The organism is Erythrobacter sp. RANMB8 (assembly GCF_056848235.1).
Map to the genome: position 1 here is coordinate 1 of NZ_JBREHG010000006.1, position 57,671 is coordinate 57,671.

Annotated in this window: 39 protein-coding genes and 1 pseudogene (1 of these 40 running past the window's edge); 17 read left to right on the plus strand and 23 right to left on the minus strand. The window is 65.7% G+C overall.

The window, feature by feature from the left end:
* Positions 1-39 precede the first annotated feature (39 nt).
* Together trxB and ACU0AG_RS09590 are read right to left on the minus strand one after the other, a co-directional pair.
* Positions 40-1,011: a thioredoxin-disulfide reductase gene (gene trxB / locus ACU0AG_RS09585; RefSeq protein WP_482782055.1), complete on the minus strand. Its 972-nt coding sequence runs from the start codon at positions 1,009-1,011 to the stop codon at positions 40-42.
* A gap of 59 nt (positions 1,012-1,070) precedes the next feature.
* Positions 1,071-1,886: a tyrosine-protein phosphatase gene (locus ACU0AG_RS09590; RefSeq protein WP_482782056.1), complete on the minus strand. Its 816-nt coding sequence runs from the start codon at positions 1,884-1,886 to the stop codon at positions 1,071-1,073.
* A 189-nt stretch (positions 1,887-2,075) separates the two neighbouring features.
* Between ACU0AG_RS09590 and ACU0AG_RS09595 the strand changes: the two genes are divergently transcribed.
* Complete coding sequence (locus tag ACU0AG_RS09595) at positions 2,076-2,531, plus strand: response regulator (RefSeq protein ID WP_482782057.1); 456 nt, start codon at positions 2,076-2,078, stop codon at positions 2,529-2,531.
* Here the strand turns inward: ACU0AG_RS09595 and ACU0AG_RS09600 are convergent.
* Entirely contained in the window at positions 2,515-4,173 is a 1,659-nt protein-coding gene (locus tag ACU0AG_RS09600; protein ID WP_482782058.1) for an acyl-CoA dehydrogenase family protein, read from the minus strand. The genes ACU0AG_RS09595 and ACU0AG_RS09600 overlap by 17 nt on opposite strands.
* A 391-nt stretch (positions 4,174-4,564) precedes the next feature.
* Here ACU0AG_RS09600 and ACU0AG_RS09605 point away from each other — a divergent pair, with 391 nt between their 5' ends.
* Positions 4,565-7,897 carry a TonB-dependent receptor domain-containing protein gene (locus tag ACU0AG_RS09605; RefSeq protein ID WP_482782059.1) on the plus strand — a complete coding sequence of 1,111 codons (3,333 nt, stop codon included), beginning with the start codon at positions 4,565-4,567 and terminating at the stop codon, positions 7,895-7,897.
* Positions 7,898-7,975: 78 nt separating this feature from the next.
* Here ACU0AG_RS09605 and ACU0AG_RS09610 read toward each other — a convergent pair whose 3' ends face one another.
* From ACU0AG_RS09610 to ACU0AG_RS09640, 7 genes are all read right to left on the minus strand, one after another.
* Entirely contained in the window at positions 7,976-9,142 is a 1,167-nt protein-coding gene (locus ACU0AG_RS09610) for an acyl-CoA dehydrogenase family protein (RefSeq protein WP_482782060.1), read from the minus strand.
* A 117-nt stretch (positions 9,143-9,259) separates the two neighbouring features.
* Positions 9,260-10,996: a glycogen debranching protein GlgX gene (gene glgX, locus ACU0AG_RS09615; RefSeq protein WP_482782061.1), complete on the minus strand. Its 1,737-nt coding sequence runs from the start codon at positions 10,994-10,996 to the stop codon at positions 9,260-9,262.
* Positions 10,997-11,028: 32 nt separating this feature from the next.
* Positions 11,029-12,657, minus strand: a complete 1,629-nt coding sequence (locus ACU0AG_RS09620; protein ID WP_482782062.1) for an alpha-D-glucose phosphate-specific phosphoglucomutase — start codon at positions 12,655-12,657, stop codon at positions 11,029-11,031.
* On the minus strand, positions 12,654-14,111 hold the full coding sequence (glgA, locus tag ACU0AG_RS09625; protein ID WP_482782063.1) for a glycogen synthase GlgA: 1,458 nt from the start codon (positions 14,109-14,111) through the stop codon (positions 12,654-12,656). The genes ACU0AG_RS09620 and glgA overlap by 4 nt, the downstream gene beginning before the upstream one ends.
* Positions 14,108-15,373, minus strand: a complete 1,266-nt coding sequence (glgC, locus tag ACU0AG_RS09630) for a glucose-1-phosphate adenylyltransferase (protein WP_482782064.1) — start codon at positions 15,371-15,373, stop codon at positions 14,108-14,110. The genes glgA and glgC overlap by 4 nt, the downstream gene beginning before the upstream one ends.
* Positions 15,374-15,408: 35 nt before the next feature.
* Positions 15,409-17,571 (minus strand): 1,4-alpha-glucan branching protein GlgB, encoded by a 2,163-nt coding sequence (gene glgB / locus ACU0AG_RS09635; RefSeq protein WP_482782065.1) that lies wholly within the window; start codon positions 17,569-17,571, stop codon positions 15,409-15,411.
* Positions 17,568-19,994 carry a glycogen/starch/alpha-glucan phosphorylase gene (locus ACU0AG_RS09640; protein ID WP_482782066.1) on the minus strand — a complete coding sequence of 809 codons (2,427 nt, stop codon included), beginning with the start codon at positions 19,992-19,994 and terminating at the stop codon, positions 17,568-17,570. The genes glgB and ACU0AG_RS09640 overlap by 4 nt, the downstream gene beginning before the upstream one ends.
* 195 nt (positions 19,995-20,189) lie before the next feature.
* Between ACU0AG_RS09640 and malQ the strand changes: the two genes are divergently transcribed.
* From malQ to ACU0AG_RS09655, 3 genes are all read left to right on the plus strand, one after another.
* Positions 20,190-22,151 carry a 4-alpha-glucanotransferase gene (malQ, locus tag ACU0AG_RS09645; RefSeq protein ID WP_482782067.1) on the plus strand — a complete coding sequence of 654 codons (1,962 nt, stop codon included), beginning with the start codon at positions 20,190-20,192 and terminating at the stop codon, positions 22,149-22,151.
* A gap of 42 nt (positions 22,152-22,193) precedes the next feature.
* Positions 22,194-22,610: a DUF2946 family protein gene (locus ACU0AG_RS09650; RefSeq protein WP_482782068.1), complete on the plus strand. Its 417-nt coding sequence runs from the start codon at positions 22,194-22,196 to the stop codon at positions 22,608-22,610.
* 78 nt (positions 22,611-22,688) lie between these two features.
* Entirely contained in the window at positions 22,689-24,809 is a 2,121-nt protein-coding gene (locus ACU0AG_RS09655) for a TonB-dependent receptor domain-containing protein (RefSeq protein WP_482782069.1), read from the plus strand.
* Positions 24,810-24,860: 51 nt separating this feature from the next.
* Here ACU0AG_RS09655 and ACU0AG_RS09660 read toward each other — a convergent pair.
* Positions 24,861-26,273 (minus strand): annotated as a pseudogene (locus ACU0AG_RS09660) (helix-turn-helix domain-containing protein).
* Between the two features lie 117 nt (positions 26,274-26,390).
* On the opposite strand from ACU0AG_RS09660, the gene ACU0AG_RS09665 reads away from it, so the two are divergent.
* Complete coding sequence (locus ACU0AG_RS09665; RefSeq protein WP_482782070.1) at positions 26,391-27,236, plus strand: helix-turn-helix transcriptional regulator; 846 nt, start codon at positions 26,391-26,393, stop codon at positions 27,234-27,236.
* A gap of 3 nt (positions 27,237-27,239) precedes the next feature.
* On the opposite strand, the gene ACU0AG_RS09670 is transcribed toward ACU0AG_RS09665, so the two are convergent.
* From ACU0AG_RS09670 to ACU0AG_RS09680, 3 genes are read right to left on the minus strand one after another with little or no spacing between them, the layout of a single operon-like run.
* Complete coding sequence (locus tag ACU0AG_RS09670; RefSeq protein ID WP_482782071.1) at positions 27,240-28,787, minus strand: sulfatase family protein; 1,548 nt, start codon at positions 28,785-28,787, stop codon at positions 27,240-27,242.
* A 12-nt stretch (positions 28,788-28,799) separates the two neighbouring features.
* Positions 28,800-30,095 (minus strand): hypothetical protein, encoded by a 1,296-nt coding sequence (locus tag ACU0AG_RS09675; protein WP_482782072.1) that lies wholly within the window; start codon positions 30,093-30,095, stop codon positions 28,800-28,802.
* Complete coding sequence (locus tag ACU0AG_RS09680; protein WP_482782073.1) at positions 30,095-33,226, minus strand: TonB-dependent receptor; 3,132 nt, start codon at positions 33,224-33,226, stop codon at positions 30,095-30,097. Before ACU0AG_RS09680 ends, ACU0AG_RS09675 begins: the two co-directional genes overlap by 1 nt.
* Before the next feature lie 377 nt (positions 33,227-33,603).
* Between ACU0AG_RS09680 and ACU0AG_RS09685 the strand changes: the two genes are divergently transcribed.
* Positions 33,604-37,047 carry a glycosyl hydrolase 2 galactose-binding domain-containing protein gene (locus tag ACU0AG_RS09685; protein ID WP_482782074.1) on the plus strand — a complete coding sequence of 1,148 codons (3,444 nt, stop codon included), beginning with the start codon at positions 33,604-33,606 and terminating at the stop codon, positions 37,045-37,047.
* 24 nt (positions 37,048-37,071) lie between these two features.
* Entirely contained in the window at positions 37,072-38,001 is a 930-nt protein-coding gene (locus ACU0AG_RS09690; RefSeq protein ID WP_482782075.1) for an ROK family protein, read from the plus strand.
* A 180-nt stretch (positions 38,002-38,181) separates the two neighbouring features.
* On the opposite strand, the gene ACU0AG_RS09695 is transcribed toward ACU0AG_RS09690, so the two are convergent.
* From ACU0AG_RS09695 to ligK, 7 genes are all read right to left on the minus strand, one after another.
* On the minus strand, positions 38,182-39,414 hold the full coding sequence (locus ACU0AG_RS09695; RefSeq protein ID WP_482782076.1) for an ROK family transcriptional regulator: 1,233 nt from the start codon (positions 39,412-39,414) through the stop codon (positions 38,182-38,184).
* A gap of 101 nt (positions 39,415-39,515) precedes the next feature.
* Positions 39,516-41,141, minus strand: a complete 1,626-nt coding sequence (locus ACU0AG_RS09700; RefSeq protein ID WP_482782077.1) for a sulfatase family protein — start codon at positions 41,139-41,141, stop codon at positions 39,516-39,518.
* A gap of 7 nt (positions 41,142-41,148) precedes the next feature.
* Positions 41,149-41,973 carry a class I mannose-6-phosphate isomerase gene (locus ACU0AG_RS09705; RefSeq protein WP_482782078.1) on the minus strand — a complete coding sequence of 275 codons (825 nt, stop codon included), beginning with the start codon at positions 41,971-41,973 and terminating at the stop codon, positions 41,149-41,151.
* A gap of 12 nt (positions 41,974-41,985) precedes the next feature.
* The gene (locus tag ACU0AG_RS09710) at positions 41,986-43,317 is read right to left on the minus strand and encodes an MFS transporter (protein ID WP_482782079.1); all 1,332 of its coding nucleotides are present in this window, start codon (positions 43,315-43,317) and stop codon (positions 41,986-41,988) included.
* Positions 43,318-43,855: 538 nt separating this feature from the next.
* Positions 43,856-44,758: an amidohydrolase family protein gene (locus tag ACU0AG_RS09715; protein ID WP_482782080.1), complete on the minus strand. Its 903-nt coding sequence runs from the start codon at positions 44,756-44,758 to the stop codon at positions 43,856-43,858.
* Complete coding sequence (locus ACU0AG_RS09720) at positions 44,755-45,810, minus strand: 4-oxalomesaconate tautomerase (protein WP_482782081.1); 1,056 nt, start codon at positions 45,808-45,810, stop codon at positions 44,755-44,757. Before ACU0AG_RS09720 ends, ACU0AG_RS09715 begins: the two co-directional genes overlap by 4 nt.
* Positions 45,803-46,477 (minus strand): 4-carboxy-4-hydroxy-2-oxoadipate aldolase/oxaloacetate decarboxylase, encoded by a 675-nt coding sequence (gene ligK / locus ACU0AG_RS09725; RefSeq protein ID WP_482782082.1) that lies wholly within the window; start codon positions 46,475-46,477, stop codon positions 45,803-45,805. Before ligK ends, ACU0AG_RS09720 begins: the two co-directional genes overlap by 8 nt.
* A gap of 102 nt (positions 46,478-46,579) precedes the next feature.
* On the opposite strand from ligK, the gene ACU0AG_RS09730 reads away from it, so the two are divergent.
* The 9 genes from ACU0AG_RS09730 to pobA all read left to right on the plus strand — a co-directional run bounded on the left by ACU0AG_RS09730 (position 46,580) and on the right by pobA (position 54,979).
* On the plus strand, positions 46,580-47,725 hold the full coding sequence (locus tag ACU0AG_RS09730; protein ID WP_482782083.1) for a LysR family transcriptional regulator: 1,146 nt from the start codon (positions 46,580-46,582) through the stop codon (positions 47,723-47,725).
* 76 nt (positions 47,726-47,801) lie between these two features.
* Positions 47,802-48,599, plus strand: coding sequence for a DUF1932 domain-containing protein (locus ACU0AG_RS09735; RefSeq protein WP_482782084.1), 798 nt, complete (start codon positions 47,802-47,804; stop codon positions 48,597-48,599).
* Positions 48,596-49,621, plus strand: a complete 1,026-nt coding sequence (locus ACU0AG_RS09740; protein WP_482782085.1) for an amidohydrolase family protein — start codon at positions 48,596-48,598, stop codon at positions 49,619-49,621. The genes ACU0AG_RS09735 and ACU0AG_RS09740 overlap by 4 nt, the downstream gene beginning before the upstream one ends.
* Positions 49,618-50,646 carry an aromatic ring-hydroxylating dioxygenase subunit alpha gene (locus ACU0AG_RS09745; RefSeq protein WP_482782086.1) on the plus strand — a complete coding sequence of 343 codons (1,029 nt, stop codon included), beginning with the start codon at positions 49,618-49,620 and terminating at the stop codon, positions 50,644-50,646. The genes ACU0AG_RS09740 and ACU0AG_RS09745 overlap by 4 nt, the downstream gene beginning before the upstream one ends.
* Positions 50,643-51,047, plus strand: a complete 405-nt coding sequence (gene ligA / locus ACU0AG_RS09750) for a protocatechuate 4,5-dioxygenase subunit alpha (RefSeq protein ID WP_482782087.1) — start codon at positions 50,643-50,645, stop codon at positions 51,045-51,047. The genes ACU0AG_RS09745 and ligA overlap by 4 nt, the downstream gene beginning before the upstream one ends.
* A complete protein-coding gene (locus tag ACU0AG_RS09755; protein WP_482782088.1) occupies positions 51,047-51,889 on the plus strand; it encodes a class III extradiol dioxygenase subunit beta in 843 nt (280 codons plus the stop codon). The genes ligA and ACU0AG_RS09755 overlap by 1 nt, the downstream gene beginning before the upstream one ends.
* Positions 51,886-52,827: a Gfo/Idh/MocA family oxidoreductase gene (locus ACU0AG_RS09760; protein ID WP_482782089.1), complete on the plus strand. Its 942-nt coding sequence runs from the start codon at positions 51,886-51,888 to the stop codon at positions 52,825-52,827. Before ACU0AG_RS09755 ends, ACU0AG_RS09760 begins: the two co-directional genes overlap by 4 nt.
* On the plus strand, positions 52,824-53,813 hold the full coding sequence (locus ACU0AG_RS09765) for an aldo/keto reductase (RefSeq protein ID WP_482782090.1): 990 nt from the start codon (positions 52,824-52,826) through the stop codon (positions 53,811-53,813). Before ACU0AG_RS09760 ends, ACU0AG_RS09765 begins: the two co-directional genes overlap by 4 nt.
* The gene (pobA, locus tag ACU0AG_RS09770) at positions 53,810-54,979 is read left to right on the plus strand and encodes a 4-hydroxybenzoate 3-monooxygenase (protein WP_482782091.1); all 1,170 of its coding nucleotides are present in this window, start codon (positions 53,810-53,812) and stop codon (positions 54,977-54,979) included. The genes ACU0AG_RS09765 and pobA overlap by 4 nt, the downstream gene beginning before the upstream one ends.
* A gap of 341 nt (positions 54,980-55,320) precedes the next feature.
* Here the strand turns inward: pobA and bioB are convergent, their stop codons facing one another.
* Together bioB and ACU0AG_RS09780 are read right to left on the minus strand one after the other, a co-directional pair.
* Positions 55,321-56,337: a biotin synthase BioB gene (bioB, locus tag ACU0AG_RS09775; protein ID WP_482782092.1), complete on the minus strand. Its 1,017-nt coding sequence runs from the start codon at positions 56,335-56,337 to the stop codon at positions 55,321-55,323.
* Positions 56,334-57,671: the 3' portion of an acetyl/propionyl/methylcrotonyl-CoA carboxylase subunit alpha gene (locus tag ACU0AG_RS09780; RefSeq protein WP_482782093.1), read on the minus strand. The gene runs 552 nt beyond the window's last position; 1,338 of the gene's 1,890 nt are visible here — the last part of the coding sequence; its start codon lies beyond the right edge, outside the window; the stop codon is at positions 56,334-56,336. The genes bioB and ACU0AG_RS09780 overlap by 4 nt, the downstream gene beginning before the upstream one ends.

Genomic DNA, 57,671 nt, shown 5'->3' on the forward strand with positions numbered 1-57,671 from the left:
AGGCATCTGCGCCACCGAAGGTGGCCTAAGGACAAATCTTCACTCCGCCGCTTCGGTTTCCTTGGCGGCATGGGCGCGGGCGGCGAGGAACCGCTCGCCATCGAGCGCGGCCATGCAGCCCATGCCCGCCGCGGTCACCGCCTGACGATAGACGTGATCGGTGACATCGCCCGCTGCGAACACGCCGGGGATCACCGTTTTGGGCGTGCCGGGTTCGGTGAGGAGATAGCCGCTCTCGTCCATCGGCAGCTTGCCGGTGAACAGCGATGTCGCGGGCGCGTGACCGATGGCGACGAAGGCTCCGTCGACTTCGATGGTCGATGCCTCTCCGGTCGCCGTGTCCTTCAGCGCGAGGTGGTGGAGCATGCCGTTCTCCCCCGCCTCGAAGCTTTCGACCGCCTTGTTCCACAGGACAGTGATCTTCGGGTTGGCGAACAGCCGCTCCTGCAGGATCTTTTCCGCACGAAGGCTGTCGCGGCGGTGGATCAGGGTCACATCGTCGGAATGGTTGGTGAGGTAGAGCGCCTCTTCCACTGCGGTGTTCCCGCCGCCGATCACCGCCACCTTCTTGCCGCGATAGAAGAACCCGTCGCAGGTCGCACAGGCAGAAACGCCTTTTCCGCCAAGCTCTTGCTCGCCCGGAACGCCGAGCCATTTGGCCTGCGCACCGGTGGCGATCACCAGCGTTTCGCCGATATACTCATCGCCGCTGTCGCCGATGGCGCGGAACGGGGGGCCGTTTTCGAGATCGACCGAAACGATCGTGTCCCACATCATGCGCGTGCCGACATGTTCGGCCTGCGCCTTCATCTCCTCCATCAGCCAGGGGCCTTGCACCACGTCGCGAAAGCCCGGATAGTTTTCGACATCGGTGGTGATGGTCAGCTGGCCGCCGGGCTGAAGTCCTTGCACAACAATGGGTTGCAGCATCGCACGCGCCGCGTAGATCGCGGCGGAATAGCCGGCCGGGCCGGAGCCGATGATGAGCATCTTGGTGTGGTGGGTGGCCATGTCGGGGTGCCTTTGCGGAGAATCTCAGGGGCGCGATATGGAGTGCGATTGACCGATTGTCACGCCACCAGACGTTCGCGCAGGCGCGCTTTTTTCGCCTCGTCCACGCCCAGCCTGCCCGCCAGATAGGCATCGAGCGAGCCGTGATCGCGTGTCACCTCGGCGATGTAAGTGTCTATATATTCTGGTAAAACGCCCATCAGATTGTGCAGCGCCTCGGGCTCGATCTCGCCGTAGTGCGCCTGCATGCGGGGAAGCGACTGGCGTTCGAGGATGGCGCGGGTCGGCGCATCATTGGTGCGCAGGAATTCTTCAACAATATCATCGTGATGCACGCCCAGCACATGGAGCAGCAGGGCGACTGCGATGCCGGTGCGGTCTTTTCCGGCGAAGCAATGCACCAGCGAACCGCCATCATTGGCATCCAAGGCATTGAAATAGCGTGAGAACATGTCGATCATCGCAGGATTGACCGGCATCCGCGTATAGACCGCCAGCATCCTCTCGCGCGCCTTTTGCGGGGTCATCACGATCTTCCCTCCGCCCCCTTCGTGTGGCGGGGAATTGCTGGTTTCCCCTTCATAGGCAATCACTTGTGCAGCAAAGTTCGCATGACGCCTGCACGGAAAACCGGCCCTTTCGCTCTCCCCGCGCAGGTCGATCACGGTGCGGATGTCGAGCGCGTGGATCAGGTCGAGATCGCTGTCGGAGGCTTCCATGTGCTGGCCCGAGCGGAACAGCACCCCGCTGCGCACCCGCCCGCCACCCGGCACCGCATAGCCGCCATAATCCCTTAGGTTATGAATGCCTTGGGTCACATAGAACGGGCCGATGCGGTCGCTGTTGGACGCGATTGGGGAGGTTTCTCGAATCATCGCCGGGGACAGTGGCAGGGCCGCAAGGCAGGGGCAAGACGGGGCAGGAAGGGGTCTAAAGGGGGTCTGGAGGGGGTCTAGCGGCTTCTACGGAGGGTCAGGCCAAGCGGGCACACACCGCTGATGGTTAATACCGGGCAAATCCAACACGCACCTTCGCCCCATCCCTTCCCAACAAGGCCCGATCCCATGGCCCGAATCCTGATTGCCGATGATGACGAACTGATCGCCGAACTCGCCAGCGAGGTGCTGATCGATGCCGGCCATGCCAGCGGCTGGGTGACCAGCGCCGAGGCCGCGTGGGAATGTGCGCGGCGCAAGCGGCCCGATATCCTGCTGCTCGATCAGGATATGCCGGGGCAATCCGGCCTCACCCTGCTGCGCCGCCTGCGCGGCTCGCCGCTGCTTTACGATCTGCCGGTGATCATGTTTACCGGCATGAACGGGGCCGAGGACAAGGCGCAGGCGATCTATGCCGGGGCGCAGGATTTCATCTCCAAACCGTTCGACCCGGCCCTGCTGGTCACGCGGGTCAACCGCCTGCTCCAATTGCGCGGCGACCGTCCGCGCCACGTCGATCTGGCGAGCCGGATGCTGGCGCAACAGGGCGCGGCGATGCCCGCCCCGATCAGACGGGTGTGCTGACCCGCTGCCCCGCCAGCAGCCCGCGCCCGATCACCTGCGCCTGAATTTCCGCCGCGCCTTCGAAGATGTTGAGAATCCGCGCATCGCACAGCACCCGGCTGACCGGATATTCCAGCGCATAGCCATTGCCGCCGTGGATCTGCACCGCATTGTCCGCCGCGCTCCATGCGACGCGGGCAGCGAGCAGTTTCGCCATCCCCGCCTCGATATCGCAGCGCGCGGCGCGGTCCTTGGCGCGGGCGGCGAAGTAGGTGAGTTCGCGCGCCATCACGGTTTCCGCCACCATCAGCGCCAGCTTGTCCGCCACCCGCGGAAAACGCACCAGCGATTGCCCGAACTGTTGCCGCCCCAGCGCATAATCGAGCGCGAGGTCAAAGGCGTTCCATGCCACTCCGATCGCCCGTGCCGCGGTCTGGATCCGGGCGCCTTCGAAGGTGCGCATCAGCTGCTTGAAGCCCTGCCCTTCTTCCCCGCCGAGCAATCCGTCAGCCGCCACAGCAAAGCCATCGAACCCCAGCGCATATTCCTTCATCCCGCGATAGCCGAGCACGGCAATCTCGCTGCCGTCGATCCCGTCATCGGGGAACGGCGCGCTGTCTGTCCCCCGGGTCTTTTCCGCAAGCAGCATCGACAGCCCGGCATAGCCCGGCCGCGCCGGATCGGTGCGCACCAGCATCGTCATCAGATCGGCGCGGGCGGCGTGGGTGATCCAGGTCTTGGCGCCGGTCACCCGCCAGCTGCCGTCCGCCTGCCGCTCGGCCCGCGTGCGCACCGCAGCCAGATCGCTGCCGGTATCGGGTTCGGTGAAGACCGCCGTGGGCAGGCAAGACCCGTCGGCAATGCGCGGCAGGAAGCGCGCCTGCTGATCGGGGGTGCCGTTATGCGTGATCAGTTCGCCCGCGATTTCCGAGCGCGTGCCGAGCGAGCCTGCGCAAATCCACCCGCGTGACAATTCTTCCGAGACGACCGCCATGGCCAGCTTGCCCAGCCCCAGCCCGCCGAAGTTTTCGGGGATGCACACGCCGAACACGCCAAGCTGCGCCATTTCGGCAATCACGCCATCGGGGATCAGCGCGTCGGCCAGATGCCACTGATGGGCGAAGGGCGTGATCTTTTCGGCGGTGAAGGCGCGGAAGCTTTCGCGCACCAGATCAAGCGTTTCGTCCCCCAGCCCTTCGTAAGGCCGCACGCCCTGTTCCAGCAGCGCGGCGAGCGCGGCGCGGGTTTCAGGGGTGTTGCCTTCGGCCAGCAGGCGGGCGGTGGCGGGATCGGCGGCGAAGGCGATGGCCGCCTCGCCGGTGCCGAAGGCGGCAGGGCGCACGATTTCGCTCGCGCTCATCGGCAGGCCGTGGGCGATCTGGGCGAGATATTCGCCGAAGCCGACGCGCAGCACCAGTTCTTCCGCCGCACCGAAGGCGCCCGCTGCCTCGGCCCGCACCGCCCAGTCGAGCGTCGCTTCGAGCGCGGCGACCGTCGCCGCCACCCAGGCAAAGCCGTGCACCCGATGCTGGGCCTGTTCGATCAGCGCCGCCTGCGGCTCGCCATCAGGGGCGACCTGCCGGGCCACCGCCCCGCGCACGCTTTCCGCATAAGCCCGCGCCGCGCCAAGGCTGGCCCGCGCCGTTTCGATCCATTCGCTCATGCACCGGGCGTTAGCAGAGGCGCAGGCGTGGTGCGAAGTCGCAAAAGCGCAGCGCACCCGCGGGGTTGTTGCGCAGAGGTGACACCTTGTTGCCAAAACCGGTGTGCGGGGCGGATGCGGCCCGCAATGGCTTGTGCGCGAACGGCGGGGCGGGATATTGCGGATGGCAATTGCCGGCCCCGAGACTGGCATCGCATTGACCGTGGTTGCCCGTGGCAAGGAGCATACTCCGCCCGCGACCAGGCGCAGGAAGAACAGTTCGGGATCACGGTGTTGCGCGGGCCAAATCCCTGCAACAGCGCCGGTTCCACCACCCGTGGCACGGACTGCGCATCCCATGTGCAGCGCTCGTCCGCCTGTATGCTGTTACTTCGAGGTTGAGGCCAAACTTATGCGCAAGATCCCCAATAACCGCTGCTCCGCATCGCTCCCCGCACTTGCGGCTGCCCTGTTTGTCGCAGGCCTTGCCGCCGCGCCTGCCGCCGCGCAGGACAGTGTCGAGGACAGCGAGGCTGCCGCCGAAGACAGCGGCAAGCCGATCATCGTCACCGGTTCGCGCATTGCCCGCGATCCCAACGCGGTCGCGCCGCTGCCGATCAGCACGCTCGACGCGGGCGACTTCAGGAATTTCGGCGCGACCGACACCACCGCCGCGCTGCGCCAGATCCCGGCGCTGATTTCGTCGGGCACCGTGGCGGACTCGATCGAGCGCGGTGCGGGCGGCGTCGGTCAGGCGACGCTCAACCTGCGCCAGCTGGGTGCCAACCGCACGCTGGTGGTGATCGATGGCTGGCGGCACGTTTCGGGCGTGGCCGGATCGCAGACGGTTGACGTCTCGACCATTCCCAACGCGCTGATCGAGCGGGTCGAAGTGCTCACCGGCGGCGCATCGGCGATCTACGGCGCCGACGCGGTGACCGGCGTGGTCAACTATGTGCTCAAGCGCGATTTCGAAGGCGTCACGCTCGATGGCCAGATGGGCATTTCGTCCAAGGGCGACGGGCGTTCGGCGCGGATCGAGGGTGTCGTCGGCAAGAACTTTTCCGAAGGGCGCGGCAATGTGACGCTGGCGGCGGGTTACACCAAGGACAACGAGATCCTGTTCGGTGCGCGCGATTTCACCCGTGACAACGGGCGCGGCAACAACTCGACCACCTATGCCAACCCGCTGCGCCGGTTCCAGCGCGGTGACATCAACCCGGCGACCATGCCGAACTTCGCCAACCGCTTCCGGCTTGGTGGCCCCGGCCCCAATTCGACGCGGTTCCCCTATGGCCCGCTGATCCCGACCGCGGCGCAGATCGCCACGCTGTTCCCCGGCGGCATTACGCCTGCCGAACAGGCGCTGGTTGACCGGGCGGCCAACGCGCCGGCCTTCGCGATCGGCGCCGATCCGCGTTTCGCGATCTCGTCGGGCGCGGGCCTCGTGTTCCGCAACGACTTCGACTACTTCTCGGCCGACGTTAACAACAACGGCATTCCCGATTGTAACGAGAGCTTCATCGGCCGCACCGGCTTTGGTGGCGGCGGGTGCTATGTCACCACCCCCGGCGGCGGCGTGCGGGTGTTCCAGGACGGCATCATCTCGACCGCGTCGAACCAGTTCGGCGGCGATGGCGCGGTGGAACGCACCAACGAAACCTCGCTGATCCCGGGTTCGGAGCGCATCTACGCCAACCTGCGCACCAGCTACGAAGTCTCGAACGCGGCGCGGGTGTGGCTCGATGCCAAGTATGTCCGCAACGACGCGGTCAGCCGCAACAATTACAACACCTTCTATGACAGCCTGCTGATCTTCCCTGACAACCCCTTCATTCCCGACGTGCTGCAAGCCGACGCGGACGAGGCCGGCGGCCTGCGCATCAGCCGCGACTTCCTCGATCTGGGGCCGGGCATTTCCACCGCCAAGCGCGAAACCTATCGCATCGTCGGCGGGATCGAAGGCGAGATCACCCCGCACCTCAAGTATGAACTGGTCGGCAATTACGGCCGCACCGACAATGTCGTCACTGACAGCAACTCGGTGCGCTACGACCGCCTGTTTGCGGCGATCGACGTGGTGACCGATCCCAACACCGGCCGCCCGGTGTGCCGTTCGACGCTGAACCCCAACGCGGCCCCGCATCCGGGTTCGGAAATCTTCCCGGTGATCGCGCCCGGCTTCTTCACCTTCCGTCCGGGCGACGGGCAGTGCGTGCCGGTGAGCCTGTTCAACGGCGTCAATTCGGTCAGCCAGGCCGGTGTGGACTTCATCACCACCCCGACGACCGACCGGTTCCGGCTGGAGCAGACCGTGATCACCGGTATCCTGACCGGCGATACCGGCGGCTTCTTCGAACTGCCGGGCGGCGCGGTGAAATTCTCGGTAGGGGCCGAATACCGCAAGGAAAAGTCGGCCTCGCGCTTCAACGATCTGCTGCTCGGCCTGCTGCCGGAAGGCTCGCCTGCGGGTCCGGCGGGCACCTTCATCGGTGACATTTCGGACAACCAGTCGCTGCTGTTCGATGCGTCATCGCGCACGTTCAACGCCGGCGGTTCGTTCGATGTTGCCGAAGTCTTCGGCGAAGTGCTGATCCCGCTGCTGGCCGACACGCCGTTCTTCGAAGAGCTGAGCTTCGGCGCGGCGGGCCGCTATGCCGATTATTCGACGGTCGGCGGCGCCTTCACCTGGAACGTCAACGGCATCTGGGCCCCGGTCGAGGATATCCGCTTCCGCGGCACCTATGCCCGGGCGATCCGTGCGCCCAACATCGCCGAACTGTTCAGCCCGCAGCAGGGCACGACCTTCCGTCCGTCTGATCCGTGCGATGCCGGTCTGATCGATCTGGAACCCAACCGCCGCGCCAACTGCATCGCTGCAGCCACGGCGCTGGGCTTCGGCGCGAACTTCATCACCGGCAACCCCGGTGCCGGGATCGCACCCTATGAAGACCCGCTGACCGCGCGGTTCTCGGGCACCAGCGGGGGCAACCCCAACCTCAAGGAAGAAACCGCCACCACCTGGTCGGTCGGCACGGTGATCCAGCCGCGTTTCATCCCGGGGCTGTCGCTGTCGGCGGATTACTACTCGATCACGATCGATAACGCGATCCAGGCGGTGACCGCGCAGGACATCGTCAATTCCTGCTATGACCTGCCGACCTTCCCGAACGATTTCTGCAACCTGTTCCGGCGCAACGGACCGGGCAGCAGCACGCCGTTCGGGTTCAACTTCCTCCAGCAGACGCAGATCAACTTCGCCGCACTCGAAACCCGCGGGATCGATTTCCAGGCCAATTACGGCTTCGAGCTCGGGCAGAACATGTTCAACCTCAACGTCGGCGGCAACTGGACCGAGCGGCTCAACCGCTTCTTCGATCCGGTCGATCCGACCTTCGTGAACCCCGGCCTGCGCGAACTGGGTGCGCCCGAATGGGCGGGCTTCGGCTCGGTCACCTGGAAGCGCGGCGATTTCATGCTGAATTACGGGGTGCAGTACATCGATTCGACCGCAGCCGCCTCGGCCATCCAGATCGAGCGGATCGAGGAAGAATTCGGCCCGGCCGGCTTTGCGCCTGCCTACTGGCTGCACAATGTCGCCTTCAACCTCGATGCCACCGACCAGATCACCTTCTACGGCGGCATCAACAACCTGACCGACGAGGAGCCTTACCTGTCGAGCTCGGCCTATCCGGTTTCGGGCATCGGCCGCACGCTGTTCCTCGGAATCACGGCGCGGTTCTGATCAGGCGCGCATAACGCACAAAAAAGGGGCGGGATGGTTCAAGGCCATCCCGCCCTTTTTTGCTGCCCGGACCTGGCTTTACTCGTAGGTGCCGAGCAGATTGCGGGCGACCACCCAGTTGTGGATCTCGCTCGGCCCGTCATAGATGCGCATGGTGCGCAGCTTGTTGCTCATCAGGTAAAGCGGCAGTTCGCGGGTCATCCCCATGCCGCCGTAAAGCTGCATCGCGTGATCGACGATGGTGTAGGCTTCCTCGATGCAGAAGCTCTTGATCATCGAGATTTCGCTGCGGGTGTCGCGGCCCTGATCGATCTTCCAGGCGCAGTCATAAGTCATCAGCCGCATCGCGTGGATCTTGGTCGCGGCGTCGGAAATCCAGTTCTGCACCGTCTGGCGCGCCGACAGCGGCTTGCCGAAGGTGTTGCGCTGGGGCGCGTAATCGATCATCATTTCCATGGCGCGCTGGGCCATGCCGATCGCCCATGATGCCATTTCGATCCGCCGGGTGCCGAGCCGCACCTGCATCGGCGCAAAGCCCTGCCCCCGCTGGCCCAGCAGCTTCCACCCCGGCACGCGGCAATCGTCCAATGCGATTTCATAGGTCGCGGTGCCATCGATCATCGGGATCTTGCGCAGCACGTTGAAACCGGGCGTGTCGCGATCGACCAGAAACGCCGACATGCCGTTGCGGCCATTGGGGTTCTTGTCGGTCACCGCCATGAGGATGGTGAAATGCGCCTGATCGCCCTTGGTGATCCAGATCTTGCGGCCGTTGATGATCCAGTCATCGCCGTCCTGCACCGCGGTGGTCACCATGCGCTGCGGATCGGCGCCCGCGCCGGGTTCGGAGATGCCGATGGCGCTGATCGTCTCGCCGCGCACATAGGGTTCGAGATAGGCTTTACGCTGGCGTTCGTCGGCGGCGACCATCAGCATCCTGAGGTTCGGGGAATCGGGCGGCAGGAAATAGGGCACGATGGTCTTGCCCAGTTCCTCGCCCACGCCGACCATCGCCACCATCGGCAGGTTCATGCCGCCGACTTCCTCGGGCGCATCCAGCCCCCACAGGCCCAGTTCGCGGCTGACCGCATCGACCTCGGCGGTTTCCTCGGGCGTGAGGTAGGTGCCCTGCCCGATATTCTCGCGCGCGATCACGGCGGCCTCGCGCGGCAACAGCTGGTCACGGACGAAATTGGCGACCAGATCCTTGAGCATCACATGTTCGTGATCGAGCTCGAAATTCATTCCTGAGGTATCCCCGTTTGTGGTTGGGTGCATGTGTGTGCGCCCCTGACAACACAAGATACGGCCAATGTCACCCGCGCAGATTGATGGTGGGCGGGAATTTTTCGGCGCGCCGGCCTAACCCGCGGTGCGGGCGGAGCGGCTGATGGCGAAACCCGGCCGCTGCGATCCGGCGGGGGGATGCCAGCTGACCCCGTCGGTGGCAGGGTCCTGCCACTGGTGCGGGGCAAGCGGCGCGCCATCCGGTCCCAGCCATTGCCCGCCTTCGGGAAACTGCGCGAAAGCGGCGAGGTTGGCGGCGCGCGCAGCGGCAAGGCTGGCAGTAAAATCCTCCAGCGCCGCATCGCGCCCCGCCCAGTCCACCGGCATGGTCTGGCAATAGGCGTTGTTGTTGCCGTGCTGGCTGCGGCCGAATTCATCGCCTGCGGTGAGCATGATCGTGCCGGTCGAAGCGAACAAAGTGGCCAGCATGGCGCGGATATCGGCAGCCCGGCGGGCGCGGATGTCAGGGTCATCCGTTGCTCCCTCGGTGCCGCAGTTCCACGAATGGTTTGCGCCGTGCCCGTCGCGGTTATCCTCGCCATTGGCGTGATTGTGGCGGTGTTCGTAGCTGGCCGTGTCGGCGAGCGTGAAGCCGTCATGCGCGGCAAGGAAATTGACGCTGCGGCAGTCGCTCCCGAACAGATCGGATGATCCGGCGATGCGGGTGGCGAGATCGCCGATGGTGCCGGTGCCCTTCCAGAACCGGCGCACATCGTCGCGGAACCGGTCGTTCCATTCGAGCCAATGCGGCGGGAATTGCCCGAGCTGATAGCCGCCGGGGCCGATATCCCACGGCTCGGCAATCATGATGCGGTCAGACAGCAGCGGCTCGGCGGCGAGTTCGGCGAAGATCGGGGCTTCAGGGTCAAAGCCGGGGCCGCGCGCGATGACGGGGGCGAGGTCGAAGCGGAAGCCGTCGATCCCGCAATGCGTCACGAAATGGGTGAGCGTGTCGATCATCAGCCTGCGGACATGCGGATTGGCGAAATCGAGCGTGTTGCCGCAGCCGGTATCGTTGATCAGCGCGCCATCGGGGGCGCGGGCATAGGCGGCAGGGTCGATCCCGCGCAAGCTGAGCGTGCCGCCGTGCACATCGCTCTCGCCCGAATGGTTGAACACGAGGTCGAGGATCACGCCGATCCCCGCTTCGTGCAGCGCCGCCACCGCCCCGCGCAGTTCTGCAACGCCGCCCGGACACAGGCCGGGATCGAGCGCCATCATCGCCACGGGGTTGTAGCCCCAGTGGTTTGCGAGGCCGAGCGGCGGCAGGTGGCGTTCGTCGATCCATGCAACGACGGGCATCAGTTCCACCGCGCTGACATGGAGTTTTGTGAGGTGCGCGATCACGGCGGGGTGCGCGAGCGCGGCGATGGTTCCGCGCTGCTCTGCCGGAACATCGGGATGGAGCGCGGTGAGACCCGCCACATTGACCTCGTAGATCAGCCCTCCGCGCCGGAAACGCGGCGGCTGGTGCGGCACCTGCGGCAGCGGCGCCTGCACCACAGCGCGGGGGACAATGTCGGCGGTATCCTCGCCAAACACGGCCAGCCGCGGATGCTGGACGAAGCGGCGGTCGAGTTCGAGCGCATAGGGATCCACCAGCAGCTTGGCCGGATCGAACCACAGGTCCTGCTCCGGCGCATAGGGGCCGTGGGCGCGGTAGCCGTAGCGGGTGCCGGTGCGGTCCCCCGGCAGGTCGAGCGTCCACACCTCGCCATGGCGGGTCATGGCATGGCGGGTTTCCGCCCCGCCCGCGAACAGGCACAGGTCCAGCCCCTCGGCCAGCGGAGCGCGCACGGCGAAGCGGGTCACACCGTCCGCGACATGCGCACCAGGCCGCTGCGTCACGTCACCACATCGGGTGCAGTGCGGCCCGTGTGGGCGGCGATTCCGGCCATCGCCTCGGCCGCAGCAATCAGATCGGCGAGCATCGCGGGTGTCTCCTCCGCCAGAAGCCCTTCAGGGGCTTCGTAGCGTTCGAGATAGACCCGCAAGGTCGCGCCCTCGGTCCCCGTGCCCGACAGGCGGAACACGATCCGCGATCCGCAGGCGAACATCACCCGCACGCCCTGATTGCGGCTGACCGAGCCATCGACCGGATCGGTATAGGCAAACTGGTCGGCGGCGGAGACTGTCAGCGGGCCGAAAGCCTTGCCCGGCAGATGTTCAAGCGAAGCCTCCAGCGCCGCCATCAATGCGTTCGCCTTGTCGGTCGCTATCGCCTCGTAATCGTGGCGGGCGTAGTAGTTGCGCCCGAACCGCGCCCAGTGCTCCTGCGCCAGCTCGGCCACCGGCTTGCCTGTCACAGCGAGGATGTTGAGCCACAGCAGCACCGCCCACAGCCCGTCCTTCTCGCGCACGTGATCGCTGCCGGTGCCGGCGCTTTCCTCGCCGCAGATCGTGGCCTTTCCGGCATCGAGCAGCGTGCCGAAGAACTTCCACCCCGTCGGCGTTTCCCATGCCGGAATGCCCAGCGCTGCGGCCACCTTGTCCACTGCCGTGCTGGTCGGCATCGAGCGTGCGATGCCCTTCAGCCCTTGCGAGTAGGCAGGCGCGAGGTGCACGTTCGCCGCCAGCATCGCCAGCGAATCCGACGGGGTGATGAATACGCCGTTGCCGATGATGAGGTTGCGGTCCCCATCCCCGTCCGACGCCGCGCCGATGGCGGGCGCGTCTGCCGACATCATCAGTGCATGAAGCTCTGCCGCGTGGACGAGGTTGGGATCGGGGTGATGCCCGCCGAAGTCCTCCAGCGGCGTGCCATTGCGCACCGTGCCTGCCGGAAAGCCCAGGCGGCCTTCCAAAATCTCGGTCGCATAAGGCCCCGTCACCGCGTGCATCGCGTCGAACGCCATGGTCAGCGCGCCGCTTGCCGCCGCGCTGCGGATCGCGGGGAAATCGAACAGTTCCTCCATCAGATCGGCATAGTCGGCGACGGGATCGATCACCTCGACCACCATATCGCCCACCTTGCTCGTGCCGATCCGGTCGAGATCGACCGTGCCTTCGACCATCAGCCAGCGGTCGATGGTCTGCGTGCGGGCATAGATCGCCTCGGTCACGGCTTCGGGCGCAGGGCCGCCATTGGCGATGTTGTACTTGATGCCGAAATCCTCGTCCGGCCCGCCGGGATTGTGGCTGGCCGAGAGGATCAAACCGCCGCTTGCGCCATATTTGCGGATCACGTGGCTGGCGGCAGGCGTCGAGAGAATACCGCCCTGCCCCACCAGCACGCGCGCATAGCCGTTGGCCGCCGCCATCTCTATGGCGCGGGCGATCACCGTGCGGTTGTGGAACCGCCCGTCCCCGCCGATCACCAGCGTCGATCCCGCAGGCCGTTCGGCCACATCGAACACGCTCTGGATGAAATTCTCGGCATAATTGGGCTGCGCAAACACCCGCACCTTCTTGCGCAGGCCCGATGTGCCGGGCTTCTGCCCTTCGAAGGGCGTGGTGGCGACTGTCGTGATCATCCCTGTTCCCCGATCAACTGGCGGTAGAGCGCGGCATAGGCAGCGCCGCTGGCCCCCCACGAAAAATCTGCGGTCATCCCGTTCTTCTGCATCCGCTTCCATGCGGGCCCTTGCGCGAACAGCTCCACCGTGCGGCTCACCGCCATCGCCAGTGCATTGTGGCTGACAGCGTTCATCTGGATGCCGGTGGCCACCCCTGCGGAAAGAGCGGCGGGGTTGGCGTCGATCACCGTATCGGCGAGGCCTCCCGTGCGCGCCACCACCGGCACGCAGCCATAGGCGAGGCCGTAAAGCTGGGTCAGCCCGCAAGGCTCGAACCGGCTGGGGATCAGGATCGCATCGCCCCCGCCCTGCAAGCGGTGCGAGAGTGCCTCGTCATAGCCGATCCGCACGCCCACACGCCCCGGATGGCGGGCGGCGGCGGCGTGGAAGGCCTGCTCGATCTCGGCATCGCCCGATCCCAGCAGCGCGAGCCGCCCGCCGATGCCGACAAGGTGATCGAGAACGCCTGCGAGCACATCCATGCCCTTTTGCCAGGTCAACCGGCTGACCACGATGAACAGCGGACCGTCATCGCGGGTCAGAGCGAACTCCTTCTCGATCGCCCGCTTGTTCTTCGTCCGCCCGGCCAGCTTCGCGGCGCTGAAATTCGCCGCGAGGTGCGGGTCGGTGGCGGGGTTCCATTCGGCCGTGTCGATGCCGTTCAGGATGCCGTGCACGCAATTCGAGCGGGCGAGGATAAGCCCCTCCAGCCCCATCCCGAATTCGACGCTGCGGATCTCGCCCGCATAAGTCGGGCTGACAGTGGTGATCGCATCGGCCAGCTGCATCCCCGCCTTGAGGAAACCGACCCCGCCATAGCTTTCGACCGCATCGACATGCCAGGCTTCGGGCGGCAGGCCCAGGTGCGGGAAGATGTCGGCGGGGTAGTATCCCTGAAACGCCATATTGTGGATGGTGATGATGCTTGGCACCGCCTGCCCGCCGGGCAAAGGGGCGAGCTTCAGATAGGCAGGCACCAGCCCTGCCTGCCAGTCATGTGCGTGGACCAGATCGAAGGCGCGCCCCTTCACCGCCCCGCCGGCAATATCGGCAGCCGCGCGGGCGAAGGCGGCAAAGCGCCGCCAGTTATCGTCCCAGTCGCGCCCCGATGCATCGGCGTAAGGCCCGCCCTCGCGATTGAAGAGCGCTGGCGCATCGAGCACCAGCAGCGGCTGCGCGCCCAGCTTGCCCGCCAGCAAGCGCGCAGGCGTGCCGAGCAGCGCATCCCACTTGTGCACCGCCTTGGCCTTACCCAGCTTTGCCAGCACCGCCGGATAGCCGGGGACAAAGGTGGTCACCTCCACCCCCTGCGCCGCCAGCGCGGCGGGCAGCGCGCCTGCCACATCGGCGAGACCGCCGGTCTTGACCAGCCCCGCCGCCTCCGATGCAACCGACAGGACTTTCATGCTCATAGTTTCAGCTTCGCCATCATGTCGCGGGTGACCAGCACCACGCCCTTTTCCGACACGCGGAAGCGCTGTGCGTCCAGCACCGGGTCTTCGCCGATCACCATGCCTTCAGGGATACGGACCCCGGAATCGATGATCACCTTGCCCAGCCGCGCCCCGCGCCCGATATTGCAATAGGGCAGGATCACCGCCTCGTTGACGGTCGAATAGGAGCCGATCTTGACGCCCGTGAACAGCAGGCTGCGACGCACTTCCGAGCCGGAGATGATGCAGTCTCCGGACACCAGCGATGATACCGCAAACCCGCGCCGCCCGTCTTCATCGTGGACGAACTTGGCCGGCGCGGCGACCACGGCATCGGTCCAGATCGGCCAGTCCCGGTCATAGAGGTTGAGCTTGGGCACGGTGTCGGTGAGGTCGAGGTTCGCCTCGAAATAGGCGTCCAGCGTGCCGACATCGCGCCAATACTCCTCGATCTCCTCGGCAGCGCGGATGCAGGAATTGGTGAAGCGGTGCGCGACCGCTTTGCCGTGCTTGACGATGTAGGGGATGATATCGCCGCCGAAATCGCGCTTCGATTGCGGATCGTCGGCATCGCGGCGCAATTGTTCGAAGAGGAAATCCGTGTTGAAAACGTAGATCCCCATCGAGGCCAGCGCCATGCTTTCGTTGCCCGGAATGCCCGGCGGGTCTTTGGGCTTTTCGACGAAGGCGGTGATGGTATCGGCAGCGTCGACCTGCATCACCCCGAAGCCGGTTGCCTCCATGCGCGGCACCACCAGGCAGCCCACGGTCACATCCGCGCCCGAATTGACGTGCTGTTGCAGCATCAACTCGTAATCCATCTTGTAGATGTGGTCGCCCGCCAGGATCACCATGTATTTGGGCGCGAGGCTGGCGATGATGTCCATGTTCTGGAACACCGCGTCGGCTGTGCCTTCGTACCACTGGTTTTCCGACACGCGCTGGCTGGCGGGCAGGATGTCGAAGCTTTCGTTACGTTCCGGGCGCAGAAAGGTCCATGCGCGCTGCATGTGGCGGATCAGGCTGTGCGCCTTGTATTGCGTCGCCACCCCGATGCGGCGGATGCCGGAATTGATCGCGTTCGACAGCGCGAAGTCGATGATGCGGGACTTGCCGCCGAAATAGACCGCCGGTTTGGCGCGCCGGTCGGTCAGTTCCATCAAGCGGCTGCCGCGCCCGCCGGCCAGCACATAGGCCATGGCGTCACGCGCCAGCGGGCGTCCAGACGTTCTCTCAATCATCCCAACTTCTCCCCTTGGTGCTTTTGTTTTGTTTCTTATCCGGCAAATTGCAGCATTATCGTGGCAAGCGGTGGCAGCACGATGTGGGCTGCGCCGTCTGTCGCGGTGACGCTGCCCATGTTGCCCTTGCCGCTGCCGCCGTAGATTGCGGCGTCGGAATTGAGCACCTCGGCCCACACCCCGTCATGCGGCAGGGGCAGGCGGTAAGCATCGTGGAGCGCGGGCGTCATGTTGGAAATCACCGCCACCGGCGCCTCGCCCGGAGCCTTGCGCAGCCATGCGAATACGGAGTTGTCGGCATCGTCGGCGATCAGCCATTCGAACCCCTCGCCCTCGCAATCGCGGGCGTGGAGCGCGGGCGTGCCGCGATAGAGGCGATTGAGGTCACGGATCAGATCGGCGACGCCGCGGTGCGCGGGCGCATCCATCAGCTCCCAGTCAAGCGCCCGCTCCTCGCTCCATTCGCGGCGCTGGGCGAATTCCTGCCCCATGAACAGCAGCTTCTTGCCCGGATAGCCCCACATCATCGCGTAATAGGCGCGCAGGTTGGCGAATTGCTGCCAGTCATCCCCGCTCATCTTGCCGAGGATCGTGCCCTTGCCGTGCACCACCTCGTCATGGCTCAGCGGCAGGACGAAATTCTCCGAGAAGGCATAGACGAGGCCGAAGGTGATCTCGTTATGGTGGTATTTCCGGTGCACCGGATCACGCCCCATGTATTGCAGCGTGTCGTGCATGAAGCCCATGTTCCACTTGAACCCGAAGCCCAGCGCCGTGCGCGGGCTTTCGTCGAAAGCGGGATGGGAGACGCCGGGCCACGAGGTCGATTCCTCGGCAATCGTCATCACGCCATTATGGGTGCCATAGAGCGCCTTGTTGGTGGCGCGCATGAATTCCACCGCCTCCCAGTTTTCGCGCCCGCCTTCGGCATTGGGGATCCACTCGCCGTCCTTGCGCGAGTAGTCGCGGTAGAGCATCGAGGCGACCGCATCGACGCGCAGGCCATCGACATGGTACTGCTCGGCCCAGAACAGCGCGTTGTTGACGAGGAAGCTGCGCACTTCCTTGCGCCCGAAATTGTAGATCGCGGTGTTCCAGTCGGGGTGGAAACCGAGGCGCGGGTCTTCGTGTTCATACAGCGCCGTGCCGTCGAAGCGGGCAAGGCCATGCTCGTCCACCGGGAAGTGGGCTGGCACCCAGTCGATCAGCACGCCGATCCCGGCGCGGTGCGCCCCGTCGACGAAGCGGGCGAAGCCCTCCACGTCGCCGAACCGGGCGGACGGCGCATAGAGCCCGGTGGTCTGGTAGCCCCAGCTGGGATCATAGGGATGCTCCGAGACCGGCAGGAATTCGATATGGGTAAAGCCCATCTCGGCGGCATAGGGGATCAGGCGCGCGGCCATTTCGTCCCAGGTCAGGAACCAGCCATTGTCGTCCCGCTGCCACGATCCGGGGTGGACTTCGTAGATCGATATCGCCTCGCGCCGGGGATCGACGCTGGCCCAGTGCTGGCGGTGGGCATCATCGCCCCATTCGCGCTTGCCGGGGCGGGCGACGATGCTGGCGGTCTTGGGCCTGAGTTCGCTGGCGAAGGCGAAGGGATCGGCCTTCAGCGGCTGCACCGTGCCATCGGGGCCGGTGATGCGGTATTTGTAGGCCGCGCCTTCGCCGATGTCGGGGATGAAGATTTCCCACACGCCGATATCGACGCGGCGGCGCATCATGTGGGCGGACGCGTTCCAGCCGTTGAAATCGCCCACCAGCGTGACGCTGCGCGCATTGGGCGCCCACACCGCAAAGTGCACGCCCGAAGCACCCTCGTGATGGATCACATGCGCGCCGAGCTTGTCGAACAGGCGGAAATGGGTGCCTTCCGCGATCAGGAAATCGTCCATCGGCCCCAGCACCGGGCCGAAGCTGTAGGGATCGGTCACCCACCATTCGTGGCCGTTCCCGCGGCAGCGGTAGCGCACCGGCTTGGGCTTGCCTCTCAGCCTGCCTTCGAACAGCGGGCCATCGACCCGCGTCATTTTCCCGAGCCTGCCGCCCTTCAGCGAGAACGCCTCGGCCTCCTCGGCCCCGTGCAGGATGGCGCGGGCGAAGGTGCCTTCCGGCCCTGCGTGCGGCCCGAGCAGCGAGAACGGATCGGCGTGCGATCCATCGAGCAGTGCAGCGATGGCGCTCGCCGGGGGTTTCACATCACGCCCCAGATATCGCGGGCATATTCGGAAATCGTCCGGTCTGACGAGAACCAGCCGACGTTGGCGATATTCATGATCGCCGATTCCCGCCACTTGGGCCGGTCGCACCAGCGCCGGTCCACCTCGCGCTGGGCAGCGGCGTAACTGTCGAAATCGGCCGCGACCATGAACCAGTCGGAATGCATCAGCGCATCCATCAGCCCGGCATAACGCGCCGGATCATCGGGGCTGAAAACCCCGCTGGCGATGGAATGCACCGCCTGCGCCAGCTCGCGGCTGCCTTCGATCACTTCGCGCGGATTGTAGCCTCCGGCCCGCTTGGCCGCGACTTCCTCTGCCGTCAGCCCGAAGATCACGATGTGATCGCGCCCGACGTGCTCCATGATCTCGATATTGGCACCATCCAGCGTGCCGATGGTGAGCGCGCCGTTGAAGGCGAACTTCATGTTGCCGGTGCCCGATGCTTCCATCCCGGCCGTCGAAATCTGTTCCGAAAGGTCCGCCGCCGGAATGATCCGCTCGGCCAGACTGACGTTGTAATTGGGGACGAACAGCACCTTCAGCACCTCGCCCACGGATGGATCGGAATTGATCCGGCGGGCGATGTCGTTGGCGAGTTTGATGATCAGCTTGGCGTTGTGATAGGTCGGCGCCGCCTTTCCGCCGAAGATCTTCACCCGCGGCACCCAATCGCGTTCGGGATGGCTGCGGATCTGGTCATACAGCGCGACGGTCTCGATCAGATTGAGCAGCTGGCGCTTGTATTCGTGGATGCGCTTGATCTGCACATCGAACAGGGCATCGGGATCGAGCCGGATGCCGGTGAGTTCGCGCAGATGGTTCGACAGATCGACCTTGTTGGCGCGCTTCACCTCGTCCACCCGCTCGGCAAAGGCGGCGTCGGTGGCGAATTTGGCGAGGTCGGAGAGCTTCTCCGTCTCGGCCAGAAAGCCGTCGCCGATCGCCTCGCGCACCAGCCCTGTCAGGCGCGGGTTCGACTGGTGCAGCCAGCGTCGCGGGGTCACCCCGTTGGTCTTGTTGTTGATCCGCTCGGGATAGAGCCTGTGCAGATCGGCAAACACGGTCTGCTTCATCAGATCGGTGTGCAGCGCCGCCACGCCGTTGACCGAATGCGCGCCGACAAAGGCAAGGTTGGCCATCCGCACGCGGCGTTCGCCATGTTCGTCGATCAGCGAGATCGCCGCGATCGCCGCATCGTCCATCCCCGCCTTGCGCGCCTCGCGCAGCACCTTGGCGTTGATCGCGTAGATGATCTGCATGTGACGCGGCAGCATCCGTTCGAACAGCGGCAGCGGCCAGCTTTCCAGCGCTTCGGGCAGCAGGGTGTGGTTGGTGTAGGCGATGGTGCGGCGGGTGATGTCCCACGCCTCGTCAAAGGCGAGCCCGTGTTCGTCCTTCAGCAGCCGCATCAGCTCTGCCACCGCGACCGAGGGGTGGGTGTCATTGAGCTGGATCGCCGCCTTGTCGGGCAGCGTGCGCACGTCGCCGTGATACTGCACATGGCGGCGCACGATGTCCTGAATGCTGGCCGAGGAGAAGAAGAACTCCTGCCGCAGCCGCAATTCCTGCCCCGCGGGCGTGGAGTCCGCCGGATAGAGCACCCGCACAAGGCTGTCGGCGCGCACCTGCGCCGCCAGCGCCCCGGCGTGATCGCCGGCGTTGAAGGCTTCGAGCTGGATCGGGTCCATCGCGTTGGCCGTCCACAGCCGCAGCGTGTTGACGCGCTTGCCCTGCCAGCCGACCACGGGGGTATCGACCGCGGTCGCCTCGATCTTTTCCGCCGGGATCCAGCGCACGCTCGCCCCGTCGCTCACCACCTCGCCGCCGAAGCCGACGCAATAGGCGCTTTCGCGGCGTTCGAATTCCCACGGATTGCCATGCGCAAGCCAGGTTTCGGGCAATTCCACCTGCCAGCCTTCGTCGATGCGCTGGCGGAACATCCCGTTGATGTAGCGGATGCCGTAGCCGAAGGCCGGGATGTCGAGACTGGCGAGGCTTTCCATGAAGCACGCCGCCAGCCGCCCCAGCCCGCCATTGCCGAGCGCCGCGTCAGGCTCAAGCTCCTCCAGCCGCGCCAGATCGAGGCCGTGTTCGTGCAACGCCTGCTCCATCGCGCGCGTCATGCCCAGGTTCGACAAAGCATCGCGCAGCAGCCGCCCGATCAGGAATTCGAGGCTGAGATAATAGACCCGCTTGCCCGCCGCATCATGGGTGCGCGCGGTGGAGGCAAACCAGTTGTCGATAATGTCGTCGCGCAGCGCCAGCACCGCGGCATTGTACCAGTCGTGCGGTTTGGCGGCGCGTTCGTTCTTGCCGACGCGGTGGTGCAGGGCATCGAGAATGCGCGCATCGAGTTCGGCGGCCTTTGCGGTCTTGTTGCCATTGGCGCTGCTTGTCATGCGGCGTGCATTCCCCTGTTGAATGTGAGCGAGTGGAGGGCTCGCCCATGATGCCCCTTGCCCGCACACTAGCCACCTGCGGCGCAGTGCAGCAACGCCCGAATTGCCGTGACAGTCGTATTCATGGGGCAGAAGTGCCGCCGCTCGCTTGCCAGACGGCCTGCGCGGACCGATGCGGGGGCAAAGGAGGCCGCGATGGAGCATCTCACCGCATTGGCACAGGCCTGCGGGCTGGCGCGCGAATGGACCGATGTCGAAGGCCGCCGGCAGGTGGTGGGCGACGAGGCGCTGACCGCCGTGCTCTCGGCGCTGGGCCATGATGCGTCGAGCGAGCGCGGGATTGCCCGCAGTCTGGCGCTGGCAGAGGAACGCCGCAGCGCCCTGCCCGCGCTGCTGGTGGGCGATGAAGGCCGGGTCATCACCCTGCCCTTTGCCGCCAGCCGCGCCGAGATTACCGGAGAGGACGGCGTCACCCGCCCCTTGCCGGTGGAAGGCAAGCGGCTGACGGTTGCTGCCGCACCGGGCTATTACGACCTCGCGCTGGATGGTCACACCACGCGCCTTGCGGTTGCGCCGCCGCATTGCCCGCTGCCTGCGCAGACCCCGCGCCGTCCGTGGGGCGTATCGGTGCAGATTCCGGCGCTCAAGGGCGCCGCTCCCTCCCCCTTCGGCACCTTCGGGGAGCTGGCCGAAGCGGCACGGGCGTTCGGCGCGGCGGGGGCCGATGCGCTGGCGATCAATCCGGTGCACGCGCTGTTCCCTGGTCATGGCGAGGGGTACAGCCCCTATTCCCCCTCCAGCCGCCTGTTCCTGAACGGCGCGCTGGCCGATCCGGCGCTGGCGGGCCTGTCGCCGTTCGCGGCTGATGCAGGCACGCCGCTGATCGACTGGGCCAGCGCGATGCCGCAGCGGCTCGCACAGTTGCGCGGGGCCTTCGCGGCGCTCGATCCCGCCCGCCGCGCTGCGATTGCGGCAGAGAGCGATGCGATGCTCCGCCGCCATGCGCTGTTCGACGCGCTCGATTGCCATTTCCGCCCGCAAGGCGCGCATGGCTGGCAGGGCTGGCCTGCGGCGTTCCACGATCCGGCAGGCGCGGCGGCCCAAGGCTTTGCAGCGGAACACGCGGACGAGGTCGCTTTCCACCTGTTCGTGCAATGGCTCGCCCGGCAAGGGCTGGCGGCGGCGCAGGCGGCGGCGAAGGAGGCGGGCATGGCGATCGGGCTGATCGGCGATCTGGCCGTCGGGGTCGATCCTTCGGGCAGCGATGCGTGGAGCCTGCGCCATGCCATGCTGGACGGGCTGACCATCGGCGCGCCGCCCGATCCGCTCGGGCCGCTGGGGCAGAACTGGTCGATCACCGGCTTTTCTCCGGACGGCCTGCGCGAGACGGGATACGCGCCGTGGATCGCGATGATCCGCTCGGGATTGGCGGCAGGCGGGGGTCTCAGGATCGATCACGCCTTCGGCCTTGCCCGCCTGTGGGTGATCCCCGCCGGCGGCGCGACGCAGGACGGGGCTTACCTTGCCTACCCCTTCGACGATCTGGTGCGCCTCGCCACGCTGGAAGCGCACCGCGCCGATGCGCTGGTGATCGCCGAGGATTTGGGCACCGCCCCCCATGGCTTCACGCAGGCTGTAACAGAGCGGCGGATGCTGGGGATGCAGGTGCTGTGGTTCGAACGCGCCGCCGATCACGGCTTCATCGGCGCTGGCGATTACGAACCGCTCGCCGCAGCGATGACCGGCACCCACGATACCGTCACCGTGGCGGGATGGTGGCGCGGGCGCGATCTCGATTGGGCCGAGGCGCTGGGCCGCCTGCCCGAAGGCATGACCCGCGCCGAAGCCGGGGCGATCCGCGAATGGGATCGCGGGCTGTTGTGGTCAACGCTCGATCATGCCTCACCCCGCCCCGCGCCCGATGATCCCGCGCCGGTGGTCGATGCGGCGATCAGCCACATCGCCCGCACGCCATCGGCGCTCGCGCTCGTCGCGCTGGAGGATTTGCTGGGAGAGGCGGAACAGCCCAACCTGCCCGGCACCGTCAGCGAACATCCCAACTGGCGGCGGCGGATGGAGCTGCCGGTAGAAGCCGCCCTTGCCGATCCCGTCATTGCCCGCCGCTGCGAGCGGATTGCCGAAGCGCGCCGGGGGTAAGCTGGTGACAAGGCCGTGCCAGCGCTCTAAGGCGCGCGGCGGATGAAGCCCCCGCGTCGCCTTGCCCGTTTGCATTACCGTGCCCTGCTGGCCTTTGTGCTGGTGGTGCTGGGCGTGCAGGCGCTGGTGCCTGCGGGGTTCATGCTATCGTCTGGCGGCCAGCGTTTCCTGACGGTGACGATCTGCGCCGATGCCAGCGATACGCCGCGGCAGATGCGGATCGCCATCCCCAACACAGATGACACAGGCGGCCCATCCTCCAAGGCGGACGAAAAGCGCCAGCCTTGCGCCTTTTCGGGGCTTGGTCATGCCGCGCTAGGCGGGGCAGACCCGGTTCTGCTGGCGGCGGCGCTGGCCTTTATCCTGCTGGTCGCCTTTGCACCGCTCGATGCGCTCCCGCTGCGCGGAATAGCGTTTCTGCGCCCGCCACTGCGCGGGCCTCCCCTTCTCGCTGATTGATCGTCGCGGGCTTCGCGCTGCCGTCTGACGGCAGCCGGCTGCCGCTGCACATTTTCATCGAGACAGGATAGATTCACCATGACCATGCAATACGCACGCCGCGCAAGCCTGCTTGCCGGATGCACACTAGCGATTGCCAGCCCCGCGCTGGCCGAACACGCAACCACGCCGCAGAACCGCGAGGACGCGCTCACCGATACCATCATCGTCACCGCACGGCGCAGCGGCACGATCGCCAGCGATGCCGTCGCCGCGCCGCGCCAGATCGCGCTGCCTGCCGATGCCGCCGCAATCGCCGCCCGCGTCGCCGGAGCCGACCTTTTCGGCAATGGCGCGCTGTCGGGACAGCTTTCCTATCGCGGGCTTGCGGGCGAGCGGGTGCTGGGCCGGGTCAACGGCCAGCGCTTTGCAACCGGCGGCCCCAACGCGATGGACCCGCCGCTGCACTATGCGCCATCCATTCTCGTCGAGCGGATCGACGTTGCCCGCGGCGTCGCGCCGGTGGCCGAGGGGCCATCGCTGGGCGGCGCGATCAATGCCGAGCTGGTGCAGGCGCAGTTTTCGGGCAGCGAAAGCCTCGCTCCGCAGGCGCGCATGGCGGCACAATATCGCAGCGTGGACGACAGCTATGCCGCAGGCGGCCTTGCCGCACTGGCGAGCGAGCTGTGGCGCTTCGGCCTGATCGCCAGCCGCGAGCAGGGCAAGGACTACCGCTTCCCCGGCGGCACCGCTGTCGGCACGTCGTTCGAACGCAACCTCTACGGCGTCCATGCGGGCTTGCGCACCGGCGCGGGCGAGCTGTTTGTCGAATATCGCCGCAGCGAGACCGACCCTTCGGGCAACCCGCCCTTCGCGCTCGACATGGTCTATTTCGATACCGATTTCGTGCAGGGCGGCTTTCGCGGGCAGATTGCCGATGATGTCGGCCTGACGCTGAGGCTGGGCCATGTCGCGGTGCGGCACCTGATGGACAACCAGACTCTGCGCCAGCCGCGTGCCGTGCCGGCGCAGGCGCGGGCAAGCTTTGCCGATGCCGATACCATGACCGCAGAGGCAGCGCTGCGTTTCGGCGGTACGCGGGCCTATCTTGAGGCGGGCGCGGATGCCGAGATCACCGACCGCTTCGTCACCATCACCAACCCGACCAATCCCGCCTTCTTCATCGATTCCCAGCCCGATATCCGCGCCGAGCGGTTCGGGGCCTATCTCCAGTGGCGCGGGGGTGCGGGCGCGGTGCAGTTCGAGCTTGGCGGGCGGATCGACCGGACGCAGCAATCCGCGGGCGTTCCGCAACTGGGCAGCGCGGTGCCGATGGGGCCGCAGGGGCTGGCGGCGGCCTTCGCCGCTTCGGGCCGCAGCGCCGCAGACACCACCTTTGACGGTGTCGCCCGGCTGTGGATCGAGGGCGGCGCGCTCACCCCGCGCCTCACCCTCGCCCGCAAGACCCGCGTGCCGAGCGTGCTCGAACGCTTTGCCTGGCTCCCGACCGAGGCGAGTTTCGGCCTTGCCGACGGGAACATCTATGTCGGCAATCAGGCGCTGGAACCGGAAGTCGCATGGATTGCCGAGGCCGGGTTCGATTGGGATAATGACTGGCTGACGCTGCGCCCGACGCTGTTCTACCGCCGCGTCGATGGCTTCATCCAGGGCACGCCCTTCAATGCCACGCCGGGCGTGATCAATACCCCGGTCGAGACGGTCGCGAGCATGAGCGGCGATCCCACGCCCTTGCAGTTCCGCAACACCGATGCCGAGCTTTACGGAGCGGATCTGGACGTCGTGATGCGCCCGCTGGCGAACATCGAGGTGGCGGGGACGGCCAGCTTCGTGCGCGGGGCACGGCGCGACATAGCCGATGATCTCTACCGCATTCCGCCTGCGAACCTCAGGCTGTCGGCGACATGGTCGGACGAGCGGCTGGCGCTGGGGGCAGAAGTCTTCGCGGCCGCTGACCAGAACCGCGTCTCGCAGACCAATGGCGAGCTTGCCGGCGATGGCTATGCCACCATCGGCCTGTTCGCCCGCTATGCCCTGACAGGGGCGCTGGCGATCGAGGCGGGGGTAGAGAACCTGCTGGACGCGGCCTATGCCCCCCACCTTGCCGGGCGCAGCCGCGTGGGCGCTTCGGATGTGCCGGTGGGCGAACGCCTGCCGGGGCCGGGCCGCGGGGTCTGGGCGCGGGTGACTGCGCAATTCTGATAAGAAGGCACGGCGCGGCGGGGTGTGTCCGCCGCGCCGTTGCCTGCACAATCAGTCGATCAGGTGATAGGGCACGATCCGGCGGCGCAGCGGATCGACCGCGATCTTCTGGCCGCTGGGCGGATAGGCGCGCTGCTCGCAATCAGGACGCGGGCAGATGCGGCACGACACGCCGATGGGCGTGACCGCCCGCGCCGCGGCCAGATCAAGCCCGTCGGCATAGATGAAATCGCCCGCGTGCTGCACCTCGCACCCCAGCGCCACGGCATAGCGGCGCGGATTGCGGTCGAACCGGCCAGACGCCTTCACCAGCCCCTTGGCAATCGAGACATAGCGCAGCCCGTCAGGCGTTTCGGCCAGCTGGACAAGGATGCGGTCGGGGATCGCGGCGGCCTCGTGCACGATCCACAGCGGGCAGGCCCCGCCGAAACGGGCGAACTGGAAACGGGTGGCGCTGTGCCGCTTGGTGATGTTGCCGGCCATGTCCACGCGGCAGAAGAAGATCGGCAGGCCGCGCTCGCCCTCGCGCTGCATGGTGGACAGGCGGTGGCAGGTCTGTTCGAAACTGGTCTGGTAGAGCAGCGCCAGCCGGTCGACATCATGACGGAATTCCCGCGCTGCGCGGCGGAAATGGCCATAGGGCATCAGCACCGCGCCCGCGGCATAATTGCCCAGCCCCACCGTCAGCAATTCGCGCGCCACGGCACTGCGCAGCCGCGCCGAGGCGACGATATCGCGGATCACATCGCCCAGCGCGGTTGCGGCGAGATGATAGGCCAGCTGGAAGCGCACGCTCGCGGCAGGCTGGCCGGAATCGATCCGCAGCACCTGCCGGTCTTCGTCAAAGCTGCGCAGGCTGTCCGCCGGACGCAGATCGACCGCAATGCCGTGGGTCTGTGTAAGGTGCCGGTGCAGCGCATCAATGGTCGGCACCCCTTCTGCGCCCGATACCTCCGCCCCCAGCCGTTCGGCCGCGCGGTCGATCGGATCGACATAGTTGTTCGAAAGGTGGAACCAGTCGCGCACTTCCTCCCACGGCAGGCGCGAGCCTTCGTCGGTTTCGACCGAGATCGCCTCGTCCACCATCTCCAGTCGCTGGTTGGCGCGGCGGAAGGCTTCGTGCAGTTCGATGAAGCGGCGGGCGAAGGCGGGCTGTTGCTGCGCCAGCCGCGCCACCGCATCGGGCGGCAGCGGCGCATCGAACACCGGATCGGCCACCGCCTCGCGCAGCAGCAGCGAAAGCTGTTCGGCATCCTCGCCCGGGAAATCCTACCATTCGAGCGGGAACAGGCTGGCGACCCGTTCGATGAGGCGCGGGGTCAGCGGGCGATCATCATGTTCGATCTGGCTGAGATAGGACGGGCTGATGCCGAGTTGCTCCGCCAGTCCGGCCTGCATCAGCCCGCGCCTTTCGCGCAGCATTCGCAGCTGCGCACCTGCAAAGATTCTTGGCCGCGTTCCCATAGGGCATCGGTAGTTTGCAAAGCGGCACTTTGCAACTTTGCAAATTAACATTGGACGCGTGGGCCGAGTTGCGCAAGTCTCAGCCCCTCAGAGGACTTTCTTGCAGGGAGACTGCCAGTGGCCACCAATGTGCTGGAACTTCGCCGGTATGACCGCACCGGTCCTGCCCCGCAGGCCTACACCGATGCGATCATCCACACCCCGCACGATGTCCTGCCCGCCGCGCACCGGCTGGCGCGCAAGGTTGCGGGCCATGGTTTGCGGATCATGGTGTGGCACGATCTGGCGACACTGGCAGAGCCGGTCAGCATTGATGGCACCCCGCTCAATCTGGCCGCCTTCGGCTGGTCTCCGGACGAACTGGCCCCGTGGCACGATATCGACCGCGCCATGCGTTCGCCCCTGCTGCGCGCCGCACGGGTCGCGAGCGAGCCGCTGTGGATCGACCGCGCGGGCATCCACAGCCGCTCTGCCAACCGGCTGCTGGAGCAGATCGACCTTGCCGAATTCGATCACGCCCCCGCGCCTGCGGCGGGCATCGTCATTCCGATCCACATGCCGCTGGGGCAGGTGGGCGCGGCGATCCTGACCGCGGCTGAGGGCAACGACGATGATCTTGCCACCTGCTTTGCCGCCAGCGCCGCAGCGCTGGCACCGGCCATCTGGCAATTCATCACCGGCTACGCCAGCATCAGCCGCGATGAACGCTACCTGCCGACCGAAGGCCTGCTTTCCACCCGCGAGATCGAGTGCCTGAGCTGGGTCGCGCACGGCAAGACCGATTACGAGATCAGCATCATCCTCGGGTGCAGCCATGCCGGCGTGCGCTATCACGTGACCCGCGCCTGTGCGAAGCTGGGGGCGGTGAACCGCGCGCAATCGGTGTTCCGCGCCGCGCAGCTCGGTTATCTCGGCGTCCCGCTGGAACCGCGCAAATCCGCCACCGCCCGCGCCAGCGCCTAGCGCCTAGCGCGCCTTGCGAAACAGCTCGCGGTTGCCCCGTGTCGGCCCCGCGATGTTTTCGGGCCGTTTCCATTGCAGCCGCGCCGCACGGTCCTGCGCGGCGGCGCGCTGACGGCGCATGAAATCGCGCAAGGCGGCCCTGTCTGCGCGATTGTCGAAGGCTTCGAGCAGATAATCGCCGGTGCGCACCATCTGCGCCCGCGTCGCCGCACGCAGTTCCGCCAGCACTGCCGCATGGGCCGGATCGGCGGCCCGGTTGACAAGGCAATCGGGATCGACCGCGAGGTGGCACAATTCCTCCACCGGCGGGGCGAGATAGTAATCGAGCCGCGCTCTGATCGCAGGGTTCGCAGGCGCCTCGCGCACCATCGCCTTGAAGGCGGCATGGTTCATGTCGTCATTCTTCAGCGCATGCTCGCCGTCGGACCAGGCATTGAAGACATAGGCCCAGTCGCGGGAAACAGTGCCGCGCATCGGCACGGGATAACCGCGCGCGTTCTCGTCGAAACTGCCGAAGGCGTATCGCCGTTCGGGCGGGCGGCCTTGCAGCAACGAATGGCCGGTATAGTCCGGCCCTTCCGGCACAGGCACACCGGCCGCATCGAGGATGGTCGGCAGCAGATCGACGCTTGATACCAGACCGCTTTCGACAGTCCCCGGCGCGATCCGCCCCTGCCACCGCATCACCAGCGGGGTTCTGAGGCTGTTGTCGTAAACCGATGATTTGGCGAAAGGAAACGGCATGCCGTGATCGGACAGGAAGATCACCAGCGTATCGTCCTCAAGCCCGCTGGCGCGCAGGCGCGCCATGATCGCGCCGAAGGTATCATCGGCTCGCCGGACCGAGTTGTAGTAATTGCGCACATCGCGGCGGATCGCAGGGATATCGGGCAGAAAGGCGGGAACAGGAACCTCGCTTTCGGCAATGATCCGGCTGGGAGCAAAGGCATCCGCGCCAGACCGGGCCGCCTCGGCATCGTTGAAGTTCGGCTTGTGCGGATCGGCGATGTTGACCACCAGATAGAATGGTCGCGCCTCCGCCTTCGCCCGGGCGAACACGCTTGCACTGGCATCGGCGATCGCGGTGGCAGAGTATTTGCGCGCCGCACCGAAATTCGCCTGCATCTCCCAGTAACGCTTCGCCGCCGGTGCCGGATCGGTGTCCGCTGGCTTGTTGACCACGCCGGTGAGATAGCCGTTGCGGCGCAGCACATCGGCGAGCGGTGGCACCGCCGCATCGTCGATGTAGAAAAACCCGGTCGCCCCGGTCTGCTGCGGGTAGAGCCCGGTCTGGAGCGCCACCCGCGAGGGCGAGCAATTCGATGCGGCGACATAGGCGCGCTCGTATCGGCGGCCGGCCCTTGCCAGCGCGTCGATATGGGGGGTGATGTCGCGGACCGGCGCACCAAAGGCACCGACCGAATTCCAGCCCATGTCATCGACCGTGACCAGCAGGATATTGGCGCGGCGCGGGGCAGGTTCGTCGGCCCGCGCAAACCCGCTCACGGCAAAGACAGCGACAAGCGCGGCGAGGCAGGCGGGCCATTTCATCGCCGCCCCCGCCTATCCCGCTGTGGCTTTGGCAAGCGCATCCATCTTTTCGAAGCCTGAAGCCTTCAGCACCTCCAGCGCCTTTGCGCGAAACGCCTCCGGACGGGGCAGAGTGCCGGTGTCGCGGCAGGATTGCGTCACAAAGCCTTTCATCTGCTCCAGATAGGTCTGGTGCAGCGTGTAAAGCGCCCGCTTGCGCCCGGCCTCGTCGATCAGCGACATTTCCTTCGACGTGCCGTTTTCGGCGTATTCGTTGTTGTACATCTGCCAGATCAGCGCGAAGGGCAGATCGAGCGCGATCGCCGATTGCATCACGAAGCGGCTTTTCATGTATTGCTGCTTCACGGTCAGCGGCTTGTTCTTGTCGGCATGGTAACCGTATTCGCCGATGAACACGCGGCGTCTGAACGGCAGGCCTTCCTTCGGGCGCATCTGCCCTTCGAGATAGGCGAGCGTCTGTTCCAGCGGCTGGCGGATCGATGGCAGATCGGGCTGCGGCGATTGCTTGATCGCCTCGTAAGCCGAATAGGACACCAGATCGACATCGACTTCCGGCAGCACGCTGTGGGCGATGCTGGCGCGGCCCTGCATCGCCTTCTTGACGAGGTTGACCTCGATGTAGTGGTACACCGCAACATCCTTGTGCGGCACCGCTGCCTTCGCATTGTCGACCGCCAGCTGACGGATTTTCATCCACGCGATCATTCCGTCCACCGCGGTGGGCGACGGATCGAGTTCGCGGTTCTGGCGGCCCAGCAGCAGCCAGTCGCCTTCCCAGTTGCCGAGCATGAACACCTTGCCGGTGCCGGAATAGCGCTCCAGCAGCCAGGCGGTCAGGGCATACATCTCGTCATAATATTGCCGCGCCTCGGCCATGCTGACGCCGTCGCGCCATTTGGCATCGGTGAAGGAATGCACCCACGCCTGATAGACGGTGAAATCCATGTCCAGCGCCTGCTGCAATTCGGGCGAGGCTTGCAGGTATTCGAGCGTCGTCTTCGCGCTGCGCGCGGCCTTTTCGGTGCCGTAGTTCGGCGCCGCGCCCTGTGCGAAGGAGATCTTGAGCAGGTTGGAACCAAGGCCCCGCACCTGTCCGGCCTGTTCCAGCAACCCGTTGCCCTTGGTCAGCTGGTATTTCCCGCCGATGGCCTGCGTGCCGAGAACATAGTTGTAACTGCGCGCCGCCGCTTCGGGATCGGCGGCGCAGCTTGCCTCTGCCTGTGCAGCCGCAGGCGTGGACAGCGCCAACGCCGGGGCTGCCACCACTCCCCACAGCAGCGCAGCCCTGCGTTGACGCTGCCCCGCCATCAGAAGCTCACCTGAACGCCGAGGTTGAAGCGGCGTCCGGCCAGCGAGATGTAGTTCACCAGCTGTTCGTACTTCAGATAGCGGAAGGTGCCGGTGTTGGTGAGGTTCGTCGCATCGGCGGTGAAGCGGATGTTGCGGTTGAGATTGAACCGCGCGGCAAGGTCCAGCTGTCCGCGCGCCGCCTCGATTTCGGGCAGGGCTTCGGGCCGGGCAAAGCCAAGCTGCACGATCTCGCGCCGGGTAAAGGCCGATCGCCAGTTATAGGCAAGGCGCAGGTTGAACTTCTTGTCGTCGTAATAGGCCCCGGCGTTCCAGGTGTATTTCGACAGGCCCCGCCGTCCGATCGGATCGCCTTCCTGATCGCGCAGCTGGCTGTTCTCGTCGATATAGGTGAAGTTGCCTGTCACCCCCAGATGCCGCAGCAGGCCCGGCAGATAGTTGAAGGCATGGGCCGCGCCCGCTTCGATGCCCTTCAGCTTGGTGCCGCCGAAATTGCCGAAGGTCGTGACAGAGAACACCTCGCCGTTGATCTCGCGCTCGGTCGGCACGGGATCGCGGAAGATGGTGGTGTCGATGTTCTTCGCGAAAGCGGCGAGTGAAAGGTAGCTGCCCTTGTCGTAATACCATTCGACCGAAGCATCGAAATTGTCCGAATGCACCGGCTTCAGGAACGGATTGCCCGCCACACCGAAGCCCGCAAAATCGGGGTCAACGTCCGAACGGGTCAGTTCCAGCCCCGGCGAAATCTGCGTCAGTGCAGGCCGGCCCAGCGTGCGCGAATAGGCGAAACGGGCGACCAGCTGCTTCGACAGGCCGAAATTGAGGTTCGCGGTCGGCAGCCAGTCGTCATAGGTGTTGCGGAAGGTGACGATGCTGTAGCTGACCGGCGTGCCGGGATTGATCAGATACCCGGACGAGGTCGTCTTGGTCTCGACATAGCGCAGGCCCACATTGCCGAACACCGGCACCGAGCCAAGATCGGTGCTGAAGTTGGCCCGCAGATAGCCCGCGAGCGTTTCTTCGGTGACGCGGAAGCGTTCGTCCTCGATCTCGTAATAGCCCGATCCCGAAACCGGATCGATGGCGCGGATGTCGAACAGGTTGAAGTATTCCTGCACGCTGGCGATGTTGCAGCCTGCAGTCGATCCGAAGGTCATCGGCAGATTGCCGCCGAAGCGCCGCAGGATATCGGGGTTGCCCGCGGTGTTGAGGCAGGAACTCAGGAAGGTCGCGGTTGCCGCTGCGCCCGGATCGGTGGTGTTGGCAGGGTTGAGCGGCACCGCCCAGATATTGATCGACTGCACCGGATCGCGCACTTCCTGCCCGGCAATCGCCGCCACCCCGCCGCCTTCGTTGGGGTTTTCATAGCGTGCCCGCTCGAAGGTGCGCTCGGCCCAGCGCAGGCCCGCCTGGAACGACTGGAAGAAGCCGTTGCCCGGCTCCCACGTGGCGTCGAAACGCAGCGAATCGTCGGTGTTCTCGGTATCGGCAGCGTTGCGCTGGTACTGGCGGTAACGGTAGCGGTTGTAGCTGAGATCGCCGGGGTTGAGCACCACCAGCTGATCTTCCGGCACCACCGAGTTCACCCCGTAAAACGCCGAGGGGAACGGGTTTTCGTAGAAGGTGACGTTGGGGATCCGGTTATCGCCAAGGTCGAAATCGACGATGTTGTAGAAATCCTGGTTGTTGAACCGCGGGTTCGTGCCGCCCTGCTGTTCGATGCTGGCGCTAAGCTGCCCGAAATTGAGCGTGTTGGCGCGCCCGCGCGACGTTGTGCCCTTGGCATAAAGGGTCAGGTTGGGCGCCACATCCCAGGTCGCTTCGGCAGCGAATTGCTGGGATTCGCGCGAAACCTCGTTGATCGAAGGCGCCGCGCCGACGCGGGTGGTGAACGAGGCGAGCCGGCCCGAGGTGAGCACATAGACCGAGCCGAATTCCGGCGTCTGGCCCAGCTCTTCGAAGGTCGCGCCGGGGCCGCCGATCAGATAGCCCGAACGCGGGACGTTCGAGACAAGGTTCATGTTCGCCCCGGTCAGGGTTTCGTCAAGATCGGTCAGCACCGCATCGAGCCGGATGTCGAGGTTGGACGCAGGCTTCCATTGCAGGGTCCCGTTGAACGATTTGCGGGTATCGTCACGCACGCGCTCGGACACGCCGAAAGCGCCGGGGATGTAATAGACATCATCCGCATTGCTCAGCCCGTCGCCGTTGGGATCGTCAAAGGCATAGCGATAGGGGTTGGGCCGCGTGCCGCCGCCGGTGGCGTTGGGAATATTGGCGAGCTGGAAGAAGTTGTAGTTGAGCGCGGTCTGGTTCGCGCCGACGCTGGCGGGCGGATCGACATCGCCGGTCCTGCGGGTCCAGATGCCCGGTGCATCGATCACTTCATTGCCGCCATAGACATAGGCAATGCTGGCGATTTCCTTGTAGCCGACATTCATGATCAGCCCGAAATCGCCCAGCGGCGTATCGAGGAACTTCTTCTGGATGAACAGGTTGCCATCCTGCCGCTCAAGATCGCCGACCTCGGCATATTTGGCGGTGCCGGACAGGTTCACGATCAGATCGCGCTTGCCCTTGAGCGGGGCGCGGGTCTGAAGGTTGATCGTCCCGCCGAGCGAGCCTTCGATCTGGTCGGCGGTCAGCGCCTTGAGGATTTCGACACCGGCAAACAGTTCTGCCGGCAGGTCCTGGAAATTGACGCTACGGTCATTGCCCTGGCTGAGATCGACATCGCCCGTGCCCGAGGCAATCGCGCCGTTGATGGTGACATTGTTTTCGGAAAGGCCGCGCACCTGCACCTGCCGCCCCTCGCCATCATTGCCGCGGTTGACCTGCACGCCGGTGATCCGCTGGAGCGCTTCGGAGATGTTGTCATTGGCAAGCTGGCCGATGTCTTCGGCGTTGATCACGTCCTTGATCTCGGTCGCGTTGCGCTTGTCGTCGATCGCGCTCTCGATCGACTGGCGCACGCCGGCCACCACGATGACGTTTTCGGCGTCGTCCTGCGCGACCGATTCGGCCTGATCGGCGGGGGCGCTGTCCTGCGCCGTTGCGCCGGTGCAGGCGAGGCCCGCGACGCAGACAGCCAGGGCCAGTCTGGAGCCCGACGCGACGAGATGCTGCTTCATGTTTTCACTCCCCCGGCCTTTACGGCCTTATCGACAATCATTGTTTTATCGAAGGTTGCCCGACTGGCCGGCTGTTGCGTTTGCGCCGGATCGCCCGATCCTGCCCGCAGCACGCCGCCATCTCATCACCCCTCGTTTCTAAAGCTACACGCAGATATCGCCTTTAGTAAAGAAAATTGTTTCATTTAAGATCGAGGGCTTGGCGCTCCGCCCGACCCTTCGCCGCGCAGGACGGTCAGGCAAGGTGGCATGGAGACTATCGTTTGAGAGGGACTCGCCGCGCCTCGCCCCCGATTGGCGCTTGACCTGCGCGAATTCCTATTAATAAAATGGTTTTCGTAATTAGGGCGAGCCGACTCGCCGAGGGGAGGAAATCGATGGTCTCGCTGCGCAAGGTGCTCGCCTCGCTGATGATGATGCTTGCGCTCGCGCTGCCCACCGGTGCCGCGCTGGCCCAGACTCCTGCGCCGGCTGCCGAGCCCCCATTTCTTGCCGGCCCTGCCAGCGCCGTCTTCCCGCCCGCAGGAAACGCGATCCGCAAGGAACTGGCCGCACCGGTGGCGCCCGGCTCCGGCTGGACGATCAAGGGGTGGGTCCGGCTCGATGCGCCGTCCGACAAGCCCCGCACGATTGTGTCTCTGGTCGATGCCGGTGGCAGCAGCATTGCCCGCATCGGCGTGCTGGGCGGGCGGCTGTTCGCGGCTGCGGGAACCACGCGGGCCAGCTCCACCGTCAAGGGGCAGGCCGGAGAATGGCAGCTGGTCACGCTCGTCTCGGACGGCGCCAGCCTTGCCCTGCAGGTCGGGACCGAGCGGCCCGTCACCGCCACCACCGGCCTGTCGGCCGCGCCGGTCGCGCTGGTGATGGCGCCGCGCGGCGACGGGCAGGAGGCGTTTCGCGGTGCTGTCGTCAATCTCGCCATGTGGCAGACCGGTTCCGCCGCTGCCGCGCGGCTGGTCTGGACCAAGCCTGACGCGCGCCTGATCCCGTTCGAAAGCGGCAGCCCGCCGTGGCCCTTGCAGGTCAAGCAGACCATGGGGCTGACCGCACCGCAGGACCCTGCGACCCTGCCGGTCAGCCGGGCGCCCGCCGCGCCTGCGCCCGAACCCGTGCGCCCCACCCTCACACCGCCGCTTTCGCCCGCCGGCGACCATCGCTGGGTGATCGGCGGTTGGCGGCTTGCGGCTGCGCCCGATGTGACCGCGGCACCTTCCGCAATCGCGCAGCCCGGCTTTGACGCGGGCAGCTGGCTTCCTGCCACTGTGCCGGGAACGATCCTTGCGACCTATGTCGCCAACGGGGTCTATCCCGATCCGGCCTATGGCCTCAACAATCTGCTGATCCCCGACAGCCTCAGCCGTCAGGATTACTGGCTGCGCACCGAGTTCGCCCGCCCCGATGGCGGCCAGCGCCCGCTGCAGGCGATCGTGTTCCACGGCATCAATTATGCTGCCGAAATCTGGGTCAATGGCGAGCGGCTCGGCACCACCGAGGGCGCGTTTGCCCGTGGCCGCTTCGTGCTGCCAGAACGGTTCCGCTCGGCTGCGCGCATCGCGCTGGCCGTGCGCGTATCACCGCCGCCGCATCCCGGCATCGCGCACGAGGAATCGCTCACTGCCGGACCGGGGCTGAACGGCGGGGAAATGACCATCGACGGGCCGACCTTCGCCGCCAGCGAGGGCTGGGACTGGATCCCCACCGTGCGCGATCGCAACACCGGCGTGTGGCAGGATGTCGTGCTGCAAGCCACCGGCGATGTCCGCCTGGGTGACCCCCATGTCCGCACGGTCCTGCCCAACCCTGACAATTCGCTGGCCGAACTGACCTTCACGGTCCCCGTCATCAACGACAGCAGCGCCGAACGCATGGTCGAGATCGAGGCGCGCTTTGGCGAGGTTGCCTTGCGCCAGAGCGCCACGGTCGCACCCGGCACGACAGCCGATATCCGCTTTGCGCCCGACCGCTTCCCTGCCCTGCGCATCCGCAATCCCGAATTGTGGTGGCCCAATGGCTATGGCGCGCCCACGCTGCACGATCTGGCGCTGACGGCGCGGATCGATGGCGCGGTGAGCGATGCCCGCGCGATCCGCTTCGGCATCCGCGAGGTCAGCTATGATCTTTCGCTGGTCGACGCGGCGGAAGAACTGCAGCGGGTCGCGGTGTCGCCGGCACGCGGCAACGGCGAACAGCTGCTCGATGTGCGGCACAAGGGCATCCGCAAGGTGCCCGGCGGCTGGGCGGTCTCGCTTGCCCGCGAAGTCGCCGGATCGCCCGCCCTCGCCCCCGTCAGCGACGCCGCGCTTGCCCCGCATCTGCTGATCCGTGTCAACGGCGTGCCGATTGCCGTGCGCGGCGGCAACTGGGGCATGGATGACTGGATGAAGCGCGTCTCGCGTAACCGGATGGAGCCGTTCTTCCGCCTGCACCGCGATGCCAACGTCAACACCATCCGCAACTGGATGGGCCAGAGCACCGAAAGCGTGTTCTATGATCTGGCCGACGAATACGGGCTGCTGGTGCTCAATGATTTCTGGATTTCGACGCAGGATCACAATGGCGAGCCCGGCGACACCGCGCTGTTTCTGGCCAATGCCGCCGACACGGTCAGCCGGTTCCGGCATCACCCCTCGATTGCCCTCTGGATCGGGCGCAACGAAGGCGTGCCGCCGCCGGTGCTGAACGCCGGTCTTGAAAAGCTGGTGCGCGAAATCGACGGCACCCGCGCCTATCTGCCCAATTCGCGCGAGGTGAACATGGCGGGCAGCGGGCCGTGGAACTATCAGCCGCCCGAGGCCTATTTCACCCGCATCGGGCGCGGGTTTTCGACCGAGGTCGGCACCCCCTCCTTCCCGACGCTCGAAACCTTCAAGGCGATGATGCCGCCCGAAGACCAGTGGCCGGTCAGCGATACCTGGGCCTATCACGACTGGCATCAGGGCAAGGCGGGCGATGTCGCCAGCTTCATGCGGGCGATGCAGAACCGGCTTGGCGCACCGCGCGATCTGGAGGACTTCGAGAACAAGGCGCAGCTGCTCAATTACGAGGCCCACCGCGCCATCTTCGAAGGGATGAACGCCGGGCTGTTCACCCGCAATTCGGGCCGCCTGCTGTGGATGACCCATCCGGCATGGCCGAGCACCACCTGGCAGATCTACAGCTACGATTACGATACCCACGCCGCCTTCTTCGGGACGAAAAAGGGGTCAGAGCCGGTGCACGTGCAGATCAATCTGCCCGGCCGCACGCTCGCCGTGGTCAACAGCCTCGGCACGCCGGTTGCGGGCGGCAGGCTGCGGGTGCGCAACTTCGCGCTCGACGGGAGGTTGCTCGATGACCGGACGGTGGCAGTCGATGCCCCCGCCTATGGCGTGATCGAAGTGGGCGATGCCGTGCCCGACAGCGTGTTTGCCGCAGCACCGGTGGTGATCACGAAGTTGGAACTGCTCGACAGCAATGGCGCCGTGCTGAGCGACAACCTCTACTGGCTGGCCAAAGAGGCGGCGGACTATCGCGCCATGACGGCGATGGAGCAGGCACCCGTCAGCGTGTCTTCGCGGCGCATCGCCGACGCCGGCGAGCACGTGATCGAAGCGACGCTGACCAATGCCGGCAGCCAGCCTGCCCTGCTGGTCAAGCTGGGGCTGCGCGATGCGGCGGGCGCGCGCGTTCTGCCGGCCTATTTCAGCGACAATTACGTATCGCTGCTGCCCGGCGAGACGCGGGTTGTCACGATCCGCTCTCCGCTGTCCGCCCCGGCGCCTGCGGAAATCGGTGTGCGCGGCTGGAATGTGAAGCCGGATGTGTCGCGGGTGACGCCTTAGGGGCAAGCGAGTGGAGAACGGGTAATGGGGAATTCCTTGCTGGCGGGCGTTGAACTGGGGGGCACCAAATGCGTCTGCGTGCTGGCCTCGCAGACGGGCGAAATTCTGGCGCAGGAACGGGTCGATACCGCCGCGCCCGAAATCAGCCTGCCGCAGATCAAGGCGGTGCTGCGCCAGTGGTTCGACGGCAGCCGTGATATCGGCGCGCTGGGGATCGCGTCGTTCGGACCGGTCGATGTCGATACCGCCTCCCCGCAATGGGGCCATATCGGGCAGACCCCCAAACCCGGCTGGACCGGTGTCGGCATCGCGCAGGAACTGCGTGAGGGATTGGGCGATGTGCCGGTGGTGCTCGATACCGATGTCAACGGCGCGGCCATGGCCGAACTGCGCTGGGGCGCGGCGGCGGGTCTCGACGATTTTGCCTATGTCACCATCGGCACCGGCGTGGGCGTGGGGTTGATCGTCGGGGGCAAGCCGATCTGCGGCTTCGGTCATGCCGAACTTGGCCATATGCGCATTCCGCGGGTGGCAGGCGACATCTGGCCGGGCTCGTGCCCCTATCACGGCGATTGCGTGGAGGGCCTTGCCGCAGGGCCGGCGATCATCGCCCGCGCTGGCATGCGCCCCGGCCTGATCGCGGCGGACGATCCGATCTGGCAGCTTGTCGGCCATGCCATCGCGCAGATGCTGCACAATATCGTGCTGACTGCGACGCCGCGCCGGATCTTCCTTGGCGGAGGCGTGATCAGCGCGCAGCCGCAGCTGTTCCCGATCATCCGCCGCGAATTGCAGGCGAGCCTTGCGGGCTATGTCAGCTCGCCCGAGCTTGACCGGATCGACGAATATGTCGTGCCGCCCGGGCTCGGCACGCTGGCCGGGCCACTGGGGCCGATTGCGCTGGCTGCTACGGCAGATGTGCCGGTCGCAAGGCAGGTCGCCCCGGCGGCCTGAGGCCAGAGCAGTTTCCGGCCATTCTGACCCGCCCTGTCACGACCCCTGCGGGGCGGGCCGATTTTGGCCCAGCGCGGCGTCTCTCCTCGCTCACTATGCTTAGGCATGGCTCGCTCGTCGCTCCTGGCACTGAGCCAAAATCGGCTCCGTCAGGGCGGGTCAGAATGGCCGGAAACTGCTCTAGGCGTCGATCTTCATCAGCGCCGTGCGGTTGGGCAGGAAGCGGTTGGAAAAGGGCAGGATCGCGGTGCCGATAGCCGCAGCATCCTCGGCCAGTTCGGCGCGGCGGATCGGAGCGCGGGCAGGCAGGGATGCGCCGCGGTGGCGCACGTTCAGCGCAAGCCGGTCGCACAGCTGATCGACCAGCCCCGCCGGCAGACGCCCGCCGATGAAGATCGCATCGGGATCGATCACGGCATTGATCACCATCAGCGGATCGGTGAGCAGATCGGCAGCCTTTTCGACCCACTCGCCCGCTGCAAGCCCTGCCGCCTCGTCCAGCCGGTCAAGCGGGCCGGGATCGGGAAAACCGGCCTCTGCCAGATGGCTGTACAGGCCGGACAAGGAGGCAACATCCTGCAACACCACCGGATTGCGCCGCGCCCGGCCAATCGGCAGGAACCCGATTTCACCGCTGCGACCCGATGCGCCGGTGACCGAATGGCCATCGATCACCAGCCCGCCCCCCAGCCCGGCATTGACCAGCAGATAGAAGAACGTCTGCGCCACCCGACCATGGCCGAACTGCAATTCGCCGATCGCGGCGGCGGTCGCATCGTTTTCGATGATGACATCAAGCCCGTGGCTGCCGAGCAGGTGGCGCGGGTCGATCGTTTCCCAGACGCCGAACTCTGCCGGGCGGTTGGGCAGATCGACGCCGCCGAAATCATCGGGGATGGCAAGGCCGATCCCGGCGATCCGGTCCATGTCGATCTCGCCCGAGGCACGCATCGCCGCGAGATTGCGGCTCACGAAATCGCTCACCTGATCGGGCATCGGGAACTGGATGTTCTCGACAATCCGCAGTCTGAGATCGCCGAGGAAATCGAGCGCTACCAACGTCATGTGATCGCGATCGACATTCACCCCGATCGAAAATGCGCCATCGGGATTGATCGCCAGCTTCAGCGCCGGCTGCCCGCGCTCGCCGCGCCTGCGCCCGGCTTCGATGATCAGGCCATCGGCAAACAGCTTGCGGGTGATGTTGGTGATCGAAGGCGGGGTCAGCCCGGTAATCTCGGCCAGTTCGACCTTGGTCACCGGCGCGTTGAGCCGGATCGCCTGCAAGGTCACACGCAGATTGTGCGAGCTGCCGCGTTCGAGATTGGTGCCCGACAGCCCGTTGCTGAGCAGGTTCACCCGGTCGCGGGCGGAGATACCGACAGCTGACGGCTTGCGTTCAGTTGTCGCCATCTGGAATTCGTCTCCGCCTGGAAGGGTTGTGGGGCCGGATGCAGCTTAATCATCCGGGCCGCCGGTTGCAATTTTTCCGCGAAAGGCCCGCTGGTCCGGCCTCAGTGCGAGGGCGCTGCCCCGCCTTCGGCCTTCTGGCCATTGCCGAGGTCGCTTTCCGTCCCGTCGCGCAGCCAGCGCGCGGGGAAATCGCCCGGCCCTGCCCCCTTGCGGTTGCGGAACACCGAACCTTCATCCATCCGCTGGGTGAAGGTCACGCTCGACCGGCCCTGTTCGGGGCTGAGGCTTGCGAACAGATCGCCGCGCATCTTGCGCACCACGGGGCGCAGTTTGGGATCGCCGATCAGGTTCTTCATTTCCTTGGGATCGTTCTGGAGATCGTACAGCTCCTCGGTGTCCCACACGCCGTGATACTGGATGTATTTGTAGCGCTCGCCGCGCAAGGCGAAGGTCGTCGGGGTTTGGGGATAGTTGTATTCCCAATAGTATTCATAGCTCAGCGAGGTGCGCCAGGGGCCGTTGAACGGGCGGCCCATCAGCAGGTCGGCATAGCTCATCCCGTCGATTTTCACGCCCTCGGGGATTTTGGCGCCCGCCAGCGCGAGGAAGGTTGGCGCGATGTCGATATTGGCGACGATCTCGTCCTCCACCCGCCCGCCGGGCATCCCGCCGCCGAAGGCGATCAGCGGCACGCGCATCGATTCCTCGTAGGCGCTGCGCTTGTCGATCATGCCGTGTTCGCCGAACATGAAGCCGTTATCGCCCATCATCACCACGATGGTGTTCTTGAGCAGGCCCTTCTTCTGCAAGGTGGCGAGGATCTTGCCGATCCCCTCGTCCACCGAAGACAGCGTCTGGTTGTAGCGCAGCTTGAAATCGACCACGTCCATCGTCGAATGATAGGGGAATTCCACCCCGTGCCACGAATTGCGCTGGTCCTTGGTCCAGCGCGGCTTGCCTTCGTAATTCTCGGGCGTGTCGGCCATGCTGGCAGGCAGCTTGATCGCATCGCGGCTGAGGGTGTCCTTGTGCCGTTCGGCGGGGATGAAATCGGCGTGAACCGCCTTGTGGCTGAGATAGAGGAAGAACGGCTGCCGGCCGCTTTGCTGCTTCAGCCAGTCGAGCGCGAAATCGTTGAGTTCATCGGTGATGTAGCCTTTGCGCTCGACCCGCTGGCCATCGATGTTGAGCGTGTGGCGCACGCCCTTGCCGTCTTCGGGAAGATATTCGCCCTGCCCCTTGAAGCTGATCCAGCGATCGAAGCCGGGCTGCGGATCGTCGCTGTGGCCACCCATGTGCCACTTGCCGATGAAGGCGGTGCGGTATCCCGCCGCTTGCAGCGCCATCGGGAAGAAGAAGGTGCCGGGGCGGAACTTGATGTTGTTGTCGGCGATGCCGTGATTGTGCATGTATTGCCCGGTCAGGATCGAGGCGCGGCTGGGGCTGCACAGGGCGGTGGTGACAAAGGCGTTGGGGAAATACACGCCCTCGCGCGCGATCCGGTCCATGTTCGGGGTGTTGAGCGCCGGATCGAGGAAGCCCATCGCATCGTAACGCTGATCGTCATTGAGGATGAAGATGATATTGGGCTGCTGACCTGTCCGCACGGCTGCCGGTGCTTCGGCCTGTGCGGCGGCGGGCTGCGATGGCGCGCCGATCGTGACGCCCGCTGCCATTACCAGCGCGGCGGCGGCTGCAGGCCCGGCCCAGAAACGCAGATTGGTCATATCATCCTCACCTTTTCGTGTCCGCCGCCGCCCCGCAGGCGACCAGCATGATTGCATCCGGATCAAGCGTGACACAGGCGGCATCGTCCGCCAGCCAGACCGTGCCGGGCGGGAGCACCTGATCGCCCGCCATGCAGCCACCCGCAACCGGCATCAGCCAGGCAGGGGTTTGCGCGCTGGCGGCCACATCATGCTGTGCCCCGTGCGTCAGCCGCTCGATCGTGAACGTGTCGCTGGCCGCCAGCACATCACGCGCAGGGCCAGCCGCGCGGATCGCGGCAGGCACAAACGGCCCGGCCCGCGCGGCCGCGATGCTCTCGTCGAGCTGCAAGGGGCGCGGGCGGCCGTAATCATACAGCCGGTAGGTCAGATCGACATTCTGCTGGATTTCGACCAGCGACAGCCCTGCACCGATCGCGTGGACCGTGCCTGCCGGGACATGGAAGAAATCCCCCGCCTTGACCGGATGCCAGGTCATCAGCGCCTCGATACTGCCATCAAGCGCGGCGGTGCGCAGGTCATCGGGGCCGAGCGGCGCGGCAAAGCCTGCACCGATCACCGCACCCGGTTCAGCCGAAAGCACATACCACGCCTCTTCCTTGCCGCAGCGATGGCCACCGGCGCGGGCCAGCGTGTCATCGGGATGGACCTGGATCGAGAGCTTTTCCGACGTGAACAGATACTTCACCAGCAGATCGGGTGCGGCATCATCGGCGAACCAGATTTCGCCCACCGGCCCGGCGCGCTCGCCCGCATCGCCGAACATCGCGGGCACATCGCGCCGCCCCCAGACCTTTTCGACCGCGTGGCCTTCAAGTTGCCGGATTGCCATTGCTGCCCCCTCTCAGTGACCACCGGCAGGGGCAGCCGCGTCGCTGCGGATCACCGCAGCACGCCGCGCCGCCAGTCCGAAGCCCAGCAGCATGACATAACACGCCGCCGGAACAACGAAGGCCACCGCATAGCTCGTCGCGCCCGATACCAGCCCGACCAGCAAGGGCACAAATGCGCCGCCGACGATGGAAAAGCACAGGAAGCCCGACGTTGCCTCGCGGCTCGCGCTCGACCGTTCCAGCGTCAGGGTGAAGATCACCGGGAACATGATCGAATTGAACAGCCCGATGCCCAGCGCCGCATAGCCCGCCGCCGATCCGCCGACGGCTGCGATGAACAGGCAGATCGCCGCTGCCGCCCCTGCAAAAACCGCCAACAGAACCGTTGCCGGAATGCGGGTCAGCAGCGCCGACCCGACCAGCCGCCCGATCATCGCCCCGCCCCAGTAAAGGCTCACCATCTTGCCCGCCTGCTCAAGCGAAATGCCCAGCACGCCGTCATCATTGAGGAACAGCGCCATCTGTGTGCCGATGGCAACCTCGGCCCCGACATAGAGAAAGATCGCCGCCCCGCCGAGCATCGCCCAGCGCGAGGACGCCGCTTCGCCGAGCATCGCGACGATCGAGGCGGGCCGTGCGTCCTGCACACCCTGCTGCGCCGCCTTGCCGATCAAGCCGCGGGCGAACCAGATGAACAGCGCCAGCAGGCCGATCAGCACCGCGATCCACAGAAATGCAGCGTCGATCCCGATAAGCGCCGCAGCGCGCACCGCCGGATCAAGCGCCTCGCCCTCCTCGATCTCGACCCCCTTCAAAAACAGCAGCGCACCGATGTAGGGGCCGATGAAGGTGCCAAGGCTGTTGAAGGCCTGGCTGAGCGTGAGGCGGAAATGGCTCCGGTCGGGGCGCCCCAGCACCGCGGCCAGCGGATTGGCGGCAACCTGCAGGATGGTGATCCCGCTCGCCAGAATGAACAGGCCGAGCAGCACCAGCGCATAGATCGCGACATTGGCCGCCAGCAGCATCAGCATGCAGCCGGCGATCATCATCACCAGCGCGATCAGCACGGTGGCCACGGATTTGCGCCGCGCCAGCAAAGCGGCTGCGGGCAGGCTCATCACGCCATAGGCAATAAAAAAGGCCGAGGCGCTAAGCTGCGCCTCGAAGTCGGAGAGACTGAAAATCCCCTTCACTGCCGCCACCAGCGGATCGATCAGCGAGGTGATAAACCCCCAGGCGAAAAACAATGTGGTGACCGAAGCAAAAGCGAACTGCGTGTTCGCCGAAGCCGCATCGCCTGCCTCAAGCAGCGGCGAGGCACCCGATGGCATGCCCTTGTCCATTCATCCCCCTCGCTGGCCTTTGCTCCCGCCCACCCCCTCCCCTTGCCGCCGCGCATGGCGGCAAGGGGATAGCGGCTGGGCCGGGGTGACCCTGTCTGGTTCGGCGATGATAGCGCGCAGGGACATGGTGTAAAGAAATTTGTTTTAGGTATTTCGAGAGAGGTATCCGGTGGCAGCCCAAGATTCGAAACTTGCGGATTGACCGACTGATTCCTAAAATGATTTGTGAAAATCACGATGTTCCGGGATGCGGCTTGTGCAGACAACGGCACAGGCCGTGGCAGGATCGAAAAAGGCCAGTCCGCCAGAAAGCCAACACACATTCCCGAAGACTTGCCAGTAGCGGAGGAGGATCTCTAGGGACGGATTGGGTAATTGATTTGCAACGCCCCTTAATGTGCGGCGTTGATTAGACCCATCGCTTCGACAGCTACCAGCCCGGATGATGCGCGCTGCCCTAAGGCAAAAGGTATCCTCCGTCTCTTCTAGACAGGAGAAAAGGCAACAAGCTCAGCGTGAAAAGTCTTCCCTGTCCTGTTCATTGATCCGGCCAGTAGAGCTTCATCGGATTCGCGATCAAAAGCTTGTGCTGCAACTCGACTGTCCGCGCGATGCGCGGGATCATGTCAACCAAGTGGCCATCATCGGGGATCTCGCCCTCCATGTTGGGATGAGGCCAATCGGTGCCCCACAGGCAGCGGTCGGGATAGTCGGCGACCAGCGGAGCGACCGCATCGGCAAAAGCATGCCAGGGCGGCCCCGCCCCACCATCCTTGATTGCGTCCAGACGATCAGGGCAGGTGGCCTTGAACCAGATATCCTCCCGGCTATCGAGCAGGCGGCGAAAGGCACGCATGTCAGCTCCGTCAGGGCCTTGTCGGACGTCGGGCCGTCCCATGTGGTCGATCACCAGCGGCACGGGGATCGCATCCATGAAGGGGCGCAGTTCCTCGAGGATGTCGGCCTCGAAATAGATCACCACGTGCCAGCCGGCCGGAAGGCGGCGAGCGACTTCAAGGAACCGGTCCTTGGGCGCATCGTCGACCAGCCGCTTGAGGAAATTGAAGCGCACCCCCCGCATGCCTCCGGCGTGAAGCGCATCGAGCTCGGCATCGGTGATCGCCGGATCGACGACCGCAACGCCGCGCGCCATGCCGCCGGACCGGGCGATCGCATCCAGGGTGGCGCGGTTGTCGGTGCCATGGCAGCTCGCCTGAACGATCACGTTGCGGGTAAAGCCAAGCCGGTCGCGCAAGGCGAACAGATCCTCCGGCCCCGCGTCCTGAGGCAGATATTTGGCCTGAGGGCTGAACGGGAATTGCGCCATCGGGCCGAACACATGGCAATGCGCATCGACCGCGCCGGGCGGCGGAATGAACCGCGGCACCGATGGTGTGAGCGTCCAGCTGCGGACCCGGCCATCGGCATCAGTCGTGCTCATGCGAAAACAACTCCATCCATCAGCTTGCGCGCGGTGCGCAGCATACCGGCTTCGACAGGTTGGCCGGCCATATCGAGGGTCACCACGCACTCGGTCACACCGGTCGGGTGCTCGACCGCGAGCGTCTTGATCCGCCCATCCGGCACCACCGCGAGCCGCGCCGCCGGCGAACCTTCGAGCAGGCATGCGGTTGCCACGCTGACCGCGCCAAGCACGCCGATCGAGGCGTGGACCCGGTGCGGAATCAGCGAACGCACACAGATTGCGCCGCCAGCGCGCGGCGCTGCGACAAGCATCATCTTGGGCACGGATTTCTCGGACACATCGCCAAGGTTCATCAGCGGCCCGGCCTTCAGGCGGATCGCTTCGACCCGCGCCTTCATCGCTGCATCGGCATCCAGCGTTTCGCGGTCTTCATATCCGGTGATGCCCATATCCGCGGCGGCGATGACGACGCAGGGCATCCCGTTGTCGATCAACGTAACCTCCACCCCGTCGATCACATCGACGTTGCGCCCGGTCGGCAGCAAGGCACCGCAGGACGATCCCGCGGTATCACGAAAGGCCAGCGGGATCGCGGCGGCAGTGCCGGGCACACCGCTGATCGCCGTGTCTCCGCAATAGCGCACCTGCCCGCCCGGCGTCTCGACGCTGGCCACTGCCACCTGTCCGGTATTCTCCATGTGGACGGCCACACGGGTAATCCCGTCGACAGCCTCCACAAGCCCGCGCTCGATGGCGAAGGGCGCGACGGCGGCGAGTATGTTGCCGCAGTTCTGCGCGTCGGTGACGATGGCCTGATCGACGAACACCTGCAGGAACAGGTAATCGACATCGACACCGGGACGCGACGAGCGGCTGACCACGGCAACCTTGCTCGTAAGGGGATCGCCGCCGCCCATCCCGTCAATCTGGCGCGGGTCGGGCGAACCCATGATGCGCAACAGCACAGCATCGCGCTGCGCGGGATCCTCGGGAAGATCGCTCTTCAGGAAGAACCCGCCCTTGGACGTCCCCCCACGCATCCACATGCAGCGGATCGGGTCAGACATATCTGAGGCCCATCTCCGCAAGCCGCGGGCGCATGTTGTAGATATCAAGCCCGAGTTCGCCCGCTGCCAGCCGCTGGCGCTTGCCTTCTTCGGCAGCTTCCCGGGCCTGCGCCTTCTCCAGCACGAGCGCTGCATCGGCGCGCTTGACGATGCACACCCCGTCATCATCGGCCACGATCACATCGCCTGGTTCAAGAGCAGCCCCGGCACAGACGATCGGCACATTGACGCTGCCCAGGGTGTTCTTGACGGTTCCCTGCGCAAACACGGCCTTTGACCAGACGGGGAACCCCATCTGCGTCAGATCACGCACATCGCGCACGCCGGCATCGATGACCAGACCCCGGCAGCCGCGCACCATGGCGCTGGTCGCGAGCAGATCGCCGAAGTAGCCATCGACGCAGGGGCTTGTCGGTGCGAGCACGAGGATGTCGCCCGGCTGGAGCTGTTCGATCGCCACATGGATCATCCAGTTGTCGCCCGGCGGCGCGCTGATCGTCACCGCGCTGCCCGCGATCCGCGCGCCGGAATAGATCGGGCGCATGTAGCTGGCGAGCAGCCCGGTGCGTCCCTGCGCTTCGTGGACCGTGGCGACACCGCAGGCGGCAAGCCCGTCGATCACATCCTGGCTGGCGCGGTCGATATTCTGGACGACGATCCCGGTCATTGCACGCTCCCGACTGTTCCGGCGTCAACGCCATGCGCCGCTGCGCCCGGAATGCGTAATGCGAAGTTGGCGCGGGGTATAAATATTTGCTAATTATTCTCCATGATCGACCGCGCACCCAACATCCGCCATTTCGCCGCGCTGGCCGCAACGGTGCGGCACGGCAGCGTCAGCCGGGCGGCGCGGGCGATCAACCTGTCGCAGCCCGCGCTCACGCAGGCGATTGCCGGGCTGGAGTCGAGCCTTGGCGTCTCGCTGTTCGATCGCGGGGCATCGGGCATGACCCCGACCGAGCCTGCCCTGCTGCTCGCCCCCCGTGCCGAGGCGGCGATCGAACATATCGGCAGCCCGCGCGTGACAGGCACCCAGCTGCGCGCCTTCCTGGCGGTGGTGCGCGGGGGGACCTATGCCGCGGCCGCCGAGGCCACCGGACTTTCTCCAGCATCGCTCCACCGTGCTGTCGCCGATCTCTCGGTCGCGCTAGGCCAACGTCTGTTCGACCGGCGCGGGCGGAGCCTGATCCTCACCCCCGCCGGAGCGCGCCGTGCCCGCGCTTTCGGTTTGGCGATGGCGGAGTTGCGGGCGGGGCTGTCCGAAGTGGCGGCATGGCGCGGGCAGGCCGGGGGGCGGATCGTCGTCGGAGCCATGCCCCTGTCGCGCGCCCGCTGGCTGCCCGAGGCCATCGTGCGTTTCCGCATGGCGCAGCCGGATATCGACATCGCCGTGCTGGAAGGCAGCTATTCCGAACTCGCGGGTCCCTTGCGCGACGGGGAGATCGACGTTCTGCTGGGCGCCCTGCGCGAAGAGCTTCCGCCCGATCTTGCGCAGGAGACGGCGTTCGAGGATCGTCCGGCGCTCGTCATGCGGGCGGGGCATCCGATCCTTGCGCGGACCGATATCGCCCGCGCGATGCTTGACTATCCATGGCTTCTCCCCGACCGATCGACCCCGCTGAGACGCTATTGGGAGGCGATGCTGGCCGCGCTCGGCCTGCCGATCCCCCATGTCGCCATCGAGTGCGGTTCGGTGATGATGATCCGGCAATTGCTGATCGCGGGTGACGGGCTGACGCTGCTTTCACCCGATCAGGTTTCGGTCGAGCTCGATGCGGGGCTTCTCGCCGCGCTGCCCCCGCCTGCGCCCGTGCGCCGCACCATCGGGATCATCACCCGCACCGGTTGGCGGCCGACGCGCGCCGAGGCGACATTGCTCGAAAAGCTGCGCGAAGCGTGTCCCGGCCAATCATGACAATTCGCAGTTTCGAATAGCCCGGCACACCATTCGATTGGCGCCGCGCCGCTGGCCACGTGCATGACACGCGGCGATGACGCATGATCTTGCCCTGATCGGTTTCGGTGAAGCCGGCGCCACTTTCGCGGCCGCCGCGAATTGGGGACAGCGCGCCTGCGCGTGGGACATCGCGCCCGCCCGGCAGGAAGCGATGGAACGCTTCTGTGTCAGGCGCGCTTGCGATCCGCATGAGGCGCTGGCGGGCGCGGCGCTGGTGCTGTCGCTGGTCACGGCGGATCAGGCGCTGGCGGCGGCGAGATCCTATGCCCCGATGCTCGCCTCGCAGGCGATCTGGTGCGACATGAACTCGGTTGCACCCGAAACCAAACGCGCCGCCGCGATGATCGTGGAGAGCGCCGGTGCGCGCTATGTCGATGTCGCGGTGCTCGCCCCGGTAGAGCCTGCGCGCATGGCGGTGCCCCTGCTGCTCTCCGGTCCGGCGGCTGCGGCGGCGGCAGATGCGCTTGCGCAAGCGGGATTTACCGATGTGCGCGTGGTCGGCGATGAGGTCGGCCGGGCCAGCGCGATCAAGATGATCCGCTCGATCATGATCAAGGGGATCGAGGCGCTGACCGACGAGATGATGGCTGCTGCCGATGCGGCAGGGGTGACCGCGGAAGTGCTCGCCTCGCTCGATGCCAGCGAAAGGCCCCGCCCGTGGAGCGAACGCGCCGCCTACAACCTTGAACGCATGGCGACCCACGGCGCACGCCGGGCTGCCGAAATGGAGCAATCCGCGCTCACTTTGCTTGCGCTTGGCGTCGCCCCGATAATGACCGAGGGCACGATCCGCCGCCAGCGCAGCGCCGCCAGAGAAAAGCTGCACGCATGACCATGATCATCGATTGCCACGGCCACTACACCGTCCTGCCCAAGGCCCATGACGCATGGCGCGAGGCGCAGAAGGCGGCCTTCAAGGCGGGGACTGAGTGCCCGCCCTATCCCGACATTTCGGATGAGGAGATCCGCGAGACGATCGAGGCCAACCAGCTGCGCCTTTTGAAAGAGCGCGGCGCGGATATGACGATTTTCTCTCCCCGCGCCTCGGCGATGGCCCCTCATGTCGGTGACCAGAGCGTGGCGGTGCCCTGGGCGCGGGCTTGCAACGATCTGATTGCGCGGGTGGTGGGCCTCTATCCCGAAACTTTCGCAGGCGTGTGCATGCTGCCGCAATCGCCCGAGGCCGACATGACCAGCTCGATTGCCGAGTTGGAGCGCTGCGTCACCGGGCTCGGCTTCATCGGCTGCAACCTGAACCCCGATCCGGGCGGCGGGCATTTCAAGCATCCGCCGCTGACCGATCGCTTCTGGTATCCGTTCTACGAGAAGATGGTCGAACTCGACGTGCCGGCGATGATCCACGTTTCGGGCAGCTGCAATCCGGCGATGCACGCGACGGGCGGCTATTACATCGCGGCCGACACCATCGCCTTTATGCAGCTTCTCGAAGGCGACCTGTTTGCCGATTTTCCCACTCTGCGCTTCATCATCCCCCACGGCGGGGGCGCGGTGCCCTATCACTGGGGGCGCTATCGCGGGCTGGCCGACATGCTCAAGAAGCCCGATCTCGGCACGCATCTGATGAACAACATCTTCTTCGACACCTGCGTCTATCACCAGCCGGGGATCGACCTCCTGGCCGACGTGATCGACACCAAGAACATCCTGTTCGGCAGCGAGATGGTGGGCGCGGTGCGCGGGATCGATCCCACCACCGGGCACTATTTCGACGACACCAAGCGCTACATCGACGCGCTCGATATCTCCGAGGGAGACCGGCACATGATCTTCGAGGGCAACGCGAGGCGCGTGTTTCCGCGGCTCGATGCGATGCTGAAGGAGCGCGGGCTGTGACCACCTGGCCGCGCAATGCCTGGTATGCCGCCGCGTGGGATCACGAAGTCGGTGCCGGCCTTCTTGCGCGCACTCTGTGCGGAACGCCGGTGGTGCTCTACCGCACCTTGTCGGGCGAACCGGTGGCACTGCGCGATGCCTGTCCGCACCGGTTGCTGCCTTTGTCGATGGGTTTCCGCGAAGGCGATTCCGTGCGCTGCCGTTATCACGGTCTGAAGCTTGGCGCGGACGGGGTGGCGGAGGAGATGCCGCTCAAGAACGATCCGGTGAACCGCAAGATCTGCACCACGAGCTATCCGGTGGTCGACCGGCACCGGCTGGTGTGGATCTGGATGGGCGATGCGGAGGCTGCCGATCCGGCGCTGATCCCCGATCTGTGGCCTTGCAGCGAACCCGGTTGGGTTTTCGATGGAGGCCATTACCGCATCGCCTGCGATTATCGCCTGCTGATCGACAATCTGATGGACCTGACGCACGAAACCTATGTCCACCAGAGCTCGATCGGGCAGAAGGAGATCGTCGAGCACCCGCTGGAGACCGTCACCGACGGCGAGAGAGTGTTCGTCAAGCGGTGGATGCCCGATATCGACGCGCCGCCCTTCTGGCGTAGCGCGCTGGGCAAGCCGGGCAAGGTCGATCGCTGGCAGATCTGCGAATTCGTGGCACCATCGAACGTCATCATCGATGTCGGCGTGGCCCTCGTGGAAGACGGCGCGACGCTGGAGGCGCACGACACCGGCGCGCGCGCCTTCGTGATCGATTGCATGACCCCGGAGACCGGGACCACCTGCCATTACTTCTGGGGCATGAGCCGCCATTTCGGGCAGGACGACCGGGGCCTCACCGGCCGGCTGCAGGCCGGACAAGCAGGGGTGTTCCTCGAAGATGTCGAGGTGCTCGAGGCCCAGCAGCGCTCGATCGACGCCAACCCCGACTTGAAGATGACCGCCTACGAGATCGACAGCGGCGGAGTGAAGGCGCGGCTCGTCATCAAGCGCATGATCGCCAGGGAACAGCAGGCATGACGAGCGACATCCACGCCTACCTCGCCGAGTTCGAGGACATCCCCGGCACCCGGGTCTTCACCGCGGCGCGGGCGCGCAAGGGCTATCACCTCAACCAGTTCGCGATGAGCCTGATGAAGCCCGAAAACCGCGATCGCTGGCGCGCCGACGAAGCGGCCTATCTGGCCGACTGGCCGCTGACCGAGGAGCAGAGATCGGCTGTCCTCGCCCGCGACTACAACCGGCTGCTGGATCTGGGCGGCAATATCTATTTCCTCGCCAAGATCTTTTCGACCGACGGCCTCAGCTTCGTGCAGGCGGTCAGCACGATGACCGGCGCGAGCGTCGAGGAATATCAGGCGATGATGAATGCCGGCGGGCGTTCGCCCGAAGGCCTGCGTTCGATCAGGGAGCAGAACTGATGGCGAGATTGACCGCCGGTATCGCCAGCAGCCACGTGCCGCTGCTGGGCGTGGCGCATGACCAGAAAAAGGACCGCGACGCCTATTTCGCGCCGATCTTTGCCGGGTATGACTGGACCCGCGAGTGGCAAGTCGCGCAGAAGCCCGACGTCGTGATCCTGGTCTATAATGATCACGCCTCGGCCTTCGACATGAAGATCATCCCGACTTTCGCGATCGGCTGCGGCGAAATCTTTCGGCCCGCCGACGAAGGCTGGGGCCCGCGTGCGGTTCCCGACGTGATCGGCCATCCCGATCTCGCCTGGCACATCGCGCAGAGCCTGATCCTCGACGAATTCGACATGACGATCATCAACGAGATGGACGTCGATCACGGGCTGACGGTGCCGCTGTCGATGATGTTCGGCGAGGTCGCCGAGTGGCCCTGCAAGGTGATCCCGCTGGCGGTCAATGTCGTCACCTATCCGCCGCCCTCGGGCAATCGCTGCTGGGCGCTGGGCGAGGCGATTGCGCGGGCGGTGGAGAGCTTTCCCGAAGATCTCAATGTGCAGATCTGGGGCACCGGCGGGATGAGCCACCAGCTGCAGGGGCCGCGTGCCGGGCTGATCAATCAGGAGTGGGACAACATGTTCCTCGACGGCCTGATCGGCGACAGCGACCATCTGCGCCGCATCCCCCACATCGAATATCTGCGCGAGACGGGGTCGGAGGGCATCGAGATGGTGATGTGGCTCATCATGCGCGGCGCCCTGGGGCGCGCCACCCGCTGCCTGCACCGCCATTACCACGTCCCGTGCAGCAACACGGCCATCGGCCACATCGTATTGGAGCCTGTCACATGAGAATCGCCCTCGCCGGCGCCGGAGCGTTTGGGGAAAAGCACCTCGACGGTTTGAAGAATATCGAAGGGGTGGAGATCACCTCGATCATCAGCCGCACAGCCGAGCAGGCCGCCGCCGTGGCCGCCCGCTATGGCGCATCCCATTCGTCGACCGAACTGGAAGATGCCCTCGCCCGCGACGATGTCGATGCGGTGATCCTGTGCACCCCGACCCAGATGCATGCAGCACAGGCCATTGCCTGCATGAAGGCGGGCAAGCACGTGCAGGTGGAGATCCCGCTGGCCGACAGCTGGGCCGACAGCCAGGAGGTGCTGCGGGTGCAGCAGGAGACCGGCAAGGTCTGCATGGTCGGCCACACACGGCGCTTCAATCCGAGCCACCAATATGTCCATAACCGCATCGTTGCGGGCGAATTCAACGTCCAGCAGATGGACGTGCAGACCTATTTCTTCCGCCGCCGGAACATCAACGCGAAAGGCGAGCCGCGCAGCTGGACCGACCACCTGCTGTGGCACCACGCTGCACACACGGTTGATCTCTTCGCCTATCAGGCCGGACGCATCGTGGCGGCCAACGCCATGCAAGGGCCGCGGCATCCCGAACTCGGCATCGCGATGGACATGTCGATCCAGCTCAAGAGCGAGACGGGGGCGATCTGCACCCTGTCCTTGAGCTTCAACAACGATGGCCCGCTCGGCACCTTCTTCCGCTACATCGGCGACAGCGCGACCTACATCGCGCGCTATGACGACCTTGTGACCGGCAAGGAAGAGCCGATCGACGTCTCGGGCGTGGCGGTCTCGATGAACGGGATCGAATTGCAGGACCGCGAATTCATCGCCGCGATCCGTGAGGGGCGCGAGCCGAACAGCTCGGTCGCCAAGGTGCTAGATTGCTACCGCGTGCTGGGCGAGCTTGAACGGCAGCTTGAGGCATGATGCGCCGGATCGGCACCCGCAGCGTCAAGCCGGTCGGCCTCGGCTGCATGAGCCTGTCGTGGGGCTATGGCGCCATGCCGGAGGAAGCCGATGCGCTGGCGCTGCTCAACGCCGCGCTCGACCTCGGCTATGACCACCTCGACACCGCCAACATCTACGGCCTCGGCCATAACGAAACGCTTATCGGCAAGGCGCTGAAGCAGCGGCGCGGGGAGTATTTCCTCGCGACCAAGACCGGCATCGTGATCGAGGGCGCGAACCGCGGCATCGACTGCTCGCCGGATGCGATCCGCCGCAACATCGACGCATCGCTTGCACGGCTCCAGACCGATCACATCGATCTCTACTACATGCACCGCTTCGACCCCAAGGTGCCGGTTGCCGAGATGGCGGGCGCGATGGGCGAGTTGATCGCGGCCGGCAAGATCGCAGGCTATGGCGTGTCGGAATGGTCGGCCGCGCATATCCGCGAGGCCCATGCGGTCAGGCCGATGCTGGCGGTGCAGACCGAGTATTCGCTGTGGAGCCGCAACCCCGAAATCGCGGTGCTCGATACCTGCCGCGAACTCGGCATCACCTTCGTCGCCTTTTCTCCGGTCGCGCGCGGGGTGCTGGCGAACGGCGTGCGCGATCCCTCAACGTTCGACCAGCGCGACCTGCGGCGCACCATGCCGCGCTTCAATGACGAGAACTGGCCGACAAACCTTGCGCTGGCCGAGGCCTTCAACGCCATCGCCGCACGCGAAGGCGTCACCCCCGCCCAGCTCAGCCTCGGCTGGGTGCTGGCACAGGCAGAGCACATCGTCGCGATCCCCGGCACCGCCAATCCGGCGCATCTGGCCGAAAACATCGCCCGCGCCGACTGGGTGATGTCTCCCGCTCTGGCTGACGAACTCGACGCCCTGATCAACCGCCACACCGTCGCCGGGCCGCGTTACGGCACCACCATGCAGGCGACCATCGATACCGAGGAATTCGCCGCATGAAGACACAGGTCGCGATCATCGGGGGTGGCCCGGCAGGGTTGCTGCTCGGCCATCTGCTCAAGGCCGAGGGGATCGACTGCATCATCCTCGAACGGCAGACCCGCGAACACGTCGAAAGCCGCATCCGAGCGGGCGTGCTGGAGACGGTCACCACCGATCTGATGCGCCGCCTCGGCCTGGATGCCCGCATGAGCCGCGAAGCCATGGTGGAGGACGGCTTCAACCTCGCCGATGGCGACATGATGGTGCGGATCGACATCAAGGCGCTGACCGGCAAGACCGTGGTGGTCTACGGCCAGACCGAGATCACCCGCGACCTGATCGCCGCTGCACCCGACCGCGGGCTCGACATCGTGTTCGAGGCCGAAGACCTCGTGCTCCACGATGTCGACAGCGCGCAGCCCTTCGTTACCTACACGGCGGGCGGCAAGCCGGTGGTGCTGGAATGCGAGTTCATCGCCGGGTGCGACGGGTTCCACGGCCCATCGCGCCGCGCGATCCCGGCGCATCTCGCCAGCGAGTACATCCACGAATATCCCTTCGGCTGGCTCGGCATCCTTGCCGATGTGCCGCCCTGCCACGACGAGCTGATCTACGCCAACGGGCCGGACGGCTTCGCGCTCGCCTCGATGCGCTCGCCCACGCGCAGCCGCTATTACATCCAGGTGCCGATGAGCGAGCGGCTGGAGGACTGGCCCGAAGACCGCCTGTGGGACGAGCTGGAGGCGCGCTTCAACCCGATCTCGAAGCATGGCGTGACCCGCGGTCCGGCACTGGAAATGTCGATCGCGCCCTTGCGCTCCTACGTCTTCGAGACGATGCGCCACGGCCGCCTGTTCCTCGCAGGGGACGCCGCGCATATCGTCCCGCCGACGGGGGCCAAGGGGCTGAACCTCGCTGCGTCGGACGTCCACTATCTGTCCGATGCGATCATCGCCCATTATCGGCGCGGGGAGGAGGACGGCCTCATCGGCTACCGCGACAAGGCGCTCTCGCGCATCTGGAAGGCCGAACGGTTCAGCTGGTCGCTCACCAAACTGATGCACTCCTTCCCGCACCAGAACGCCTTCGAACGCCGGATGCAGACCGCCGAACTCGATTACCTCGCCCGCTCAACAGCGATGCAGACGGCCATCGCCGAAAACTACGTGGGGCTGCCGGTTTAGCGCTGGCTCCAAGCCAGTATACCGGCACGCGATCGTGCTATTGTCGCGGTGACGATGGTAGCGGAGGAGGGACTTTCTTCAGCCTCCAAGGTATTGATTTATTGAATATTTTATCGATTATCAGAAAATATACCCCCATTAGTACCCCCACGCTGGGACCTTTGCGGCAGGATGTGCCAGCGATGCGGCAGGCCATTTAGCGCTTTAGAATTCGGCGTTTTCGGCATAGTCCGCTATAGATCACACGGTCGGGCCATGCACCTGCGCTAACGCAGATCAGCTTCCTGCCACGCCGGTTAGTATGCATCACTTAGAATTAGAGCAATGCTGGCTTAAAGACGTCATACTAGTGCAGCTTTGTTTTGCCGGGCCGGTTCCTCACCCTTCAGCGCGGTCAGCCCCAGCTTGGCGAACAGTGCGCCGTCGCTGTCGTCGCCCGCATTGGGCGCGGTCAGCAGCTTGTCGCCGGTGAAGATCGAATTCGCGCCCGCGAGGAAGCACAAAGCCTGCGTCGCCTCGGACATCGACTCGCGCCCGGCCGAGAGCCGCACCATCGAGCGCGGCATGGTGATGCGCGCCACCGCGACGGTGCGGATGAATTCGATATCGTCAATCTTGGCGAGCGGCGTGTCGGCCAGCATGTTGCCCAGCACCGTGCCCTTCACCGGCACCAGCGCATTCACCGGCACGCTCTCCGGGTGCTGCGGCAGGGTGGCGAGCGTGTGGATGAAGCCCACCCGGTCCTCGCGCGTCTCGCCCATGCCGACGATCCCGCCAGAGCACACGTTGATCCCCGCCTTGCGGACGTGATCCAGCGTATCCAAGCGGCACTGGAAATCGCGGGTGGAGATGACGCGCTCGTAATACTCAGGGCTGCTGTCGATATTGTGGTTGTAGTAATCGAGCCCGGCTTCCGCGAGCATCTCGGCCTGGTGCGGTTCGAGCATCCCCAGCGTCATGCAGGTCTCGAGGCCCATGGCGCGCACGCCCTTCACGATCTCGACGATCGCGGGCATGTCGCGGTCCTTGGGATTGCGCCACGCCGCGCCCATGCAGAACCGCTGCGAGCCTGCGTCCTTGGCCTGCGCCGCGCGCTGGAGCACCGCCTGCACATCCATCAGCTTGGTGGCTTCCACGCCGCTGTCGGCCTTCACCGACTGCGAGCAATAGCCGCAATCCTCGGGGCACCCGCCGGTCTTGATGCTGAGGAGGGTGCACAGCTGCACCTGCGTGGGCGGGTGATATTCGCGGTGGACGCTGGCGGCCTGGAACAGCAGCTCGGTGAAGGGCAGATCAAAGAGGCCTGCGATTTCGGTGCGGGTCCAGTCGGTGCGGGGGTGGGTGATTTCTTGTCTCATTCTCCAGTCTCCTGGCGGTTTTCAGGTTGGAGGGCTACCGTGCACAACACCGCATCGACCTGCACCTGCGCGCCGGCGCTCACCGTAAGCCCCTCGATCACCCCGTCGAAGGGCGCGGTGAGGGCGTGTTCCATCTTCATCGCCTCCAGCACCATCAGCCGCTGCCCGGCGGTGACGGCCTGGCCTTCGACGACATCGACCGCGATGACCTTGCCCGGCATCGGCGCAATGATCGCACCATCGGCGGCGGAGGCGTGGCCGGTGCCGCGCGCGGCAAAGGGCCGCAGGGCGAAGGTCTCGCCCGCCTCGTTCAGCCACACTGTCTCGCCGTCGTCGAATTGCAGGATCCCGGCGGCAGGCTGCGCCGCGTCGCCGGTCACGACCACGCTGCCGAGCATCATCGCGACTTCGCTGCGTGCAGGGGCATTAAGGCGGAAGCCCGGCGTTCTCACCGCGACATCGCCAGTCTCGCGGTGCAGCATCGCGTGTGCCGCCTGATCGCGCGCGGCTTGCGACGGCGACACGGCATCGGCCCATTCCGGGTTGCGCCCGATGAGGCCGGTGTCGAGCCGGGCCAGCAAGAACTCTTCCGACAGCAGCGCGCGCAGGAGAAAGGGTGCGTTGGTCCTGACCGGGAAGACGAGCTGTTCGCTGAGACAATCTTCCATGCGCCAGATCGCCTGTTCGCGGGTCTCGGCGTGAGTGACGATCTTGGCGATCATCGGATCGTAGAAGGGCGAGATGGCATCGCCCTGGGCGACGCCGGTCTCGATGCGGGCGTAGCCGTCGTCGATGGCGAACATCTCGAGCGTGCCCGTGCTTGGCAAGAACCCCTTGGCCGGGTCTTCCGCATAGAGCCGCGCTTCGATCGCGTGGCCGTTGATCTTGAGGTCTTCTTGCCTGAGCGGGATCGGCTCGCCGCTTGCGACCCGCAATTGCCATTCGACCAGATCGACCCCCGTGATTTCTTCGGTCACGGGGTGTTCGACCTGAAGGCGGGTGTTCATCTCCATGAAGAAGATGCGATCCGCCCTCAGCCCTTCCGAAGCGTCGGCGATGAATTCGATGGTGCCCGCGCCCTCATAATCGACCGCCTTGGCGGCGCGCACGGCGGCGGCGCAGATGGCTTCGCGGGTGGCCGCGTCCATGCCGGGGGCGGGGGCTTCCTCGATCACCTTCTGGTGGCGGCGCTGCAACGAACAGTCGCGCTCGAACAGGTGGACGACGTTGCCGTGGCTGTCGCCGAACACCTGCACCTCGATGTGGCGGGGCGAGGTGATCCACTTCTCCAGCAGCACCTCGTCATTGCCGAAGCTGGCCTTGGCCTCGCGGCG

What these genes read in the sequence shown, in the direction of transcription:
- ACU0AG_RS09610 (WP_482782060.1), bottom strand. Translation starts at nt 9,142, where the DNA reads ATGAATTTCGAGCTCGATCACGAACATGTGATGCTCAAGGATCTGGTC.
- ACU0AG_RS09670 (WP_482782071.1), bottom strand. Translation starts at nt 28,787, where the DNA reads ATGAAATGGCCCGCCTGCCTCGCCGCGCTTGTCGCTGTCTTTGCCGTG.
- ACU0AG_RS09595 (WP_482782057.1), top strand. Translation starts at nt 2,076, where the DNA reads ATGGCCCGAATCCTGATTGCCGATGATGACGAACTGATCGCCGAACTC.
- ACU0AG_RS09730 (WP_482782083.1), top strand. Translation starts at nt 46,580, where the DNA reads ATGATCGACCGCGCACCCAACATCCGCCATTTCGCCGCGCTGGCCGCA.
- ligA (WP_482782087.1), top strand. Translation starts at nt 50,643, where the DNA reads ATGACGAGCGACATCCACGCCTACCTCGCCGAGTTCGAGGACATCCCC.
- ACU0AG_RS09600 (WP_482782058.1), bottom strand. Translation starts at nt 4,173, where the DNA reads ATGAGCGAATGGATCGAAACGGCGCGGGCCAGCCTTGGCGCGGCGCGG.
- ACU0AG_RS09765 (WP_482782090.1), top strand. Translation starts at nt 52,824, where the DNA reads ATGATGCGCCGGATCGGCACCCGCAGCGTCAAGCCGGTCGGCCTCGGC.
- ACU0AG_RS09690 (WP_482782075.1), top strand. Translation starts at nt 37,072, where the DNA reads ATGGGGAATTCCTTGCTGGCGGGCGTTGAACTGGGGGGCACCAAATGC.
- ACU0AG_RS09755 (WP_482782088.1), top strand. Translation starts at nt 51,047, where the DNA reads ATGGCGAGATTGACCGCCGGTATCGCCAGCAGCCACGTGCCGCTGCTG.
- ACU0AG_RS09620 (WP_482782062.1), bottom strand. Translation starts at nt 12,657, where the DNA reads ATGATCACGACAGTCGCCACCACGCCCTTCGAAGGGCAGAAGCCCGGC.
- ACU0AG_RS09700 (WP_482782077.1), bottom strand. Translation starts at nt 41,141, where the DNA reads ATGACCAATCTGCGTTTCTGGGCCGGGCCTGCAGCCGCCGCCGCGCTG.
- ligK (WP_482782082.1), bottom strand. Translation starts at nt 46,477, where the DNA reads ATGACCGGGATCGTCGTCCAGAATATCGACCGCGCCAGCCAGGATGTG.
- ACU0AG_RS09680 (WP_482782073.1), bottom strand. Translation starts at nt 33,226, where the DNA reads ATGAAGCAGCATCTCGTCGCGTCGGGCTCCAGACTGGCCCTGGCTGTC.
- ACU0AG_RS09685 (WP_482782074.1), top strand. Translation starts at nt 33,604, where the DNA reads ATGGTCTCGCTGCGCAAGGTGCTCGCCTCGCTGATGATGATGCTTGCG.
- ACU0AG_RS09640 (WP_482782066.1), bottom strand. Translation starts at nt 19,994, where the DNA reads ATGACAAGCAGCGCCAATGGCAACAAGACCGCAAAGGCCGCCGAACTC.
- ACU0AG_RS09650 (WP_482782068.1), top strand. Translation starts at nt 22,194, where the DNA reads ATGAAGCCCCCGCGTCGCCTTGCCCGTTTGCATTACCGTGCCCTGCTG.
- bioB (WP_482782092.1), bottom strand. Translation starts at nt 56,337, where the DNA reads ATGAGACAAGAAATCACCCACCCCCGCACCGACTGGACCCGCACCGAA.
- glgC (WP_482782064.1), bottom strand. Translation starts at nt 15,373, where the DNA reads ATGATTGAGAGAACGTCTGGACGCCCGCTGGCGCGTGACGCCATGGCC.
- ACU0AG_RS09715 (WP_482782080.1), bottom strand. Translation starts at nt 44,758, where the DNA reads ATGAGCACGACTGATGCCGATGGCCGGGTCCGCAGCTGGACGCTCACA.
- trxB (WP_482782055.1), bottom strand. Translation starts at nt 1,011, where the DNA reads ATGGCCACCCACCACACCAAGATGCTCATCATCGGCTCCGGCCCGGCC.
- ACU0AG_RS09605 (WP_482782059.1), top strand. Translation starts at nt 4,565, where the DNA reads ATGCGCAAGATCCCCAATAACCGCTGCTCCGCATCGCTCCCCGCACTT.
- ACU0AG_RS09590 (WP_482782056.1), bottom strand. Translation starts at nt 1,886, where the DNA reads ATGATTCGAGAAACCTCCCCAATCGCGTCCAACAGCGACCGCATCGGC.
- ACU0AG_RS09720 (WP_482782081.1), bottom strand. Translation starts at nt 45,810, where the DNA reads ATGTCTGACCCGATCCGCTGCATGTGGATGCGTGGGGGGACGTCCAAG.
- ACU0AG_RS09740 (WP_482782085.1), top strand. Translation starts at nt 48,596, where the DNA reads ATGACCATGATCATCGATTGCCACGGCCACTACACCGTCCTGCCCAAG.
- ACU0AG_RS09705 (WP_482782078.1), bottom strand. Translation starts at nt 41,973, where the DNA reads ATGGCAATCCGGCAACTTGAAGGCCACGCGGTCGAAAAGGTCTGGGGG.
- ACU0AG_RS09710 (WP_482782079.1), bottom strand. Translation starts at nt 43,317, where the DNA reads ATGGACAAGGGCATGCCATCGGGTGCCTCGCCGCTGCTTGAGGCAGGC.
- ACU0AG_RS09760 (WP_482782089.1), top strand. Translation starts at nt 51,886, where the DNA reads ATGAGAATCGCCCTCGCCGGCGCCGGAGCGTTTGGGGAAAAGCACCTC.
- ACU0AG_RS09735 (WP_482782084.1), top strand. Translation starts at nt 47,802, where the DNA reads ATGACGCATGATCTTGCCCTGATCGGTTTCGGTGAAGCCGGCGCCACT.
- ACU0AG_RS09695 (WP_482782076.1), bottom strand. Translation starts at nt 39,414, where the DNA reads ATGGCGACAACTGAACGCAAGCCGTCAGCTGTCGGTATCTCCGCCCGC.
- malQ (WP_482782067.1), top strand. Translation starts at nt 20,190, where the DNA reads ATGGAGCATCTCACCGCATTGGCACAGGCCTGCGGGCTGGCGCGCGAA.
- ACU0AG_RS09675 (WP_482782072.1), bottom strand. Translation starts at nt 30,095, where the DNA reads ATGGCGGGGCAGCGTCAACGCAGGGCTGCGCTGCTGTGGGGAGTGGTG.
- pobA (WP_482782091.1), top strand. Translation starts at nt 53,810, where the DNA reads ATGAAGACACAGGTCGCGATCATCGGGGGTGGCCCGGCAGGGTTGCTG.
- ACU0AG_RS09655 (WP_482782069.1), top strand. Translation starts at nt 22,689, where the DNA reads ATGACCATGCAATACGCACGCCGCGCAAGCCTGCTTGCCGGATGCACA.
- glgA (WP_482782063.1), bottom strand. Translation starts at nt 14,111, where the DNA reads ATGAGCATGAAAGTCCTGTCGGTTGCATCGGAGGCGGCGGGGCTGGTC.